This window comes from Sulfurospirillum multivorans DSM 12446 (assembly GCF_000568815.1).
Lineage (GTDB): Bacteria > Campylobacterota > Campylobacteria > Campylobacterales > Sulfurospirillaceae > Sulfurospirillum > Sulfurospirillum multivorans.
Map to the genome: position 1 here is coordinate 1,719,913 of NZ_CP007201.1, position 53,705 is coordinate 1,773,617.

Annotated in this window: 73 protein-coding genes (2 of these 73 only partly in view); 23 read left to right on the plus strand and 50 right to left on the minus strand. The window is 34.8% G+C overall.

What is annotated here, in order from left to right; genetic code table 11:
• From SMUL_RS08810 to SMUL_RS08835, 5 genes are all read left to right on the plus strand, one after another.
• Nucleotides 1–486: the 3' portion of a tyrosine-type recombinase/integrase gene (locus SMUL_RS08810; protein ID WP_025344899.1), read on the plus strand. It extends 462 nt beyond the left edge of the window; the window shows 486 of its 948 coding nt (coding positions 463–948); its start codon lies off the left edge, out of view; it ends in the stop codon at nt 484–486.
• 44 nt (nt 487–530) lie between these two features.
• Nucleotides 531–839 carry a hypothetical protein gene (locus tag SMUL_RS08815; protein ID WP_025344900.1) on the plus strand — a complete coding sequence of 103 codons (309 nt, stop codon included), beginning with the start codon at nt 531–533 and terminating at the stop codon, nt 837–839.
• A gap of 6 nt (nt 840–845) precedes the next feature.
• Complete coding sequence (locus SMUL_RS08820) at nt 846–1,469, plus strand: hypothetical protein (protein ID WP_025344901.1); 624 nt, start codon at nt 846–848, stop codon at nt 1,467–1,469.
• Between the two features lie 264 nt (nt 1,470–1,733).
• Nucleotides 1,734–2,051 (plus strand): hypothetical protein, encoded by a 318-nt coding sequence (locus tag SMUL_RS17075; protein ID WP_148295283.1) that lies wholly within the window; start codon nt 1,734–1,736, stop codon nt 2,049–2,051.
• A 368-nt stretch (nt 2,052–2,419) separates the two neighbouring features.
• Entirely contained in the window at nt 2,420–2,701 is a 282-nt protein-coding gene (locus SMUL_RS08835; RefSeq protein WP_025344904.1) for an HU family DNA-binding protein, read from the plus strand.
• A gap of 67 nt (nt 2,702–2,768) precedes the next feature.
• On the opposite strand, the gene SMUL_RS08840 is transcribed toward SMUL_RS08835, so the two are convergent.
• The 4 genes from SMUL_RS08840 to SMUL_RS08855 are packed head-to-tail and all read right to left on the minus strand — an operon-like array spanning nt 2,769 to nt 6,681.
• On the minus strand, nt 2,769–3,263 hold the full coding sequence (locus tag SMUL_RS08840; protein ID WP_025344905.1) for a hypothetical protein: 495 nt from the start codon (nt 3,261–3,263) through the stop codon (nt 2,769–2,771).
• Nucleotides 3,244–4,794, minus strand: a complete 1,551-nt coding sequence (locus tag SMUL_RS08845) for a site-specific integrase (RefSeq protein WP_025344906.1) — start codon at nt 4,792–4,794, stop codon at nt 3,244–3,246. The genes SMUL_RS08840 and SMUL_RS08845 overlap by 20 nt, the downstream gene beginning before the upstream one ends.
• A complete protein-coding gene (locus SMUL_RS08850; RefSeq protein WP_148295284.1) occupies nt 4,778–5,542 on the minus strand; it encodes a hypothetical protein in 765 nt (254 codons plus the stop codon). Before SMUL_RS08850 ends, SMUL_RS08845 begins: the two co-directional genes overlap by 17 nt.
• A gap of 59 nt (nt 5,543–5,601) precedes the next feature.
• The gene (locus SMUL_RS08855; RefSeq protein ID WP_025344908.1) at nt 5,602–6,681 is read right to left on the minus strand and encodes a hypothetical protein; all 1,080 of its coding nucleotides are present in this window, start codon (nt 6,679–6,681) and stop codon (nt 5,602–5,604) included.
• Between the two features lie 137 nt (nt 6,682–6,818).
• Here SMUL_RS08855 and SMUL_RS08860 point away from each other — a divergent pair, with 137 nt between their 5' ends.
• On the plus strand, nt 6,819–7,256 hold the full coding sequence (locus SMUL_RS08860) for a hypothetical protein (protein WP_025344909.1): 438 nt from the start codon (nt 6,819–6,821) through the stop codon (nt 7,254–7,256).
• An 81-nt stretch (nt 7,257–7,337) separates the two neighbouring features.
• Nucleotides 7,338–7,586, plus strand: a complete 249-nt coding sequence (locus SMUL_RS08865) for a hypothetical protein (RefSeq protein WP_025344910.1) — start codon at nt 7,338–7,340, stop codon at nt 7,584–7,586.
• A gap of 6 nt (nt 7,587–7,592) precedes the next feature.
• Here the strand turns inward: SMUL_RS08865 and SMUL_RS08870 are convergent, their stop codons facing one another.
• A complete protein-coding gene (locus SMUL_RS08870) occupies nt 7,593–8,537 on the minus strand; it encodes an IS1595 family transposase (RefSeq protein ID WP_235674098.1) in 945 nt (314 codons plus the stop codon).
• A gap of 225 nt (nt 8,538–8,762) precedes the next feature.
• On the opposite strand from SMUL_RS08870, the gene SMUL_RS08875 reads away from it, so the two are divergent.
• From SMUL_RS08875 to SMUL_RS08890, 4 genes are all read left to right on the plus strand, one after another.
• Nucleotides 8,763–9,014: a helix-turn-helix domain-containing protein gene (locus SMUL_RS08875; RefSeq protein WP_025344912.1), complete on the plus strand. Its 252-nt coding sequence runs from the start codon at nt 8,763–8,765 to the stop codon at nt 9,012–9,014.
• Nucleotides 9,015–9,139: 125 nt separating this feature from the next.
• Nucleotides 9,140–9,913, plus strand: coding sequence for a DNA adenine methylase (locus SMUL_RS08880; protein WP_235674099.1), 774 nt, complete (start codon nt 9,140–9,142; stop codon nt 9,911–9,913).
• 9 nt (nt 9,914–9,922) lie between these two features.
• The gene (locus SMUL_RS08885; protein WP_025344914.1) at nt 9,923–11,158 is read left to right on the plus strand and encodes a type II restriction enzyme; all 1,236 of its coding nucleotides are present in this window, start codon (nt 9,923–9,925) and stop codon (nt 11,156–11,158) included.
• On the plus strand, nt 11,155–11,346 hold the full coding sequence (locus tag SMUL_RS08890) for a hypothetical protein (protein ID WP_025344915.1): 192 nt from the start codon (nt 11,155–11,157) through the stop codon (nt 11,344–11,346). Before SMUL_RS08885 ends, SMUL_RS08890 begins: the two co-directional genes overlap by 4 nt.
• Here the strand turns inward: SMUL_RS08890 and SMUL_RS08895 are convergent.
• The 5 genes from SMUL_RS08895 to SMUL_RS16640 all read right to left on the minus strand — a co-directional run bounded on the left by SMUL_RS08895 (nt 11,343) and on the right by SMUL_RS16640 (nt 15,169).
• Nucleotides 11,343–11,594 carry a hypothetical protein gene (locus SMUL_RS08895; protein WP_038533238.1) on the minus strand — a complete coding sequence of 84 codons (252 nt, stop codon included), beginning with the start codon at nt 11,592–11,594 and terminating at the stop codon, nt 11,343–11,345. The two genes, SMUL_RS08890 and SMUL_RS08895, sit on opposite strands and share 4 nt — an antisense overlap.
• 97 nt (nt 11,595–11,691) lie before the next feature.
• Nucleotides 11,692–11,961: a hypothetical protein gene (locus tag SMUL_RS08900; protein WP_025344917.1), complete on the minus strand. Its 270-nt coding sequence runs from the start codon at nt 11,959–11,961 to the stop codon at nt 11,692–11,694.
• Nucleotides 11,962–12,241: 280 nt separating this feature from the next.
• On the minus strand, nt 12,242–12,709 hold the full coding sequence (locus SMUL_RS08905) for a hypothetical protein (RefSeq protein ID WP_025344918.1): 468 nt from the start codon (nt 12,707–12,709) through the stop codon (nt 12,242–12,244).
• A complete protein-coding gene (locus SMUL_RS08910) occupies nt 12,702–13,868 on the minus strand; it encodes a tyrosine-type recombinase/integrase (RefSeq protein ID WP_025344919.1) in 1,167 nt (388 codons plus the stop codon). Before SMUL_RS08910 ends, SMUL_RS08905 begins: the two co-directional genes overlap by 8 nt.
• A 686-nt stretch (nt 13,869–14,554) precedes the next feature.
• Complete coding sequence (locus SMUL_RS16640) at nt 14,555–15,169, minus strand: metallophosphoesterase family protein (RefSeq protein ID WP_025344920.1); 615 nt, start codon at nt 15,167–15,169, stop codon at nt 14,555–14,557.
• Nucleotides 15,170–15,670: 501 nt separating this feature from the next.
• On the opposite strand from SMUL_RS16640, the gene SMUL_RS08925 reads away from it, so the two are divergent.
• Nucleotides 15,671–17,164, plus strand: coding sequence for a radical SAM/SPASM domain-containing protein (locus SMUL_RS08925; RefSeq protein ID WP_025344922.1), 1,494 nt, complete (start codon nt 15,671–15,673; stop codon nt 17,162–17,164).
• A 477-nt stretch (nt 17,165–17,641) separates the two neighbouring features.
• Here the strand turns inward: SMUL_RS08925 and SMUL_RS08935 are convergent, their stop codons facing one another.
• Both SMUL_RS08935 and SMUL_RS08940 read right to left on the minus strand, forming a co-directional pair.
• Entirely contained in the window at nt 17,642–18,697 is a 1,056-nt protein-coding gene (locus SMUL_RS08935) for a P63C domain-containing protein (RefSeq protein ID WP_025344924.1), read from the minus strand.
• Complete coding sequence (locus SMUL_RS08940; protein ID WP_025344925.1) at nt 18,690–19,553, minus strand: IS1595 family transposase; 864 nt, start codon at nt 19,551–19,553, stop codon at nt 18,690–18,692. The genes SMUL_RS08935 and SMUL_RS08940 overlap by 8 nt, the downstream gene beginning before the upstream one ends.
• A gap of 186 nt (nt 19,554–19,739) precedes the next feature.
• Between SMUL_RS08940 and SMUL_RS17460 the strand changes: the two genes are divergently transcribed.
• From SMUL_RS17460 to SMUL_RS17820, 5 genes are all read left to right on the plus strand, one after another.
• Nucleotides 19,740–19,931 carry a hypothetical protein gene (locus SMUL_RS17460; RefSeq protein ID WP_025344926.1) on the plus strand — a complete coding sequence of 64 codons (192 nt, stop codon included), beginning with the start codon at nt 19,740–19,742 and terminating at the stop codon, nt 19,929–19,931.
• Between the two features lie 39 nt (nt 19,932–19,970).
• The gene (locus tag SMUL_RS17465; RefSeq protein ID WP_025344927.1) at nt 19,971–20,159 is read left to right on the plus strand and encodes a DNA/RNA non-specific endonuclease; all 189 of its coding nucleotides are present in this window, start codon (nt 19,971–19,973) and stop codon (nt 20,157–20,159) included.
• Nucleotides 20,160–20,523: 364 nt separating this feature from the next.
• Nucleotides 20,524–20,793: a metal-sensing transcriptional repressor gene (locus SMUL_RS08950; RefSeq protein ID WP_025344928.1), complete on the plus strand. Its 270-nt coding sequence runs from the start codon at nt 20,524–20,526 to the stop codon at nt 20,791–20,793.
• Between the two features lie 9 nt (nt 20,794–20,802).
• Nucleotides 20,803–21,909, plus strand: a complete 1,107-nt coding sequence (locus SMUL_RS08955; protein WP_025344929.1) for a nickel/cobalt efflux transporter — start codon at nt 20,803–20,805, stop codon at nt 21,907–21,909.
• 114 nt (nt 21,910–22,023) lie between these two features.
• The gene (locus SMUL_RS17820) at nt 22,024–22,131 is read left to right on the plus strand and encodes a YHYH domain-containing protein (RefSeq protein WP_223809816.1); all 108 of its coding nucleotides are present in this window, start codon (nt 22,024–22,026) and stop codon (nt 22,129–22,131) included.
• A gap of 298 nt (nt 22,132–22,429) precedes the next feature.
• Here the strand turns inward: SMUL_RS17820 and nrdD are convergent, their stop codons facing one another.
• The 36 genes from nrdD to SMUL_RS09130 all read right to left on the minus strand — a co-directional run bounded on the left by nrdD (nt 22,430) and on the right by SMUL_RS09130 (nt 47,923).
• Nucleotides 22,430–22,603: an anaerobic ribonucleoside-triphosphate reductase gene (nrdD, locus tag SMUL_RS17090; RefSeq protein ID WP_148295286.1), complete on the minus strand. Its 174-nt coding sequence runs from the start codon at nt 22,601–22,603 to the stop codon at nt 22,430–22,432.
• 63 nt (nt 22,604–22,666) lie between these two features.
• Complete coding sequence (locus tag SMUL_RS08960; RefSeq protein WP_025344930.1) at nt 22,667–23,161, minus strand: hypothetical protein; 495 nt, start codon at nt 23,159–23,161, stop codon at nt 22,667–22,669.
• Nucleotides 23,162–23,254: 93 nt separating this feature from the next.
• Nucleotides 23,255–23,770 carry a hypothetical protein gene (locus SMUL_RS08965; protein ID WP_148295287.1) on the minus strand — a complete coding sequence of 172 codons (516 nt, stop codon included), beginning with the start codon at nt 23,768–23,770 and terminating at the stop codon, nt 23,255–23,257.
• Between the two features lie 237 nt (nt 23,771–24,007).
• Complete coding sequence (locus SMUL_RS08970; protein WP_025344932.1) at nt 24,008–24,385, minus strand: hypothetical protein; 378 nt, start codon at nt 24,383–24,385, stop codon at nt 24,008–24,010.
• A complete protein-coding gene (locus SMUL_RS08975; protein WP_025344933.1) occupies nt 24,372–24,836 on the minus strand; it encodes a hypothetical protein in 465 nt (154 codons plus the stop codon). Before SMUL_RS08975 ends, SMUL_RS08970 begins: the two co-directional genes overlap by 14 nt.
• A 115-nt stretch (nt 24,837–24,951) precedes the next feature.
• Nucleotides 24,952–25,233 (minus strand): hypothetical protein, encoded by a 282-nt coding sequence (locus SMUL_RS08980; protein WP_025344934.1) that lies wholly within the window; start codon nt 25,231–25,233, stop codon nt 24,952–24,954.
• Between the two features lie 88 nt (nt 25,234–25,321).
• Nucleotides 25,322–26,326: a DUF6094 domain-containing protein gene (locus SMUL_RS08985; RefSeq protein ID WP_025344935.1), complete on the minus strand. Its 1,005-nt coding sequence runs from the start codon at nt 26,324–26,326 to the stop codon at nt 25,322–25,324.
• Between the two features lie 26 nt (nt 26,327–26,352).
• A complete protein-coding gene (locus SMUL_RS08990) occupies nt 26,353–27,525 on the minus strand; it encodes a hypothetical protein (RefSeq protein WP_025344936.1) in 1,173 nt (390 codons plus the stop codon).
• On the minus strand, nt 27,525–28,271 hold the full coding sequence (locus SMUL_RS08995) for a PspA/IM30 family protein (protein WP_025344937.1): 747 nt from the start codon (nt 28,269–28,271) through the stop codon (nt 27,525–27,527). Before SMUL_RS08995 ends, SMUL_RS08990 begins: the two co-directional genes overlap by 1 nt.
• 106 nt (nt 28,272–28,377) lie before the next feature.
• Nucleotides 28,378–30,690, minus strand: coding sequence for a DEAD/DEAH box helicase (locus tag SMUL_RS09000; RefSeq protein WP_025344938.1), 2,313 nt, complete (start codon nt 30,688–30,690; stop codon nt 28,378–28,380).
• Between the two features lie 87 nt (nt 30,691–30,777).
• Nucleotides 30,778–31,143 carry a DUF7659 family protein gene (locus SMUL_RS09005; RefSeq protein ID WP_025344939.1) on the minus strand — a complete coding sequence of 122 codons (366 nt, stop codon included), beginning with the start codon at nt 31,141–31,143 and terminating at the stop codon, nt 30,778–30,780.
• Between the two features lie 82 nt (nt 31,144–31,225).
• Nucleotides 31,226–31,426 (minus strand): hypothetical protein, encoded by a 201-nt coding sequence (locus SMUL_RS09010; protein WP_025344940.1) that lies wholly within the window; start codon nt 31,424–31,426, stop codon nt 31,226–31,228.
• A gap of 8 nt (nt 31,427–31,434) precedes the next feature.
• Nucleotides 31,435–32,766 (minus strand): hypothetical protein, encoded by a 1,332-nt coding sequence (locus SMUL_RS09015; protein WP_025344941.1) that lies wholly within the window; start codon nt 32,764–32,766, stop codon nt 31,435–31,437.
• Entirely contained in the window at nt 32,766–33,038 is a 273-nt protein-coding gene (locus SMUL_RS09020) for a hypothetical protein (RefSeq protein ID WP_025344942.1), read from the minus strand. The genes SMUL_RS09015 and SMUL_RS09020 overlap by 1 nt, the downstream gene beginning before the upstream one ends.
• A gap of 10 nt (nt 33,039–33,048) precedes the next feature.
• On the minus strand, nt 33,049–33,300 hold the full coding sequence (locus SMUL_RS09025) for a hypothetical protein (protein ID WP_025344943.1): 252 nt from the start codon (nt 33,298–33,300) through the stop codon (nt 33,049–33,051).
• An 88-nt stretch (nt 33,301–33,388) separates the two neighbouring features.
• Entirely contained in the window at nt 33,389–34,264 is an 876-nt protein-coding gene (locus SMUL_RS09030) for a hypothetical protein (protein ID WP_038533245.1), read from the minus strand.
• Nucleotides 34,265–34,324: 60 nt separating this feature from the next.
• A complete protein-coding gene (ltrA, locus tag SMUL_RS09035; RefSeq protein ID WP_038533249.1) occupies nt 34,325–36,178 on the minus strand; it encodes a group II intron reverse transcriptase/maturase in 1,854 nt (617 codons plus the stop codon).
• A gap of 682 nt (nt 36,179–36,860) precedes the next feature.
• The gene (locus SMUL_RS09040; RefSeq protein WP_025344945.1) at nt 36,861–37,544 is read right to left on the minus strand and encodes a hypothetical protein; all 684 of its coding nucleotides are present in this window, start codon (nt 37,542–37,544) and stop codon (nt 36,861–36,863) included.
• 82 nt (nt 37,545–37,626) lie between these two features.
• Nucleotides 37,627–38,238 carry a hypothetical protein gene (locus tag SMUL_RS16655; RefSeq protein ID WP_025344946.1) on the minus strand — a complete coding sequence of 204 codons (612 nt, stop codon included), beginning with the start codon at nt 38,236–38,238 and terminating at the stop codon, nt 37,627–37,629.
• 1 nt (nt 38,239) lies between these two features.
• Nucleotides 38,240–38,419: a hypothetical protein gene (locus tag SMUL_RS09050; protein ID WP_025344947.1), complete on the minus strand. Its 180-nt coding sequence runs from the start codon at nt 38,417–38,419 to the stop codon at nt 38,240–38,242.
• Nucleotides 38,412–38,648 carry a hypothetical protein gene (locus SMUL_RS09055; protein ID WP_025344948.1) on the minus strand — a complete coding sequence of 79 codons (237 nt, stop codon included), beginning with the start codon at nt 38,646–38,648 and terminating at the stop codon, nt 38,412–38,414. Before SMUL_RS09055 ends, SMUL_RS09050 begins: the two co-directional genes overlap by 8 nt.
• A gap of 85 nt (nt 38,649–38,733) precedes the next feature.
• Entirely contained in the window at nt 38,734–39,345 is a 612-nt protein-coding gene (locus SMUL_RS09060; RefSeq protein ID WP_025344949.1) for a hypothetical protein, read from the minus strand.
• A 311-nt stretch (nt 39,346–39,656) separates the two neighbouring features.
• A complete protein-coding gene (locus tag SMUL_RS09070) occupies nt 39,657–39,887 on the minus strand; it encodes a hypothetical protein (RefSeq protein ID WP_025344951.1) in 231 nt (76 codons plus the stop codon).
• A 271-nt stretch (nt 39,888–40,158) separates the two neighbouring features.
• Nucleotides 40,159–40,281: a hypothetical protein gene (locus tag SMUL_RS17675; RefSeq protein WP_280938034.1), complete on the minus strand. Its 123-nt coding sequence runs from the start codon at nt 40,279–40,281 to the stop codon at nt 40,159–40,161.
• Nucleotides 40,278–40,553 (minus strand): hypothetical protein, encoded by a 276-nt coding sequence (locus SMUL_RS09075; RefSeq protein ID WP_025344952.1) that lies wholly within the window; start codon nt 40,551–40,553, stop codon nt 40,278–40,280. Before SMUL_RS09075 ends, SMUL_RS17675 begins: the two co-directional genes overlap by 4 nt.
• Nucleotides 40,554–40,557: 4 nt before the next feature.
• Nucleotides 40,558–41,955, minus strand: a complete 1,398-nt coding sequence (locus SMUL_RS09080; RefSeq protein WP_025344953.1) for a toprim domain-containing protein — start codon at nt 41,953–41,955, stop codon at nt 40,558–40,560.
• A 253-nt stretch (nt 41,956–42,208) separates the two neighbouring features.
• On the minus strand, nt 42,209–42,451 hold the full coding sequence (locus SMUL_RS09090; protein WP_025344955.1) for a hypothetical protein: 243 nt from the start codon (nt 42,449–42,451) through the stop codon (nt 42,209–42,211).
• A complete protein-coding gene (locus SMUL_RS09095) occupies nt 42,448–42,690 on the minus strand; it encodes a hypothetical protein (RefSeq protein WP_025344956.1) in 243 nt (80 codons plus the stop codon). Before SMUL_RS09095 ends, SMUL_RS09090 begins: the two co-directional genes overlap by 4 nt.
• A gap of 91 nt (nt 42,691–42,781) precedes the next feature.
• Nucleotides 42,782–43,021 carry a hypothetical protein gene (locus SMUL_RS09100; RefSeq protein WP_025344957.1) on the minus strand — a complete coding sequence of 80 codons (240 nt, stop codon included), beginning with the start codon at nt 43,019–43,021 and terminating at the stop codon, nt 42,782–42,784.
• The gene (locus tag SMUL_RS09105) at nt 43,018–43,206 is read right to left on the minus strand and encodes a hypothetical protein (RefSeq protein ID WP_025344958.1); all 189 of its coding nucleotides are present in this window, start codon (nt 43,204–43,206) and stop codon (nt 43,018–43,020) included. The genes SMUL_RS09100 and SMUL_RS09105 overlap by 4 nt, the downstream gene beginning before the upstream one ends.
• A 203-nt stretch (nt 43,207–43,409) precedes the next feature.
• Entirely contained in the window at nt 43,410–43,640 is a 231-nt protein-coding gene (locus tag SMUL_RS09110) for a putative periplasmic lipoprotein (RefSeq protein WP_025344959.1), read from the minus strand.
• A gap of 109 nt (nt 43,641–43,749) precedes the next feature.
• Nucleotides 43,750–44,238 (minus strand): single-stranded DNA-binding protein, encoded by a 489-nt coding sequence (ssb, locus tag SMUL_RS09115; protein WP_025344960.1) that lies wholly within the window; start codon nt 44,236–44,238, stop codon nt 43,750–43,752.
• 19 nt (nt 44,239–44,257) lie between these two features.
• Nucleotides 44,258–44,413, minus strand: a complete 156-nt coding sequence (locus SMUL_RS17175) for a hypothetical protein (RefSeq protein ID WP_158506024.1) — start codon at nt 44,411–44,413, stop codon at nt 44,258–44,260.
• Between the two features lie 30 nt (nt 44,414–44,443).
• Nucleotides 44,444–45,385, minus strand: a complete 942-nt coding sequence (locus tag SMUL_RS16660) for a hypothetical protein (RefSeq protein ID WP_025344961.1) — start codon at nt 45,383–45,385, stop codon at nt 44,444–44,446.
• 88 nt (nt 45,386–45,473) lie between these two features.
• The gene (locus SMUL_RS09125; protein WP_025344962.1) at nt 45,474–46,646 is read right to left on the minus strand and encodes a DUF1351 domain-containing protein; all 1,173 of its coding nucleotides are present in this window, start codon (nt 46,644–46,646) and stop codon (nt 45,474–45,476) included.
• A 95-nt stretch (nt 46,647–46,741) separates the two neighbouring features.
• A complete protein-coding gene (locus SMUL_RS09130) occupies nt 46,742–47,923 on the minus strand; it encodes a recombinase RecT (RefSeq protein ID WP_025344963.1) in 1,182 nt (393 codons plus the stop codon).
• A 1,020-nt stretch (nt 47,924–48,943) separates the two neighbouring features.
• On the opposite strand from SMUL_RS09130, the gene SMUL_RS09135 reads away from it, so the two are divergent.
• From SMUL_RS09135 to SMUL_RS09165, 6 genes are all read left to right on the plus strand, one after another.
• On the plus strand, nt 48,944–49,648 hold the full coding sequence (locus SMUL_RS09135; protein WP_025344964.1) for a hypothetical protein: 705 nt from the start codon (nt 48,944–48,946) through the stop codon (nt 49,646–49,648).
• Nucleotides 49,649–49,876: 228 nt separating this feature from the next.
• Complete coding sequence (locus SMUL_RS09145; protein ID WP_025344966.1) at nt 49,877–51,604, plus strand: DNA cytosine methyltransferase; 1,728 nt, start codon at nt 49,877–49,879, stop codon at nt 51,602–51,604.
• 153 nt (nt 51,605–51,757) lie between these two features.
• A complete protein-coding gene (locus tag SMUL_RS09150; RefSeq protein ID WP_025344967.1) occupies nt 51,758–52,249 on the plus strand; it encodes a hypothetical protein in 492 nt (163 codons plus the stop codon).
• A 41-nt stretch (nt 52,250–52,290) separates the two neighbouring features.
• Nucleotides 52,291–52,575: a hypothetical protein gene (locus tag SMUL_RS09155; protein ID WP_025344968.1), complete on the plus strand. Its 285-nt coding sequence runs from the start codon at nt 52,291–52,293 to the stop codon at nt 52,573–52,575.
• A gap of 14 nt (nt 52,576–52,589) precedes the next feature.
• Nucleotides 52,590–52,841, plus strand: a complete 252-nt coding sequence (locus SMUL_RS09160) for a hypothetical protein (protein ID WP_025344969.1) — start codon at nt 52,590–52,592, stop codon at nt 52,839–52,841.
• 6 nt (nt 52,842–52,847) lie between these two features.
• Entirely contained in the window at nt 52,848–53,315 is a 468-nt protein-coding gene (locus tag SMUL_RS09165; protein ID WP_025344970.1) for a hypothetical protein, read from the plus strand.
• 3 nt (nt 53,316–53,318) lie between these two features.
• Here SMUL_RS09165 and SMUL_RS09170 read toward each other — a convergent pair whose 3' ends face one another.
• On the minus strand, nt 53,319–53,579 hold the full coding sequence (locus tag SMUL_RS09170) for a hypothetical protein (protein WP_025344971.1): 261 nt from the start codon (nt 53,577–53,579) through the stop codon (nt 53,319–53,321).
• Nucleotides 53,580–53,705, minus strand: the 3' end of a protein-coding gene (locus SMUL_RS09175; protein WP_025344972.1) for a hypothetical protein. Its footprint extends 150 nt past the window's final position; the window shows 126 of its 276 coding nt (coding positions 151–276); the start codon falls outside the window, past its right edge; the stop codon is at nt 53,580–53,582.

Here is a 53,705-nt window from a genome sequence, read left to right on the forward strand (position 1 = left end):
TTAATGCTCAAACTTATGATATTTGCTGGGTTGAGAATTTCGGAAGTATTGAAATTAAAATATAAAGCATTTGTTGAAGAGGATGAAAATATTTATAGTTTTTTGGTCATTGGAAAAGGCAACAAAGAAAGGATCACGTACATTGAAAAAGACTTAATTGAAGATGAATTATCTGAACTTCTTTTAATAAAAAAGCCCGATGACTTTCTATGCACCAGTAAAAACAATAAGATTGTACCGAGACAAAATGTTGACAAAATACTCCGAGCATTTTGTAAACGAGCCAATATTACTCCAACAAGTGCACACAAACTGAGACATACATTTGCCAACAATTTTACCAATGAACATGGAGGGAATATTGTGCATCTACAAGATTTGCTTGGGCATGGTGATATTAGAACAACTATGATCTATGTCAACCCTCGACAAGAGGATGTAAAAAGAGGATTCATACAAGCTTTTAAATTAAATCAGTCAATGTAACAAATTAAAAATGAAAACCAAATTACTGATTGGAAGGGAAATTTATGCAAATCAATAGATTAAATTTTACAGAGCAACAACTCGAAAGAATTAAATTTTTAACCAAAGAAGAACAAGAAAAATTATCTAAAATTTGTAGTGCTTTGGCTATTGATGGTTTATATATTTTTAGTGAAAGCAAAGAAGAATATCCGCTCAGTGATTGTCTTTGTGATATTGCTGACAAGTTGAGAGTTGAGGCTAGTGTTACACGAGAAGAATATTGCTACCTGTGTGGTGTTATGGGCGCAATGGACTTGGATAAAATCATCAATTTTGTTATCAAAAAGCTAAATAAAAAAATCAAGGAGTGATTCAACATGTTGTTATTAAATTATTCAAAAAAAGAGTGGTTTTTAATTGGTGCTGGAGTAATGATTTACATTCTCGGCTTACTTTATAGTGCATCGTTCGATCTCAATTACCTTGATACATCATTTCGAGAGTTTACGATACGCTTTTTTGTGTGTTCTTTGATATGGGTTGTGCCAAGTTCTACCTCTACGATAACTAAAGGGATTGGCTTTGAGCAATCATCTGATTTTCATTCATTTCAATATTTATTTGAAAAAGATGGTTCATTCATTGGAGCTGCAACGCTTTTGTTAATAATGGTGACTATTTTCTCTATTGGAGCACTAATCATTGACTATATTGAAAAAAATTCATCCAATAAAGAAAATGGAACCTCTTTTGAGAAAGAGATGAAAACCTCAAAAAAGATTCAAATTACCCTACCCTCATCGACAATTACGATGGTTATTGTGATTGTTGTGTCTTACTTTCTTGCGGTAGCGAAATTCGATCAACTTCTATCTATGCTTTCGGGTTTTGTCATGGTATTTACTTGCCTCATGTTATTAGGGGCTATCGCTGAGGGCGGTACTTATGAATTTATTGAGCCTGAGCAAGAAGAACCGGTTATAAAGGGAGAAGTAGAATGAAAAACAAATGTAATCCAACAACAAGAATAGACGATGAAAAACACTAATCGCAGTCCTCTTAAGCTCTTTTGGACAACTCTTTTGCTTGGGGTTTTTGCATACTTGTGTCTAACATACGCCAACATTGAACATGAAAATATGGGTATGAGGCTTTTAGCTTTTTTCGTGATCTTTTTTGGTGGCTTTGCATATTTTGCATTTAATTTTGGCATCTTTAGCTTATTGATAATCTCGCTTTCTCAAAGTCGATTTAAAGGCTATTTTGTGCGTTTACTTAGCCTTTGTTGGTCGCCTTTTATCTTTTTTTTTAAATATGGCTTGAATAAAATCAATAATTACAATGATCTTCAAAGGCTTTATCAGTCTCTGATTGAGCCAAGAGCTGCAATGAACGTTTTGATGTTCCTCACTGGTTTTTATGCCACATTACCAGTATTTGCAATTTGGTATCTCGTAGATCAGTTTTACATGAACGGATATTTGATGGTCACATTTTTTGTTGCTGGCTTTTTCTTGCACGAATTTGGTCTCGAAATGATCCGAAACATCGTTATCCAAAAAATCCAAAGTTATAAGGAGTAGTTTTTATGTTGATCATCTATCTATCCACTTATTTTGCATACCTAGCTATTTTGTTGGTCATCGCTTTTTATAGCTTTTGCTTTTCACATAGCCCATTGCATATTTTTTCTGTAATCGTGGTTTTTATTGGGCTCGTTTTTTTCTTTTATTACCCCTCTTGGAAAATAGTAGTCCTAATTTTAGGTGTTGCTATTGCCGAGACTATCATTTCTGAAAGGAGAGTAAATGCAACTTGTATCAAGTAACTCTCAATAAAAGCAAAGGTTCGTCGTATTGCGTGATGAAAATAAGGTGATCATTCCGATAGATGATCCAAAAAATTTCGAGTTTATTGCAAATAAACTCATCCAACATAAAGAAGGACTCAAATGAACAAATCAGAATTTATCCAAACAGTTGCCGAGAAATCAGGTTTAACAAAAAAAGCTACTGGCGAAGCAGTAGATGCGATTTTAGAGGTCATTGAAGCTTCCCTAGTTGCCGGTCAAGACGTTAATTTTATCGGTTTCGGATCGTTTAGAGTTGCAAACAAAGCAGCTAGAATTGCAAGAGTACCTGGAACAGATAATACGATTGATGTTCCTGCAACAAAAGCGGTCAAATTTAAAGTGGGTAAGGCTCTTAAAGATTCCGTCGCTTCTGCGAAATAATATCTCATTAAAGTACGCCAACATAGAGGTTAAATTGTACTAACAAATAGTTCAATTTAACCTTTTATTATTTGAGTAAATTTATATTATTTTCGAACTGTATATTCTTCTTCATCTTAGCTTTCATTTCAATTTCATAAATTACTACTCTTAGTTCTTCGTTCTCAATAGTTAGCGTTTCAATTTTTCTACTCAACTTTTTTTTCTGATCTTTTATTTTTTGAAGCTCCTCATCTTTTTTCTTGATTTCTTTTTTCACTTGGAATAATTGTTCTGCAATTTCTAACTCAGTTGAAGTTACTGATAAAGATTCATATTTACCAATTCGTAGTTCTATCATCAACGATTGTATATGTTCAAGTTCTTTATTTCTGAAGGCTGCTTCACTGACACCTTTCTTACGTGGATCAATCTCTTTAGTTTTTGCACTAACAGCTTGTATAGTTTTGATTTCAAAATTTTCTTCTAACAACAGAATTGCTTGTCGGATAAGACTAATAGTATTTTCTTTTTTTTCATGTGCATGTTGATTTAAATTTGGGTTACCTCTTTTTTTTATCATCTTCTTCTCCCTGCTTGACTTTATTATACAATGCGGCAAACAATGTTGCTCGATGATACGAATCTCTGGCATTAGTTTTATCATTTATAGTTAATTGCTTTTCAGATATTTTCAAATATCGATCTGCTTGTTCTAAGTAATAATCTTTCAATTCATTATCTGGAATTAAATCTTTGCAGTCTAAACATTCTAAATGATGTCCACAGCTTCTAATATCTGGGCAGAATCCAAGATTTGCAATTTTATGTGCTCTTGGATTGGATAATATTTTGTCTTTAGCTATATCATGCAGATTATGTATAATTTTCCCTTTAAATATATACTGGCTTGATAACTCTTTTGAATTTTCTAATACTTTTCTTTGTTCTTTTATCATAAAATTTAAAGAAGGCTCAGAGTATGCATCAATTGAATCATAAGTTCGATGATTTGCAAATTGTTGGAGCTGTGGAGTTGTCCAGCCAAATTCTGCACGAATTGTTATACCCGTTTTTTTAAAATCCCGTGGAATTGCTCGTTTTGATTCTTCAATTCCTTCCTTCCTTTGAATAGCTCTAAAATAGTTAGATAGCATGTAAGTAGAAAGATATTGTATTGTACTAGTTTCATATTGGTACGTAAAAAGAAATCCTTTTTTACTAGCTTTTTCTTGTAGTTGCATACTAATATGTTGTTGTTTTTCTATAAGATTTATCAGCATTTTTTGCATGGGTTCATGTGAATTTAAAAAGCCTATTTTGTAATCTAGTTTTCCTCTATTCTTAGAGTTTTTAAGAATAGCATGCTTTATAGTTACAATATCTTCTGAGAGTTTTTTAATGCAATCAAGAGGATAATTCAGAGTATCTTCAGGCCTTGTCCCAAATAAGCGCATAATCCAATATGCTACCCTTAGAAAAAGCAATGTTTCTTCTTTGCTAAAAATATTGTCAAGTTTTACAAGAATATCATTTTCAATGACTTTATATTTACTGTCTTTTGATTTTCTATCATAAGGATTTTCAATAGCTTCAATCCCTTGGATAAATGCTAATGAAGAGTGTCCATTTATTAAAGTATGGAATTTTAAAGCGCTTTTCAATAATACATGTTTATAAGACTCAGATAATAATTTCCCATTTTTTCCCCTTAATGAATCTAAGTAAAACATATAATGTTGAAATATCTCTTTTCTTATTTGCAATAAATTCAAATTTTCTTTAAATAAATAAATAAAGTATTTATGGAGATTTCTAATGATAGATTGATTGCCACCATTACTTATTACAATTACAGTAAATAATTTTGCTATATATTTTCCTTCAGTACCTAAAAGATTGAATGAATATTTATATGACAAGCTATCAGGGTGTGATTTGTTAGATTTTTTATCCAGTATCCAAGAATCTTCATGAAATGATGATGAAGAATATTTAGATAGCATTGTAATAATTTGATCTTCTGCCTCTTTTTCTTTATTTCGTTGTTCTTCAAGTATTGTTTTAAAGGCAAATTTTTGAATGTAAGTTATATTATTAGCAACTGCTACCATTTTTTGCCTTTTGCACTGATAATAAGGTGTCTACTATACTCTTATACGCATCTAATCGATGTTTTTGAATAGTATATTCCGCCCAAGTCGTATATTCATCTTTGGAAATTCCTTCATTTTCTAATGCATGAATCAATGCATCAAAGATTATTTGTTGATTATCACGAAATTTAGTCCATGTATTCAAATAAGGAAGATCTGTTATAAGCCTTGCACAACTTGCGCAACTATCAGATGTTTGAAGCTTACCGCACTCACCCATAATAGGATGTCTAATGCAATCACCATACTCCATTTTTCGTTTATGGATATATAGTTCCACAAATAAGTGCTCTTTTTCACTACGTGTATAAGTTTTTAAGTAGCTTTCATCAAACGAAATTTTAAAATGTCTTTTAAATAAATCTGTGTTCAGTTCTTCAATCTTTTTTTCCCTAATGAAAGCATATGCTCGCTCAGGAGTATGGTTTGTTAACCAACCAAAGAACGCTTTAATTTCCTCAGGAGCATGTCCTTTTTCTACCATTGTAGTAGCAAGCATAGAGCGCATTTGATAGGGTGTATAATTCCATAACTTATCTTCAAGGTCAGCCTTTATGTCATATTTTTGTATCAAGGAGTTTATTGCACGAATAAACTCTTTACTTGACGGAATATGAAACTTTACTTGATGTGCACGATTATTTGTCTTTCTAATAAAAATTGAATTACTATTGGACTCTTTCCTAATATTTTCACTTAGTGTCACTTGTCTATAAAATGCATTTACAACATCTTCACTATATATAGGAACTTTTCGTATTGATTTTAATCCTTTTTTAGCATATGCTTTTTTTGTTTATTAAGGAATATATTCAGAATATAACAATCAAGTTTTTTGTCATAAGCAAGTGAAGTGGGAGTTATATATGCAAGTTCGGAAGGTCTGCATCCTGTCGCAGACATAATTAAAAAAGAATTCTTTATTTCTGGCGATAATTCATCAAGATGAAGACTAATTTGCAAGAAAACTTCTTCAGGTAAAGGCATTGTAGGAGTTTGTGCTATATTGTTTTTTATTGAAAAGGCTCTTGCTATTTTTTTGTAAATAACAAGTATTTCTTCAAAATCTGTACAATGATTAATTGCTTTTTGATTAGACATAAATTTATAAAATGCAGAAATAGCATTTTTACATGTTCGTAGCGATTTAACATTGCTACTATGATTCAACCAATTGGCAATGTCTTGTTCTTTTATCTGCTTAATATCAAGGTTGTTTATTTTAGATGTAATTTTTATATATTTAAAAAACTCTATTGCAATTTGAATCAGACGTTTATTTTTATCATTTGCCGCAATATATAAAGCATATGTTTTAATATCTGAACTAACTGTATCTTTTGCAATAATGTTGAGATTGAGATAAAAGCTTTGCCATTTATTATTTTTAATATAGCCTAAACGGTATTGTGTAGCGAATTTTGTAATGACTATTTTATTGAATATATTACTAAGTCTAATTTGTATTTGTTGATACTTCAATGATAACTGAATAAGTTTTTGATAAATATTTTCATCGTAGAATCGTAGTTTTTTCAAAAAATTATTTTCTTGTTCAATATGAATTTGGAGTACTTTAGATAAAGAAATTTCATGATTATTGAGTAGTTGTTTTCTAAAGCTTTTTTTGATTAATGCAAACATTTCTTTTGGAAAAATTGCAAATGCATACATCATTGGAGTTGAAGTGCCAATGTTGAATTCTTTGGCTATAGATTTTAAAGTTCCATTTTCTCTAAACACTTGTTTAATACCATCAATCATCTTAAGTGTCATATGTATATTTTTATGTAAACTGAATGAAAAGTGAAAATCAAGTGTAATATTTCTCCAACCTTGATTCATATAATTGACTTTAGCATAATATCTTGTTGTTGGACAAACTCTTAATGGTAAAGAATTGTCCGATATTATGTAGCACGCGCACAAGACTTTTAGTCTGATTTCTCGTTAGACTTTCACTTAAAAAGTGAGGTCACAACATGTCAACAAATCCAATTATATCAGGGCTATTAGATAAGAAAAAAGAGATACTTGGTAGCATTGAAGGTTATGAAGCATTAATTAAAAAAGCTCGTTTAAATCTTAGTGTTTTAAATCAAACTATTGCTCTTTTTGATGAATCTTATACTAAAACTTCCACTCGTAAAATGCCACATCGTTATTTTGAAACAGGAGAAGCGAAAAAGCTTATCCTAGACGTACTAAAATCATCTGATGTGCCACTGAAAACCAATGAAATTGCTTTACGTGTTGCAGAGAAAAAAGGTATTCCGTTAGACAATGAAGCACAGCAACACAACTTTCAAAAAACTATCATTGCATCACTTTCAACCATTGAGGCTTCTGGCTTAGTTCAAAAAGTAGGAAAAGATGGCTTAATGATCATTTGGAAAATAAAAGAGTTAGATAGTAAATAAACAAAAATCAACTAAGCATATATTTTCGCTGTATAATATTAGATGGTTAAACGCTTATAATGTTAAAAGGATAAAACGATAATGAGTGAAAGTCTTTTAGACAAAATTTTAAGTGATGAGACTTTTGAAGGGCTGCCTTTGAAGTTACACAAAGAGGGTAAAAACGTTATTTTATGCGCTGATGGAATACCTAACGGCGGTATATATATTGTTTATCCCAATAAAAAAGCGTGCCTTATAAGTTACGATAACACATTGAAAAAAAGTGTACTTGGTCGAGAATTGACAGAAGCCGAGTATCAAATTATTGGTATAGAACACTACCAATAATTCATTTTATGCACCAAGTCTTTCACTTACTCTCTTGTTGCCTTGCCAATAGCCACAAAACTCATTGGATACAGGGGCGTGAAGTGCTTTTGTAAGAATGTCACGAAAAATAGCTCCATTACTCCAACGTCTTGTATCTTCTCTATAAGCAATTTCATTGGCATAGTTTGAAAGATAAAGATTGCCCACTTTATGAAGTTGTCCATATTGCATACGACGAAACCGTGCATTATAGCTCTCACTTTGGTTGTTATTTTCACCATTATCACCACGGTATTCAATTTGGTGATTAACACGTCTCATTGTATAGTGAGCATGAAGATCATCATACGCATTTGATTCATCTGCATGAATGGCAGTTCCTGCTTTGATATGATTGTAGGCAATAGTTCTAATGTCAGTAGCATTTTCAGATTTGAGAACAAAGGTTTTTGTTTTAATAGCACCAATAGCCTCATCACTAAGCGTTGCACGCTGTCTTACAGAGATAATAACACGTTTATTGGGTTTGAAAACTTTACGTCTATCAACTCTATCATCAATGTTGTTTGCAGGTCGTATATACCCATTGACGTAAACACCATCCATCTCAACGGTTCCCTCGAATTTATCTTGAAGATTATACTCCATCAATGATTCTCTAATTTTATGTGTTAAAACCCATGCTGTTTTGTATTGCACATCTAAATCACGAGAGAGTTGTAACGCACTGATAGATTTTGCAGCATTGGTAAAAAGTGCAATGGCTAAAAGGTAAGTTTGCAAAGAGAGTTTATGTCCTGCGAACACAGTGCCACTGGTAACACTAAACGTATGGAAGCATTCACGGCAACGAAACTGCATACGTGTTTTTAGAAAAAATGGTTTTTTAACACTTCCACAACAAGGGCATACTGGCTCACCATTAGTATCTGACCATCGAATAGACTTCATCAATTCAAAGGCTTCCATGTCACTCATTTTTACTATTTTCGTTAGTGATAAGTTTCTAGCTTGTGCAGAAAGTAAGAAATGTTGTGACATTTTGAGTCCTCTTATTTATTTATATCAATATTATACATAAATATGTATAATAAAAACTTAAATATTTCATATAAATATCTATAAAATACATATTTATATTATTTAATGATATATATAAGCTTAAAATAAGTAACTTTACGATAACATACCTTTATGGAACTAAATGACTTAATCAATAAAATACACAAACTCATTGAAGCAAAAGAGCTTAAGAAAATCATTAAGCAAGAGGAAATGGCAAAACGTATTGGTGTAAAACCAAGAACCTACACTGAATATATTAGAGGTACGAATAAGCCATTAGCTATGAAAGCGCTTCTTAATATGCTTAATGAACTTGATAATGATGATATAGTGAAAGTGGTTAGATCTTGGAAATCAACTGAAACTAAAGAAGTAGAATAATTGTAATTTATTACAAAATGAAATATTTTTAGAATTTATTATCTTCATTTTGTAATATATAAAAAATAAAAGGACAAAATATGTGTAAACCAATACTTAAATGGGTAGGCGGGAAAAGGCAGTTAATGGCTGACCTTAAAAGATTAATGCCTAAAAAGTATAATAGATATTTTGAGCCGTTTATAGGTGGGGGTGCTTTATTCTTTGAATTAAAGCCTCAAAATGCTTTTATAAATGACTATAATAGTGAGCTTACCAATTTATATACTATAGTAAGAGATAAGCCTGAAGAACTTATTGAAAGCGTATGTAAACATAAAAATGAATCAGAATATTATTACAACATAAGAGCTTTAGATAGAGATAAAAAGGTGTTTAAGTCACTGACTAATATTGAAAAAGCAAGTAGATTTATTTATCTTAATAAAGTGGGATTTAACGGGCTATATAGAGTAAATTCTCAAGGTCAATGTAATGTCCCTTTTGGTAGATATTCAAAACCAAGTTATTGTGACCCAGATAATATAAGAGCTTGTAGCGAATTACTAAAAAATACTGAAATTTCCACTGGGGATTTTGACCTGATTAAAGATAAAGTACAAGAAGGAGATCTTGTGTATCTTGATCCTCCTTATGTTCCTTTAAATGCAACTTCTAGCTTTACAGGTTATACAGACAAAGGCTTTGATGAAGATATGCAATTAAGACTTCGAGAATTATGTGATCACATAGATGAAAAAGGAGCATACTTTATGCTTTCCAACTCATATACCGACTATATCCTTGAATTATATGATGTTGAAGGATATAAAATTCATACAGTGAAAGCAGATAGAAGCATTAATTCAAAAGCATCTGGTCGAGGGAAAGTTAAAGAAGTAATTGTAACTAATTATTAGGGATAGATTATGACAAAAATATCAAATAATGATGCGTGGACTAACATATTTGATGATTTAAAAATTTTAGATAAAATCACTATTGATAGCTATTTCGATATTAGTGCAGATGAAATAAAAAGAAGAGATGGCAAAGAAGCGCGACTCATGACGAAAATTGATCATAGAGAGCATTTACCTACTGTGATGCAAGAGAATGGATTATCAATCCTTGCTATTCAGAATGGACTTTATCGTATTGCACGTACTGACCCATTCATTAATATTGAGAAAGAACCACAATGTCATGTAAAAATTATCCAACAGCCAACTAATGGCATTATCACTTTAGACCCTTTAAATATTCAAAGTGAATCCGCTGCACTTGATATAGCAAATATTTCAAACATTCTTGATGACGTGTTTGGAGAAAAAACTCTACTTACAATACGTGGTCGATTGAGAGGGGAGCTTTCCTTTAGCCTAAACTCTATCCCCTATGATATTAATGGTGTACAAATTGAAGTAGATGGTGGGTATGAGGGAGCGAAAAGTGTAAACCTTATTGAAGCAAAGTTGGGATATCGAGGAAATATAAACATTAGGCAGTTGTTATATCCTGAGCTTTTCTGGAAAAATCAATTACGTGGTCGAAGAAAAGAAGTTAAAAGCTTTATTTTTTATTATCAAGATGATATTTTTAGATTTATTCCTTTCAAATATGACGGCAATATTATAACAGCATCACATGAAGAAGAAAAAGCTTTTGCTTTTAGTAGGGTATCAACTTTTCAGCTATCAAATATTGAGCAACCTACCAGATTATTGGTTAATGATGAAATCCCATTTCCTCAAGCTGATGATTTTGAAAAAATTCATGCAATCTTTTTAAATATTCAGAATGAGGAATGCCCACAAAAAGTAAATATTATTGGTAATTTTGATATTGAACTTGTTGAAAGACAATACGATTACTATTTTAATGTTCTAAGATGGATGAACCTTTGTACGGTTTGGAATGGATGTATTGCATTAACAGAACAAGGAAAATACTTATTATCGTTAAATATTGAAAAGCGAATGGAAGAATTTACTCGCATTATTTTTTCAGAAACAATTTGCTACAAGGTACTCAAAGGGTTACCTCAGAATGAAGCTGATTTTGCAAGATATCATATCAGTGGTTCAACTATAAAACGAAGATTATCTACTATTCGTTCATGGATTAAGTATTTTAATAATTTTTTTGAAAAGAAATTATTTTGAGTGCAGATATTCATACAATTGAATACGATAAACAAACAGGCAAGATAACTCTAAATATTTACTCCAGTGATAACTTTTTAGAATCACAAATAGATATTACAGAGCAAGTAACGACTTTGGTTTTGGAGAAATTATACGATGAGTATCAATTGAGTATTGGTGATGAATTAGTCATCACCAAACATTAATTATTTATTGAATTTTGACCATCTGTATAGCCTAATTCGAAAGCCTCTTGAGCATTTTTATGTCGTACTGTTCCTGCTTGACTGTCTGGGAGTACTGATAAATCTATTACGTTTGGAAGTCCATTTTGCCCTGCATTAAAGCCAATATCATAAGCACATCCACAACATTTATGACGCTTTTCTCCACTTTGAGCATCATTTAGCCCATCAAATTTTGGATCGTATCTATGACCATGTGTACAAACCATTTTAATTCCTTTAGAAATGAATTTCTAACATTATAAATCAATCAAAATGTTTTTTTACTTAATTTAACTATTAAATTCTTACTAAATAATCAAAATTTTAAAACTTTTCATATAAATCTAATAAAACAACATTTTGATTCAATAGACTATCTGTTCTGCTAATAAGCAAATCCAATTCAATATTCTCATTCATCTCTGGGGCACTTGCATCAATAAGAACTTGGCTCAGTTCAACAATTTTGTGAAAAGTGTCAAAATGCCTGTACTCATCTTTTTTAGTTAATAACTGATCTAAAGCTTTTTGACATTCTGTTCGCATGTGAATCAAGTTATTCAATGCTTGTGTTTGCATAGCTGTTGCTTCCAAGTAGTATCCTTTTTGCAAAATGGGCTTGAAATATTGTGATATTTTAGCGTATAATTATATCGGAATAGTATTTTTGGCTCCACATCTGTGCTTGAGCTGTTTCACTTTTAGTGGATACTATTTCAAAGCACTCTTTGACGTAATAAAAAGATTACGCTCAGTCGAATCATATAGGTTGGAGTGCTTTATTCTCCTCTTTCCTTCTTGTTATCTACAACATTAATCCATTATTTTAAGTGAAAGTCTAACGAGAAATCAGGCTAAAAGTCTTGTGCGCGTGCTACATAATATCGGAATTGTCAGTAAATCCATTGTCTATTATGTTGTCAATATATTGATTAAATGATGTAATACCTTTATCTATTTTACCCCTGAAAAAATCTCTATTTTGTACATTGAAACCATGATATTCAAAGTAAGCATACTGATGAATCCAATATTGAGAAAAGCATACATGTGCATGATATTCCAAGTAAACTTGTACCAATTTTGAATCTTTTTGCAGTGCTATTTCCAATAATGCCCAAACCACTTTCTCAAGCTTTAGAGATCGCTTTTCATCAAATATTGTTTCAGCTATTTCCAATAAAACAAGGTTCTTACTATGTAATAATTTCACAAAATAACGCCATTCATTAAACTGCAAAGAAATCTCTTTTAAAATGTGAATACTATGTCGTGATAAGTTAAACATCTCTTGTTCAATGACAATATAATGAAATTTATTCTTGTAAGCGTATTTAATCATCAAGCTTTCTTTGTAATTCTAATAAACGTTGATTAATATCCTCAGCATGTTTTTTTGCAAAATCTTTAACTATTGCAGCATTGGCATGCTCAACATAAGGCGTGATTGAGTCAATTGTTTTCCATCCCATGATATGTCTAATGATTTCATCTGTGAGATTCAATTCACCATTCACCATAGCCTTTACAAGTTTTGTAGCTTTGTCAGAACGTCCAGAATGTGTACGCACATTACCTAATATGCCTGCTTTTTTTGCCGCAATCTTCAAGGCACTACGAAAAGACGAAGCAGAGTATTCATTAAAATGAACTTCTTTTTCAATTGCGCGGGTATTGACAAATAGTGCATCATTGTACTTTAAAGCTTTTATTTCAGCAGGATTACGCTCATGTAAAATATAATTTTCAATAACTTTGACCGTTTGATCACCTAGAACGATGGTTCGTTTTTTACCACGACCTTTACCTTTTGAGCGACTTGGTATGATTGTGTTATCTCTAGGGTTGTAATCTTTGAGCTTGACAGAAAGGACTTCATCAATTCTCATCCCATGTAGTGTAAGAAGAAAAATGGATCGATTTCTATAATTAGTAAAATTTGAATAGATCGCTTTTATTTCATCATCAGAGTATTCCATCACATACTCTTTGTTTGCTGTTTTGAATTTAGTAAGGAATAGATCAAGTGTTGCATCAGTGATAGATTCAACATGATCCCAGCGTAAAGATAATGTTGTTTTGTATTGTAAAAAATTACCCTTGTGCCAATTATTGATTTCAAGGACACTATGGTCTGTAAATTGCCAAAGAAATTTGTAAAATCGAATTATCATTTCTTTGTGCCTCATGATTGTCGTGAAACCTATATTAGGCTCATTTACAATTTCACAAGATTTTGAATCAAAATTAATAATATAAAGAATATAAGCTTTGATATCAGCATCAGTCGCATTCCAGTATTCAGTGTCTCTTTCTAATAAAAAGTTGAAAAATTTCACCAAAATATGACCAACAAGCTTCCCATATTTTAATGAATTTTTTGATCGATTACTAACAAATAAGCTAGAATAAAAATCTGGAACATTAGGGCTACATATGAAGAAAAAATACGTTATTGTCCCATTATTATGAGTTTTCCTGCCATAGCGCAACTGATACATGAATAAATCCTTGTTTTCAGCAAATTTAATAATCTATGATTGAGAGGAAGATTGTTTATTGTATTCTAGGCATAACTTTTTTTTTATAAATTTATAAATTAACTTTGAAAATACCACTTATTAAAAGCTTAGAAAAAAATTTATAAATATGATATTTGTTCCTTAAAAACGTGATATTTATACGGATAGATTCTAGATTCAGAAATGAGAAATAAAAGGTGAAAGTAGTGAGGCCTGAGCCTTTAGAGCTCCGACCTTAGCATCATTATTAAAAGATAGTACATGTAAGAAGTGGAAGGACACTGGAATATCCAACCAAAAGGTGGGCATACATCTCACTACTTTTGAGATGAAAATTTTAGCACAATTTATAGTTACTCGTTGGCATATTATATTTAATACCAAAACAACCTTTTAACTTGACGAAGATTCAATGTTCTTTTAGCAATGTAAAGACTATATTAATTTTGTATTGCTAACCAACTATCGATTGATCTGACAAGTGTTTTGGAAAGGTATAGCACCATTTGAGGTGTAAGTACAAGCAATAAAGTGATAAAACGAAGAAGAGTAAACTTTGAGTTTGTCTGCTATTTGTCTTTCGCTAATATTCTAATTCATCTAAATAGACTTTTTTGATAAATTGTCCTGGATAAATATGAGAATATATTGATGATTTAAGCTATCTAGCATAGCTTTAAAGGCATAAACCGTGTGTGTTCCACACCAACATTCACACAACGCTTATCTTCGTTGATTTTAGAGTGAATATGCCCATGATAATTTAAATCACAGTGACACCAATCAAACAGAGTTTCTAATACTGCTTTTCTCTCATTCTCAATCTCTTTGGCATAGACATCATTATAAAAGCAAGGGTAATGGGAGAATAAGATACGTTTGCCTTGAAAGTCTTGAATCCAACAGATGCATGAGTCTAAAAGTTCTTGAGAGAACGTATCATGTAAGCGTTGTTCAATTACACACTTTTCTTCCAATGGGATATCAAGCACAATCGAATCAATCACTCTATTAAAACCATGTTCTTTTAAAAATGCACTGCTTTTTTTAAAATCATGATTGCCTTTTAAGAGGGTAATCTTTCCCTTAAGCACTTTGGTATAATCCCAACCTTTGGACTTAAAGGCAAAATCACCTAAGTGCCACACTTCATCTTCATCACTCACAACACTGTTCCACAAGTCTATCATCATTTCATCATCAATACTTTCACGTAAAGGTTCATAGAGTTTAATATTATCATGACCAAAATGGGTATCTGCAATAATGAATAATGACACAAAGTGACCTTTAAAATAAACGAGATGAATTAGCAGTTATTGTAACGAGGATATGATGAGTGGAAGATTAACCTTAAATTTGTGATAGTTGGGTAAACATACCACAAAACTAGACTAGACATATTAAAGTTTTTTGGTATTTCACTTCAATTTTTTAAAGAATATTTTTTTGCGAAAACTATAAGTATACTTATGAAATAATGTACACTTAATTATTCATATAAAAATTATATTTATAATGAAAATAAACAATTGTACTTTCTAAATTAATCGTATACAAATGCTAATTAGCAGGAGTAAAATTTTTCAAAAGGAGGTAAAGTTATGGCTTATACAAAACCTAAAGTTTTGGCAAAAAGTACTGTTCAAATGGCAGATTGTCGTCCGAATAGTCAACCAAGTGGTAGACCTTGTAATCCACCAGGCCCAAGGGGTGGTAAATAAAATTATATCTGGTAGTGTGCTTAAAAGCATACTACCTCATGTAGGGGGAATAATTAAGTGTTTTTCAAAAAAAAATCTAATGTAATATTTAGAAATTTTAAATCATTTGGCTATGTAACTGATAATCGTAATTTTGGATATAAAAGATTAAACGATAACAGAAAAGATATTGGTGATAAAATTTTATCTGAAAGTGGAGCTGTATTTTTATCAGTTTTGAGCAAAAAAGCACAAGCTATTGATGAACTTTCAAAAAAAATAAATAAAATATACCCCGACATTGATATTGCATCAATAAAAAATGATGCCCAAGAGTTTTATTTGGATTTGGAAAAAGATGGTTTTATTATTTCGGGAAAGACTTTAGAAGAGTGCGATGAAAAAGATGAAAAATTTTCATACACAAACATTTTAGAGTCTAATTTAGAAACTAATCCTAATAATATATCCTATTTTGAAAATGAGCGATCTACACAAGATTTTTTAAGAGAATACTTTAATGACAAGCCGCAACTTACAAGCTTACATGTAGAAATCACAAGTAAGTGCAATGAAAGATGCATACATTGTTATATCCCACACGAAAATAAAATCAGTCATATAAATCCTGATCTATTTTACAGTATTTTAAATCAAGCTATAAAGATGAATTTGCTACATATAACATTAAGTGGTGGCGAACCAATGCTCCATGATAACTTTTGTGATTTTTTGGCAAAATGCAGAGAAAATGAATTTTCTGTAAGTGTTCTTAGCAATTTAACATTACTTAATGACCAAATTCTTGAAGAAATGAAAGCCAATCCTCTGCTAGGTATTCAAGTCTCATTATACTCTATGGATTCAAATATTCATGATGAAATAACCGCAATAAAAGGAAGTTTTGAAAAAACAAAAAAAGCAATTTTAAAACTTATAGAAAACAATATCCCTCTAAAAATAAGTTGTCCAATATTAAAACAGAATAAACATTGTTACCATGATGTTATAAAGTGGGCAAAAGAGCATAAAATTAGCGTAGGAAATGATTATGTGATAATAGCAAAATATAATCATTCAACACAAAATTTGAATCATCGTTTGTCAATCGATGAAGTAGAAGATGTAATGAATGATATAGCCAAAAACGATACGGAATATATGGTTCAAATGGATCGCGAAGTAGAAGAAAAACAGAATATGTCTGAAAATGATTTTGTATGTAGTGTTTGTCTTTCTTCCATGTGTATTGCAGACAATGGAAATGTATACCCATGTGCTGGTTGGCAAGATTATATAGTGGGAAATATAAAAAATACTCCTTTAAAAGAAATTTGGGATCATGCAGAAAAAGTTAATTATTTGAGAAATTTACGAAAAAAAGATTTTCCTCAATGTCTCAAGTGTTCAGATAGAAATTTTTGTACCATGTGTATGGTAAGAAATGCAAATGAAGATCCACAAGGGAATCCATTATCGGTTAATAGTTTCTTTTGTAAAACTGCTAAAATTAATAGAATTATGATGGATAAATGGAAAAAAGAAATAAATAATGAGAAATGTTGCTTATAAAATTTATGATCATGTGGAATACGCCATCAAAAAAATTAGTATGAAAAATGTTAATTTCATAAAAATTATCATAAGCCTTCTGCTCTTTCTAACCCTACAATTATTTGCTTCTGATGTTCAAAACAACTTCGTCATTCAACCAGACTCGAAAAATTGTGAATCAATTATAAAACGATGAAAATAAAGATTTGCTTGTTCAAAGAGGTTGCTGTTCACATCATGGTAGAGTTTGTGGTTGCCAAAGTGGTCGAGTGACCTGCTGTGATGGAAGTTATAGCCCAAGCTGTACCTGTAAAGGTGGAGAAACTATTATTGATGAAGATGAAGGGTTTAAAATTAAACTCTAATCAATAAATTCTATTTGCAATTTTCTAAATAAAAACCATTTGAAATAAATTTTGGTAACTATATACAAGTTTACACAAAATTAGTTTTTATTGTATTGCCTATTAGCTAAGCTTTTAAAAAAAAGCTTAGCTAAAATAATTTACTTTGTGGCTTTTTAGATTGTCTTTTACTTATAGTTTTCCCCTCATTGTTGGGGTTAAAGTCGAGAGCCTTTTTTAGGTTTTTATTATAAGTTGATAATATTGTTTCATCTTTTGTTTCTATAATATGCCCTTTATTATCAGTTTCAAAAGGTAATTCATATTGACCTCTTTGTCTATCAATTGATTTTTGAAAAAGATATTTAAACTCTTCAAAATTATCTGCAATTCTCATTAATGGAATGGTATCTCTTATTTGATTTGTTAAATGTTCTAACCCATCTTCAGTTAAATAACTGTGCATTCTTTCTGTATCATTTCCAGATTGACTTTTTGATACCTTTTCTTTTAATTTTTCTCTTACCCCAATTGGAAGTTGGTCATAAATATATGTGTTTGTCCAAGTTCCAATTACTCCGGGTCTATTTTTTATTCCATGAACAGTATAATCCCAACCATTTAATCTAAAAAATTGTCTATATAACTCATCTGGAAAAGTTTTTTCCCATTTTCTTTTTTCTTCCGCAATATAAAAGCCTAATATCTTTTGTAGCTCTTCTTTTTCTCTATCATATTGATAACCTGTTGCTTCATCAACTAATGCAGTAATACCTATTTTTGCAAGTGACCTTATTAATATTTCCGCTTTCATAGCTTTTGGTAATTGAGAACCTTGTAAAGTCCTATGTTCTCTAGCTTTTAACCAAACTTCACAAATTTTAGGAAAAATTGTTGCGTTATACCCTTTTAGAATATTTTCTCCATCTGTTGTATATTCTATTGGTATAAGGTCCATTTCGTCAAAAGTACTTTCAATAAAGGGTTCTAAAGCTTTTGAAGCTACAAAAATAGGTAAAGGTCCAAATCCATTTTTATTTTCATTTTTGTTTCTTAATTTATAATTTTTTCCACCAGTTGAACCGAAATTTTTTATAATATTAGTTTCATTCAAAATTCTTGTTCCATCTTCTAAAACGGCGCATGGAATAACTATATCACCTAATGTTAGCTCTCCTTTATAATCAGCTTTTAATATTTTACCCATTAATCAATCCTTTATAAGTTGTTCTAATTTCAGTATTTGACAATAGTAGATTAAATCTATTTGCTTCGCTTCTATTTCGAGTGTTATATCTGAACACAAACTCATCTACATATCTTTGAAGATGTTTTTTAGATGTAAAATGATAAATACCAATGATACCTCTTTTTAATAGTGACCAAAAACCCTCTATTGTATTTGTATGAATTCTACCATTAACATATTCACCTTGATTAAGTTTAACTATTGAGTGGTCATAAATTCTTGAAACGCCTTTATATCCTAACCATTCATCTGTATATAAACTAGCAGATAGTTTTACATTTCTGATAATTTCAGTTGTTAAAGTTTCAGATTTAACATCATTAATTTTTTTAGCATTTAATTTTCCGTTTCTTTCAACCATTCCAACAACATGTCTATTTTTATTTTTTCCACCTACATAAGTTTCATCTGCTTCAACTGTATTATCCAAATCGTTATTATTTTCAATGCCAAAGCACGCTCTTATTCTTTGCAGCATAAACCATGCTGTTTTTTGAGTTACATCAATATCTTTGGCAAGTTGTAAAGAAGATATACCTTTTTTATGAGAAGTTACAAGCCAAATAGCCATAAACCATTTTTGAAGTTTTACTTTTGTGTTATCAAATAAAGTTCCTGTTTTAACATTGAAATATTTAGAAGTATTTTTACACCTATATTTATGATTAGAGCATTTATAAACCGTAGATGTTCTATCAAACGGACTGACAAAATATCCATTCCATCTAAGTTCTTCTAAGTGTTTTATGCAAGTTTCTTCATCGGGGAAAGCGCTTATCAATTCCAATATTGATTTAAAATTTTGATTTATCATGCAATACTCCAATGTTTTATAAAAGTATTGTAGTATTTGATTACACAAATGTCAAGTTTTTTGTGTAAACTTGTATGTAATTTCCTAAATTTTAGTTGCATCCCCTTGATTCACATCACCCACAATATCACCTTGATATGCTAATATCCTGCTTTAAAAAGTATCTTCTTTAGTTAGGGTTTTTGTATGAAAAAAGCATTGTTTCACACTTCATTGTTTTCTATCATACTCTATGCCGCACCAACAGTATGTCCTCAGTTTTATTTGGATGGTGATGCACCAAAAATCGTGAATGAGAAGTTAGCTGTTAAAACCAAAGAGTTATGTTTTGAAGCATTTGGTGTCATGCATAGTGGTATTTCTAAAACACCACTATGAAGTGCAGAGTATTTAACAGCATCTGCTATTGATGCAGATGTGCCTAGAAAAGATAAATTCCATGAAGAGACTCTTTTACCCCAAAATGAGAGAGCAGCACTCAAAGACTATGCTAAAAGCGGTTATGACAGAGGACATATGAGCCCTTCAGCTGATATGCCAACCGAATCGGCTCAAGCTGATAGTTTTAGTCTAGCCAATATGGTTCCTCAAGATTTCTATATATAAACTAAATAAACAAACTTTTTATTATTGTAAATACTTATAGCAATATATTGAGTTATTATTATTTTATTTAAAACTAAAATAAGAAACTTAATATCTAGTAATTTGTTTTTTACATGAGCTTATTTGCCTAAAATTACACTTCATCTTACACACGTTCACACCTATCATTGTTATGGCTGCGGCTTTAATAGAAATCATCATCTATCCATTTGTTATACACTAATCATCATAAGTTATTCAGTAGAGATGAATAAGCCAGTTTTGAGAAATACTGGCTTACAAAAAGATTACAATTACTATTTTATATCCTCAAATTAAGAAAAATACTGTTAAAATTATCCTATCCCCTAGTATAGGATATAAAATGTCAAAACATTCCTCCCATGAAGATGTCAGCAAACGACTCAAAAGAGCATACGGTCATTTACACAGTGTTATTGAAATGATTGAAAAAGAACGATCATGTACAGATATTGCACAACAACTTCATGCTGTTGAAAAAGCTATTAGCAATGCTAAAAAACTTCTCATCCATGATCATATTGACCATTGTCTGGATAATGCAGTAATTGATGGAGCATTGAGTTCAGATGATGTACTCAATGAATTTAAACAAATCACAAAATACCTTTAGGAATCAAAAATGGATATAACTTCTCTTATTAATGACGGTGCAAATCTATGGATTTTATTACCAAGTGCCATTTTGTTAGGTGCTCTACATGGGTTAGAGCCAGGACATTCAAAGACAATGATGGCTTCTTTTATTATTGCCATTAGAGGAACTATTTGGCAAGCTATGATGTTAGGTGTTGCAGCAACTATTTCACACACAGCAATTGTCTGGATTATTGCACTTACGGGGCTTTACTTTGGGGCACAATACAGTGATGGAGCAATCGAGCCCTATTTGCAAATCGCGTCATCTGTTATTATCTTAGGTGTTGCTGCATGGATGATTCGACAAACTTATAAAGATCAGCAACATTTTCATGAACATGAACACCATGATCATCACCATCATGATGAAGCATTTACCATTGAAACAGTGATAGGCGATGTTGAACTTTCTATCTTTGAAGAAAATCAACCTCCAAAATTTCGATTAAAAACAGAAAATATTGATATATTAGAGCAAAGTAAAATAGTGGTTCAAACAGAACGCACTGATAATACCAGTCAGTCTTTTACATTTGCACGAAGAGAAGACTATTTGGAGTCATTAGAAGAGATTCCTGAACCTCATGAATTCGTAGCACGAGTTTTTATCACACATAACTATGAAACCAATATATATGATATTGAGTTTGTCGAACATCACCATGAGCATGTACATGAAGAAATGGCGGGACTTGATATAACAGCTCCTGGATATCAAGATGCACATGAATTAGCACATGCCAATGATATTCGAAAACGATTTGCTAATAAAGAAGTGACTAATTTTCAAATTCTGCTTTTTGGATTAACAGGTGGACTTATTCCATGTCCAGCAACAATTACAGTATTACTTCTATGCCTTCAGTTGAAAAAGTTAACAATGGGCGCTATCTTGGTTTTTGGATTTAGTATCGGATTGGCAATAACACTTGTTATGACTGGAATGATTGCGGCATTAAGTGTTCATTACATGTCTAAGAAGTTCAGTGGGTTTGGAAGCGTTATTAGAAAAGCACCTTATTTTTCAAGTGGATTAATTGTTCTGATTGGTCTTTATATAGGATATGAGGGAATTTCACACTTCCCTTGAGTTTGTTAATCAATTAGTCATATTCTTACATAATATTTAAGCCTCTGCGGAGTAATATCAAAAAATCTTACTTTATAACTAGGGGGCTGTGATATGAGAAAAGTAATTGGATTTATGTTTGCTATTGTAATTTTAGCAGGTAGTCTTTATGCACATTCAGGAAGAACAGATTCAAGTGGTTGCCACAATGATACAAGAACAGGCACTTATCATTGTCATTAAAATTTATTTGTAGGTATTCTTGAATTCAAGGTAAAATATAAAAATAACTATTATTTTTCTTTCATAGAAAATATAGTTATTTTATAAATTTATCCAAAATTATCATTATAATATTCATAATTATGATAGTTCATATTCTCATATAATTAATGAAGAACTAAACATATCTTCTGTACTATCACTATAATTATTTGTTGGAATACTTAAAGACGCTGTGGGCACATCTAAGTAATAGAAGATTCAAAAAAACGAGAGGCCTAGCCTCTCGGAAAAAACAGTTTGCAAACCATTTTTTTCTTTATGAACACTTGCGTGAGCAAGCACTCTCTTCAAATTGAACTCTCTCTCGATGTTCACCAGTCTTTCCAACGTTGAACGATTCTACTGGCCTATGGTAGCCCATTACGCGAGTATAAACCATGCAACGTGTACGCTTTCCTGCTAATTTAGTCAGGATTTCTTCTTTTGACATGTAAACCTCCCAAGGTTGTATGTACGATACTATACAAGCATCTAGTATTCCAATCAATATTTATCATGATCTTGCCTCCAAAATCGCTTTCGCATATATTGATTGCAAAGGCATGAGTGCATAACCACCGTCCGCACCACCAAAAGTCACAACATCATTGCCAAACTTGTAATAATCATTTGGCACAGCGAATAACGCATCATACTGTTCTTTTGTGATAGGTACATATGGACGTTGAAGCTTTTTTACTTCTGTGTGAAAATCAGAACATCGACCGTTCAATAGTTGAAGTAAAAGAGTACCTTTTGTCTCTTCAATCTCATCAAGCGTGCAATCCCATGCATCTTTATCGCCATCAATAAACGTAAGCAAAAGCTCATTATCATTGTTTTTCATACCAACCTGCATCGCAGAGAACTTATCGACAGAGGCTTCATTAGGGCTTATTGTGCAATGTCCGTCTGCAATGTTTAAAAAGAGTAGTACAGCGCATTCAGCGGACGAGTTATTGGGGATTTCTAATCTCTCACCATTCGTTTTAATTAAAATACTTTGCATTTTGTTCCTCCTGAAGAACATTAAGAGGATAAACTTACCCCTTTATGGGGATTTATTTATCCCCATTGAGTAAGCTTCAAAATGAAGCGACTATTAATCTTGTAATCTAGCATCCACTTTTTTTGATGTAACAAACAATGAGTATAAATATGCCATGACTTCATCTGCTTGTTCTTGTGTGATTTTGTCTTCAAAATCATCACCAAGAAGAAAATTATCCACATCATCAGCAAAAGTTTCTTTAGTGATATCATCACTTTCGATTAACCCAAAAGCCAGCGCATCATCTACTGACAATCTCATATCGAAAACAATAGTGAATATGAACATGTCTTCATTCCAGCAAAAAAGCTTTTCTGCAAAATCGGGCATATAATCACTATTTACCGAATGCTTTTCCCAAGATATTCGAGAAATATTATTTTCCTCAAATAGCTTTTTTAACAATTTTGGCGTGTTATCGTCGGTTAAAATTGTTTGAACCACCTTGATACCTTCAGCTTTTTTCCAGAACTCCCAGGCATTATCGAGCTTTTTTTGTGCCTCAATTAATACATCAAGTGAGGGATTATTTGCTTCAATTAAGTAACTGATTTCAATATTTTCCATTATATTTTTGCTCCTCCAGTGAGCGAACATACTTCGCCCTTTAGGGGCGAAATCGTAAATTTCAGCCCCTAATTGGGGTAACAATTTTATTAAGAGATCACAAAAGTGCCATCTCCTTGATGAGATACCTCTTTGTCAAGAATATGTTTTGCAATCTCTGCTAGTTCATCGCTATCTTTATCTGATAAAGAATCAGATATTTTTGCGATTAGTTCACTGAATGATATAATCTCCATCTTATGCTACAACTTCAAATTCATCAAACTCAATCTCATCGCCATCTCTCACATCAAGCATATTTAATGCTTCAAGCGATTGCAACAATGATGATTTAACGTGCGCTACAAGCTCGTGTTGACCTTTTAAGCTATCTTTGAAAGCCTTGATCGATCTAACATATCTTTCGAGCAAATACGGGCCAAAGCTTTCACAATGACAACCGCCTTTTTTGCTTTGCACGTCTATGGTTTTTGTGACCATGATGCGTTTAATATTAAACCGACCATCAACAGGATACTCAACATTTACATGTAAAGTTTCTGCACTGTCTGGAAGATTAAATTGATCCTGAAGTGTGTCGCCTGAAACAGTAAGAGTGAAATTAATTTTTTTCATTTGTTGCCTCCATACCTAGATAATCACTGGCTAAATGTTTTTTAATAACAACAGCTTCTTCAATGATGAAATTAGGATTGTGATATCTTGCAACAACTGAATTTTGTAATGCCTCCGCTAACGTATCGCAATGGCGCAAATCTCCACCGCCAACAGAAGCGATAAAGAAGCTTGATAAGGTTTCAAGTTTTGGTTTTTCACCATTGGCAATATCTGTGATCTGCTCGTGTGAATAACCTAATGACTCTAAAAAAGTAGCCATTGCTTTATTCTCTGAACAAAACGTGTCATAGTCGCCAAAGTGTGCATTCATAATGCCCAAAACGTTTTCAAGTACCTTGATTTCGACTGCATCGCAGCATTCATTTTCAGGTTGCTCATTGATTGTAGTAATGTCAGAGCGTAATGAATCCATATAGGCTTCCATGCTCATTTTTACTGTATTTTCCATCGTCTATTCCTTATATGTTTAATTTCATTAAATTGCTGAAACCACCCACAAAAGAATAGAGTTCACCCAAAGGGAGAAAATCTATCTCCCTTGTGAGGGTAAACTTTTATGCTAATTATTTCACTTCAATAAAAGCGATACCTGCATCGAATAACTTTTTAACAACTCCAAAACCTTCGGAAAATAAAACTTCTCCGTTAGTCCAGTCATCTTTAAGTTCTTCATGAGTCTTAATCACGAATTCCAAATCATAGATATCGCCAATCCCTCTAGGTCTATTGCCCATATGGTTTGGAACATGATGACATCGTAAGTAGATTTTGAGAGATTCATGTTCTGCCTCCGTAACCGTCTTTGATTGCACTAAATTGAAGTGTACGTAAAATTGATTTTTCATTGTATTGTCCTCCTAAGACAAGGACGAGACTTACCCACAAGGGTAAATTCTCACCCTGTAGGTTAAATCTCTAATGAGATAAGATAAACTAATTGTATTTGTAGAATTGGAGAGTATTCAGATCAAAGCCATATACTTCAGTACTGAAGTTTTCAGATACTTTAACCCTATTAATCTCTCCGTAATCATTGGTTTGCGGTGACTCAGTGGTGATTTTCTTGACCGTTCCTTTTAGAATCAATCCTTTGTCCCAATCACCTTCTATCAATGGCTCATCGATTGCACCTGAAGCAATTAAAAAATTACGCTGTCCTTCATTGAGCTCTTCAATCGAACCAAAACCGATCTGTGTCGTTAATAGTTCTTTCTCAAACTCTTTTGAGACATCACTCTTTAGCAATAATTCATCAAGCTTCCATGAAGGAAGAACTCTTTCTCGAAAGAAAGATGGCTCTTTACCAGATGGTACCTCGAATAAATTGCCTTGGAAGTGATTAATATCAATACTGTTCTCAGGACTCATCCAATCAAACATAGCTATTGCATCATGTCTGTAGATTTTTGACTCTTTTTGAAACAGTAAAAAATATTGTTGGTAATTTTGATAGTCTTCATTGTGCGGATCAAAAAAGTTAAGCACTGGTTTATAGTGTTGATTGCGAATCACTTTCGCTATTTCCAAATCAACAGATGAGGGGTTGATGATTAGAAGCAAGTAGCCTCCAAACACAATCGTATTTCCCCATGACTCAATAAATTTATGCTCAAGCCTATTGTTTAATGAATCAACGCCATATGGAGGATTGAGGAATAAAAAACTACCCCAATCAAGAGAACGCTTTACGCCGACATTCGCATCTGCATTAAGCAAAACGTCAATCTTAGATTCAGCCTTTCTCGCTCTAATGGTATCAAGTTCAACGCCATAGACTCGTCCACAATCCTTAAATACAGATACCGCATCAGCTTCACCGCAACACGGATCAATAATGCGTGACTCTTCTGCAAAATTCAGAATTGCTTTAACTTTTTTTACCGTTTTAACCGAAGTTGGATAGAACGCCATTTTAGCTTCACTTGCTAACCTTGCCATGTTTTTTCCTTATCTTATTTAATCTTTTATGCTGCTTGCTCGGATGGTTTCCCATTATGGAGATTGCCTTCAATGTCAATGTAAACGTCATCTCCAAAATGAAGATCCCGCTCAACATATACAAATGGGTACTTGTTTTTGAACTGGGCTAAATCGTTATGATAAAATGTGCCCCATTCTGAACAATACGGATCTCCTAAGTTTTCAACATATCCAAAGCAAATTCCTGTCTCTCGTTCATACTCAGTAATGTACCAAGTCATACTAGGACTAAAGAATTTTGCATGTACTTTTTTGAAACGATCCCCATCAGTTACACCGTATTCAGGACAGTCATTCAGATACTTCGGAACTGGTATATTTTGATTAACGTCCATCTCTTCGATATTATTCACTGATTCCAAGGTAACCACTTCTTTCTTTTGATACCCTCTGCTTTCTAAAATCTCGATTATGGCATCTCGTAAGACCGCGTAATCATCTTTTTCAAGCTTTTCGATATCAATTGTAGAAATAGTTGCAACACCTACGTGAGTTGTCGCTTTTTTGATAACCTCATTCTCAATCAATCGATCAAAGATTTGTCTCTCTAGTCTCTCACCATCATCCAAACGATAAATCCTAGGGATAGGTAAAATTTGAAGAAACTTTCTAAACGCCTCAAAACAATCATCTCCCATGTGAAATAGTGCGCTCATGCCGATATCGGGAATAAGTGACTGATGATATAAAATACAATCAACCATACCCTCGCCTATCGGTTTAATAATGCGGCGCATCCCACTTGGAAAAACTCTTACATAATTTGAACCTTCAAAGTAAAGATTGTGATTATTCATCTTCATCCTACCTTGCATGATGACGGCTGTAATAGAGCGAACCATATCCTCTTGCCCTGCTAATCTTACGTACCTAACGAAGCTGCTATTATCTGCCACGAGATCACAAATTCGAGCTTCAGCCCCTGCATAATTTGCTTTTGGATAATGTTTTTCTGTAACCTCAATTGAGACGACTGAGTTGTAAGTTTGACCAGAGTATAAACCATAAAGTATGCCTGCTTTGGTCGAAATTGTGATTTTAAGATAAGCTTTATCTACGTAATCTTTTTCGGCTTTAACAATTATGCTTTGTTCTTCTCCGCTTTTGTCAATATAAACCACACTCACCATGTCTTTTTCATTGAATTCTGTTTTCATTACGCTACCTCATTTAAAAAATCAAACAATGTACTTTGAGTGTATTGTTGTTTCGGAGATTGTTGTTTTTCAACTAATTGCGCTTCAAGTGCTAATGCCTCATTTTGAAGGGCTTTAGCTTGCGCTAATGCTTCATCTCTTTGCTGCTGGAGCTTTTTGGCTACTTCATCTTTTGAAAAGGCTTCAAAATCACTTACTGCTTGAGCAATAAGGATCTCCCACTCTTTCAGATAAGCCCTAAAAGCATCTCGAATAGCAATATTCAAATCACCGTGATCCCCACTCATGTCTGCACCAAAATATCCACCGTGATCGGAAAAAGCGCTGTAAAAATCTCCCAGCCCGTTTTCGCAAGTTGTCAACTCCTCGTAGATACCGTAAAAAGCGTGTTTAGCACTTAAGCTGTCTACACCTGTAAACGGATTGCTTCCGACATAGTAACCATCATATTCTGACGGATTTTTTTCTACGCCAAAAGCGATCTTTTGAAAAGTTGCCGCAGTTGAAAAATATTCACCGTAAAAGCCATTAATGTTATAGTGGGCAATAAAGCCACAATGCAAATGACAATGTTGGTAGATACCTTTGATAAAGTTCGTATGTTTGAAGTGATTATTGAGAAATGAAACAAACCCTTTATAGATTTTTTTCTTTTCGGTAGCACTCATAAATTCTACATCCTCAAAAGTGTATGAACCCTCTTTGATTTTGAAGTTCTTTACTTTTAAGAAATTTTTAGCGTCCATAATAAGCCTCCTAAGACTCTATTAAAAAGACAATAGGAAATCCTTACGGAAGTCCTAAAACCTTTTCAGGTTAAACTCCGCAAGGAGATACTGTATTTTACGTTACCTAGAAAAGGCTCAATTGAATTGGTCCATTGTCTTGTACCATTAACTGAATTTCAGCTCTTGTTACATCAATCGCTTCATCAAAATACATTTTGCCTCTTCTCACACGTTTATAAATGGTGATTTTTTCATCCTCATCTATTAACGTGATTGGTAATGGATTTGTTTTTCTCTTTTTCGGAACTGCTGAAGGTTTTAATTCAAGAGGCTCATCAACGTCTTTTGCTTTCACTTTTGCATTTTTCTGCATTATTTCTTGGAGTTCAAGGTACAAGCTCTCAAACGCATCCCATTCTCTAGGAACAAAAGTCCATTTTGTAGTCTCTATATTGTCATTACCTCCCATAGCACCACTCGATATTGCTTTGGCAAGTTGCATCTGCAAAGAGGTACTTGCTTCTTCTAATCCAGCAAGATCGCCACCTAATGATAAGCGTCCTTCTAAACTATTGGCTGCTGCAACTTTCTTGGAAATCAAGGAAAGAGCCTTTCGTTGTGCCGTATTTTTATACGCCATAAAAATGACCCACACGTTATTTGTTTGACCAATTCTCCAACTTCTCCTAGCCGCTTGCTTCAACGTAAAAACGTTGTAAGTCGTCTGATAAAAGATAATGGTTGGATATTCAAGTAGATCCAAACCAGTCTTAACCAATTCGGGATTACAAATCAAAACATCGCAAGGATTATCTTTGATCCATTTCTCTCTTTTAGAGGCTTCAACTGAACTTGGAAGGCATTTAATAACGAACCCTTTCAATCTCTCACTGAGCAATGTTTGTAATCGCTTAGAAACACCAAGATTTGTGTAAGTTGCAAACACAAGGCACTTACGCCCTTTTTTTAGTTCATCTCTTACCTTGTTAATAAGTGCTTTTTCTTTTGCCGTGATGAAGCTTTCATCCACTGGCGCTTTATAGAATGATTGACCAAAGTTAGGCGCAAAGTCCATAAATGGTAAATCACATACACTTATCGCATCATTTGCAAGAGCACCAAGTACCCTTTTATCTTCTCTAACTTCCTTCGCTATATCGCTAAGGTAGTTTTGATATGTACTAAGCCACTCTTTATCAGGTTCTACCAATTCAACGCTCTCTTCATAATCAGGTAACTCGATATTCATCTCGTCTAACCTTAAAAAGATTGTGAATGGTAAAAGCAATGTCAAAAGATAAGGGCTAATACGTGGTATTTCTTTCATGGAAACTTTTGCACCTTTTTTTGTAACAACCCCCTCCGTGTTTGACTCTTTTGCGTCGTAAATTTCCTCACGGGCACCGTAGAGTTCAACAAACCTCTCAACATCTTTATATTGAAGTTTCAAGGTTTCTTTCATTAAGCGAGGGTTTAAACGATAAAGGATGTAGAATAAACTACTTGCATAGCCATTAAGAAGTGTACCGGTTAAGCCCACACACTTTTTTGACATTGAAGCAATAGCACCAAAAGCATTTCCTTGTCCAGTATCACCGCCTTTTAATTCATGGAGTTCATCCAAGAATAAAATATCGATCCAACCTTTTGGGAACTGCTTTTTGATGTATTCTGCAACAGATAGGCGAGTATTTGATGATTTATTTTTATCCACTTGTCTCAAAACAGAACCACAATCACATACGCGCTGGATATCAGGAGTATGATATTTAAAAGGTGACTCATCAAGAATACATCCACAATCAGGGCATGTGTATTGATAAGAGAGTACCTTTTCCTCATTCTCGTTAACAATCAATCGCTTACGCATATTATATGTGGCACGTTTTGGGTAAGAGAGCTTCGCAGTCTCTTTAGATAGGATAAAAAAGTATGTTTTATTTTCAAGTGCGCGTAGATGATAGCCAGCCAAATCGTCCCATCGTTTTACGATAACAATTTGATATGGAATAGCAGCTTTATCCTTTTTGCCTAATGTCACTTCTATCTCCGAAGCCCACTTAGAAACTAGGTGAGATGGACACATGATAAAAGTTTTAAACGGTTTGATTGGATTTTTGTTAAAGCCTTGGCAAGCCAACGTAATGAGATAAGCAATGCTGATCCCCGATATTGTCTTTCCTGTGCCCATCTCTGCGCTAATAATGAGTGAGTCATTCTTTTTTAAGTGTTCACTGCTGGCCGCAATTAGCCTAGCTTGTCTTGGAAATGGAGCTCTCTTTAATTGTAGAAGCGATCTCATCTGACCTTCATACTTTTTTGGGTTCTCTACTCCTTTGAATTTTGGCTGAACAATTCGGCTAATCGCTCCTGAGAGCACACTAGCTTTATTTTTCACCAAATCTGCGAAGCTTGCAGTGACAATGCTACTGCTCATAATTTTCTCCTTCATTTGAAAGAGGACAAACCTATCCCTCAAGGGGATAAATTAAATCCCCTTTTGGGTTAGGCTCTTAATGAGCAACTAATTGTTTTTGAATATTTTTTCCACTTGATCACGGCTAATACCATAATCTTCGAGAGCTTCAACTGCATCACTAATGTCACCGGTATAGTAACACTCGTAATTTCCAAGCTCTCGTTTAATGATTACATCAATACCATTCTCAGCAATATCTTGTTTTATGCCATTTTGATAAATTTCATCAAGGCTTTTCATAACAACTTCAACATGCTCTTTTGGAACAATCATTCCAGCACCGACATCAACATATGTAACGCCTTCTTTTCTAGCTGTTAAAAACTGTTCTTGACTGAAAGCGAAAAATACGCCGTATTGGTCAAACAATGCACTCTGTTTGTCATTCATGTAGTCTGATAAATATTTCATTGTGTTCTCCTTTAGAACAAGAAGGACATAGCTATCCCAGAGGGATAATTATGTCCCTCGTGGGTTAGCTTTTTGCAACTATTTAATGACACAAACGCTCAAAGCTTTTTAGCGCCTTTTCGTAAGTATCATATTTTTCTTCTATGTCACTTGGAGTGCCGTCCGTCCATTCAATGGTAACCTCCCAATAAAATGTGCCATCTTCAGATGAGACATAATCAAGAGCAACATTAAATGAACCACACTCTTTATATTTTTGATTTTCGCGTTCAGAATTTGCCATATGGTCTCCTACGCTACGTTTTTGTCTTTTAAAATCCAACCTTGTGCCGGTCGCGAGTAGTAACCTTGACCACTCTTGATCATGTACTTGTTGAATTCAATAAATCCATCCTTGCCTAAGTCTTCCTCGATAACTAAAACTCTCAACATTTCACCCGTTTGAGTGTGCTGAAAATCTTTAACGCTACCATTCTCGATCAGCTTGGTGAATTTATCATCAGTAGGATTAGGCGCCATCTCCATTTTTATTGGAGCTGTGCTTTTTTTCGCCTTTTTCGTAGATTTAAGCTTTGATTCCCTTACCCAAACAACTTCTTCCGTAATTTCAACTTTTTGTACCAAATTGACATAAACGACATGTTTTTCAACAAAATCGCTTTTTTCAATCCATGCAAGAGTCTGGTGTGTTGATTTGTTTGGTTCTGGTTTGTAAGCCTTGATATGCTTCCTGTCACTCAAAACGATCCATTGACGTGTAAGTTTGAAATACTTTCCATCCTTTACCTTGTAAACGCGTTCTGATTCAAGTCCGTGATATGAAGTCCACCCTTTTCCTAAACGAACATAATCCGTTGGTACATCGCTTTCTTCAGCAATATAATAGAAGGACTCTTTTTTAACGATCTTTTCAACGAGCGCGTCAGCATCACCAACTCCAAGCCTAATCTGAACAAGCGAATCCCACTTATTTAAAAGCGTGTCGAATTTGTTGAGCAATTTGATAGACTCTTGCCGTGAAGGAAGAATATCTTTCACGTAGTGTTTATCCCATTCTTTATCGGTGTGATACCATTCCATAGTACGATATGAATGACGATTGTCATCATATTTTTGATAGTCATAAATACTCTTACCATAGTGCTGATCGATACTATTGAAGCTGAATACGCCTGTGCCTTTGTCAATAATCTTACCGTCTTTCTCGATATGCCATTTGGTGTTACCGGGGTTTTTCTGATAAGTTACTTCAGGCAAGCCGCTCTCTTCCATGATCTCATTAACAACTTTCTTGCTAAGAGAGTCAATAATGGCTTGGGCGTTTGCTTTTTCACCTTCGCTGGCCGCATGATTGTCCCTTAAAGCATACAGTTTCTGTAGCTTTTGTTGGATTTTAACGTCATAGCTTTGATGAATGTAGTTACCGCCGATTTTACCGCCATTGTAGCAATCAACGACAAGAATATATCCGTTTTTGACCGCAATGCCGTCCCATCGTGCTGGATCATAATAATCGGTCATTGCATCACTCATATTTGGCTTATAGCCGTAAATGAGCCAACCGCGAAATTCCAATCCTTGCATGATAGCAATGAGGCTATCTTGTTTATCACCGTAGTACATTAGAAGCTCCTCTTATTTTTAGTAAACCGTTGAGACATTTTTACAATGCCCTTTACATTGACAAACACACCTACTGAATGGTTTTTGTAAACCACGACGCGAATGTTTTTAGAAACATTGAACCTTTTAGAAAAAAGGCTCTTTGAGACAATTTTGTTCACTTCGTATTCGATCGCACTCATAAGCGGTACGATTTGTAAGTTTTGAATGTTTGCTTTTTGATAGGTTTTCAAAAGGAAAGCTCTAATGCCTTCATATAGTGTATGTTCCATATCCTACTCCTTACGCCATAGGTGCAATGGTTAATTGACCATTATTGTCATCAATCCTATAACGTTCCCACTCTGTGTCATGCTCATACTGTCCACCAACAAATTTTGTGATTGGCTTTAGATATGTCACGACTTTATTAACGGGATCAAAGATGAATCTTTGAGTTTTTGAGTAGGTTTTGTAAACATCACCTTGCTTTTTAAATTTTGCCTCAACACCGCATGCTTTTAAGAACATTGCGAATAGTTGATTAGGTTGCATGATTTCCTCCTTTGGGAAAGGGCATACCTCTCCCAACAAGGGAGAGATAGCCAAGTGGCTAAAACTCCCTTATGGAGTTAAACTTTTTTTATGCTGCTAAGAAGTCAAATAAGTCCAATTGCTTTGGTTTTTGAGGACCAAACAACTCATAGGCTCTTTCCAACGCTTGGTCGAACGTTAACTTGTAAACGTATACACTTTGATTGTCATAACTTTCCACTTCCATTCCATCGATACTTCGATTGAGTTGTACTCGAAGTTGAATTAGTTGCCTAACTGTTAGGACAATGCCTTTTCTGCCAGCAAACAAATCATAAGAAGTGGAAAAACCATCAATGGAATAACCAGAGCCGCCTCCATTACCTAACTTGGCATGTGCAAGCGCTTTAGACTTAAATTCATTAAAGCTTTTGGCTTTTTTGATTTCTTCCACTGGATCGAATGACGTTTCATCTTTCCTATATGCTCGCGCAAAAAGGTTTTCTAAGCTTCTACGCAAGACATCATCATCGCTGATGACTTCTTTATACTCGATATGGAAATAGTCTCTTAGCCAAGAAATAAATTCCTCATCATAGAGCTCATATTCAGGCAGTTCATCACTTCTCAGCCACGACGAACCTTGAATCTTTCCACCGTCAAACCAAAAACGATAATCTGTTTTTGTTTCGAGCTCCCAGAATGAATACGAATTGTCAGTAGATACGTGAAAGCATCTAGTGTATGGAACGAGATATAATCGAATGAGATGCTTAACTCTAGCAATTATTTCAAAATCGCTTAAAGCACCATCACGCGTCATATATTTAGTACTATCGTCCCACCAAAACTCTTCAAATCTACCATGACCTTCTTCGGAGGTTGAACCTTTGACAATCGCATCTTTATATGGATAGGTAATCCTTTGAGATAATCTCCAGATTTTCCCCCCATTCACACCGTGCATGCGACTTTCACCGCACACGGCGTTCCACCAGTGTATTAACCTTTCTAACTGTAACCTAATAACATCATAAGAAAATCCCTAAGCTATCAATTGATTCCCTGCAAGAACTCTAAGCTTGTTTACTCTTTCGAGTTGTCCAGCATTGAGCTCTAAAAGATTGGTAAACCTATTTATTGTTTCGTTATCCGTAGCATGAATCAGTCTATGCACATTTGCATGTAAAATGACTAAATTCTTGTATTCATCCTTACCATTTAAAGCACGAGGCTTTTTGTGGTGACAATGAATTTCATCTACATCTAATGTATTACCTAATACATAACATTTTCCATATTGTCCGACATAGAGCGATATCCGATTATCGTTATATTCAGCAGATTGACCTTTTGCGGGATTGGCTACTAAGTATTTCAGATTTTCAATTGGTACTGCTTTTTGTTCAGTGTGGATTTGTTCTCTATCGTTTGCTTTATATATCGAGTAGCCTCGATAATTGAGCTGTGTTTGATGTTGAACATATCCTATGGGGATAAGAGGAGTGTCATAAACAAACCGAAGCTGTTTACTCTTTCCGTACATATCCTTTATGTATTTTGGTATAGGTTCTTTCTCTTTTGCTTTGCGTGGTTTCAATCTATTCTTAAGGATTGAACGAGTACGATAGGCGATTGCACTAAAGTCGAGATTGCAGTTAGTGGCACAATTGTAATAATTGTGTACGCCGATGATATAGGAGTTCAGGCGCATGACTGCGCTTTTCCCTGAATCTTTCGGTTTCTGCACAGCCTTTGCGTGTTCTCTCATGGTTAGTAGAATCTTTTTAAAAGCTTTTAAGCCTATATGAGATTTTACAACCCATTTATTATCGTTTTTATTCTTTACTTTACCCTTTGTGGTGACTTTGAGTTTGATGCCTAAGAAGTCTGAATAGCTTTTCCGAAGATTGACTATCTTTGACTTTTCAGGGCTTATTTCAAGTCCTAGCCTTTCTTTGAGCCATAGTTTAGTAGCTTCAAAGATACGTTTTGCGTGATTATGGTTCCGACAGAAGAGTTTGAAATCGTCGGCATATCTTACGATATAGACCTCTTTGAGATTGGATTGTTTGATAGCTTCAATCTTATGTGTTTGAGCTTGTCTTCCTGTATGTGTGGATTTTGTTTTCATATTAACCCATTGACTTGCTATCCAGTGGTCAAACTCATTAAGAGCGACGTTTGCTAACAGGGGTGATATGATACCACCTTGGGGAGTTCCTTTCTCTGGAGTTCCAATTCCTTCAATTTCTGCCTTTAGGAGTTTGGAGATGATAGCAATTAATGCTTTATCCCTTATTCCTAGTGTCCATAATTGTTTAAGTAGTTTACCGTGGTCAATATTGTCAAAGAAACCTTTGATATCAACGTCTACGACGTAGTGTAGGTTGTTTTTATGTGCTAAGTGATACGCTCTGGCTATGGCGTGTTTCGTTCCTCTTAGAGGTCTGAAACCATAACTGTGCTTATAGAACTTTGCTTCACAAATTGGCTCTAACACTTGAAGTATACATTGTTGGACTAACCTATCACTAATGGTAGGTATGCCTAAAGGTCTCATTTTTCCATCTGGCTTTGGTATTTCTACTCTGCGTACCGCTTGGGGTTGGTAATTTTTTAATTTCGCTTCAACAAACTTAACGAGATCATCGGGCTCCATTCTTGCTAAATAAGCAATCGTTTTACCGTCCGTTCCCTTGGTATTACTTCCTGTATTTTTCTTGATGTTTCGATATGCTAATAAGACATTGTCCCTATCGGTGATTTTACTCATCAGATTGGTAAATATCTTGTCATTAAGGCTATCAGCATACAATTGATCTTGAACAACTTGGAAGTCATAATATTCGTTGTTGCGTAATGTTTGTCGCTTTGGGTTCTCTATGATTTTACTCAAAGTCGGCTCCTTTCATTGCTGAATTTCGCCTCTCTTAGTCATACTCGAACCTTTGATGTTGGTTATAGTTGGTACTTGTGTTAGTACAATGACTAAAGCCCTTTGCTCCACTTCCATTATAGAAGCTTCATCGCTCATGGCTTCACTTTCACGTTGATTAAAGAACTTTAATACCTTACGGATTTATCTGTTCTAACGTTTCACTGATCGTTAAATCTCCACGTTCAACGCTTACCTTGTTCCAATAATTCTATCTGTACATATTCCTTTAGGTGTTTCCTATGAGCCTGCAAGCTTGATATCGCCTTTAGCGGTATATGGAGTTTCATGCTTGTAATTCTTACTTTTCCACACTTACCCTATTGCTAGGATATACATTTCTGTATATTTTGAGTTTAGACCCTTACATTCGGAAATTCGTCAGTGCCTTAGCACATTCTCACCATGAGAATTTTATAGACCCCCGACCTATCAGATACTCGACCACCTCTGATTCGCTTTTCCACAGCATTACCTGTTTGGGTATCCTCTCAGTCGTCTTCACCGAGCTTTAGACAGTTTTGCTTTTAACGAAGCTTGCCGCCTATCGGAGTATTAGGGAGAGCATTTCAAGGCGTTACCCTGTCATTCTACTCTTCAAATTATTAGTTTAACCCCGTGAATACGAGGTTAGAACAACTTTTCACTGTTCAACAAGTCGCACTACAAGCTCAATCATCTCGGCATTATTCTTAGGAAGTTGGCTGATCCAACTTTTGACAACACATGGATCATGATATGCGTACCACGAGTTCGCAACGTCACACAATTCAAAAAAAGTGTATCGTTTTCTTAAATTGCTTTTTCTGACTCTTTCCAACTCCCGATGATATTTGCTCCAACTTCCTTCACTTCCAGCACTTGGCGACTCAGGTTCGGGTTCAAACTCATCATCTGAGCCATCAGCAAACAGAGATAATTGCTTGTTTTCTGATTTTTCAAAATTTTTGAGCAGATCCACCCATTCAAGGATTTTTTTGCAAACACCCTCGATGTATTCCTCGTCGCTATGTCCAGCATGTGAATTATGATTTTTGAAAGGGATTTTGACTTGCAACCATACAATCCAATCATAATTGGTCCTATTCGCCTTATCTCTAAGGGTAAGAACATTACAAAATTCTGTACGCTCAAGCAAAACTTCATCAAAATGCTTTTTCAAACCCTCTAGGCTCGTTAACGACACCTTTTTGGATTTTGCACATGACGGCAAATCACATTCTTCATCTTCATTAAATTCTTCGTCCTCAAAGTCCTCTTCAAGCTCATCTTCATCAAAGTATTCTTCGTCTTCAATAAACTCTTCAGGATCTTCAATATATTCCATCTTGTTGCCTCCTCTGTGGCTTTACATGTAAGACCGACAAAGGAGTGGCAAAAAGCCGACTGATCTGTCGGCCAATGCCGTTTTATGATATTAAATTTAATAGTTTTGCGGTTGCCATGAACTCATCTTTTGCTTTTTCTGAACTCCATGGTTCAAAATCAACAACATCTGTTCTTAGCAATATCGTATCTAAGCCTTCTCCGAAGCCTAACCAATGTTCTTTATTAGGCATATGCGCCACGGCTTCATCAATCATAATCTCTTTATCAAGATCATGAACCTCTTTTGCCATAGGATAGCTCAAACCAAAACACCCAAAAGCTTTTTTAATCAATCGCTCTTCGATATCTTTGTACATTGGAAATGCTTTTTTTAAAGGGGATGCAAGATCTCCCATGAAAGCCTCGGCTATTTCGTGGAGCAATGCTTGCTTCGCAAGTTCTATCTCTCCAAGGAATATAAAGATTCTTGCCATATTCACACAATGTTGAGCCACAGATAGTTTGGTTTGACCAAAAAATCTCATGATTCTCGATAGTGCAATCGCAATCACTTCTAAATCAATGTCTTTGCATTCAGGATGAAAGGGTTTAATAAATCTCCCTTTACTATCCATTAAGGTTGCATTTTCAATATCACTAGCCACTACTTTCATAAGTAGCCACGATAAGATCCTTTTTACAACACGTTTCATCTCACTTTCCTCGCTTATATGGTTTAATCAGCTCTCTAATTGCAAACACTGGAGACAATGCAAACATAGTCAGCATCTTCCAAGCACTTAATGCCTTTAAAGAGTTTTTATTGAAACAAACCATACTCGCGGAAAGCAAGATGGCAACTGTAAGATATATTCCGATAATCCACTCAAACATTCGCTGATCCTTTCCAACAAGTAATAAGCTCTCCACCATTAAGTCCCAACTTTTGAATAACAACCGTAATGCCGTATAGAGGGTGAGTGTATTTCAACTTTTCTCCTGGTACTGCTTTAGTGATTGCTTTTTCGATGGTTTTTTCTAACAGTGGAAGATCTTCTTGCGAGAAGCGCTGAATCATGCGCTCATTGAAGTGGATAGTGAATTTTTTGATTAAATGTAACATGTCGCCCTCCTTTGAGCAACCATAGGGCTACCCAAAAGGGGAGCCGTAATTTAACGACTCCCTATGGAGCGACAGTTATAATGATTTATGCAACGAGAAGATAAGGCATCTCTCTATCGAGAAATGTTTCTCGTGTCATAAGTGTTTGTTTCATTTGAGTGTCTTGCTGTTTTTTGTATTCTTTAATAAGCTCATAAAAATTGTGCACAAATGGAAGATTCATATCAAAGTCACTAGACTTATCTAAGAATTTTTTGACTCCATTATGAACATATGACAAGCTCACTATTTCATACTGACAAGAAGCATATGTTCGTATAGACACACTATATTTAAGACCATTGTCAAAATCATATGTTTGTGTCGAATCGATTATTCGTTCAAGCAATTGAGGCTCTCCAGTAGGACTTTCTTCAGCATTTGTCCACTCATCTGTGACTTTTTCTTGAGTGTCAACATGAATGATTTTTGTTGCAGGTGTCCACCAGTGAAGATTGCGCGCTTTGATCTTATACTCAAAAGAGTATTTATCATCTTGAAATTTGCTTCGCGTACTGATGATAAAATCTTTAACAGCCTGAATGCTGTCAAAGACTCTGTACCCATAGTCATAAAAGACAGGATAAGCACCAATATTTGACCAAAAATCCTCATCGTCTAATGTATCAATTTCGTATCCTAAGAAATAGTATTTCACAATTTTGCCCTCCTTCGAGCGTAAGCATAAGAATACCTAGCCCTTTCGGGAGGCAATCTTCGCTTAAAAGACTGGCTCCCATTGGGAGAAACAAATTTTATCTATAGCAAATGACACCATTTCCTTTTAGTACCCTAATATCTTCCATGATAAGGTTTCGCTTGTCAATAAACTTTTTGGCATCTTCCAATGTATCAAAAGTCATAATACGATATTTAGGGGGAACGTATAGGTTGGTCCACAAGAAAATAAATTCTCTTCTTTGTGGAATGAATTTGCCATTTTTTTTGATTATTCGGTATTGAGGTAATCTAAGCATTAGCTAGCTCTTCTTGTGGTTGAAATTCAACTTTTAGAGGACAATTTGGCTCACCGTCTTGTGTCATTGAATGGAGTACACCATCAACATCAACGATTTCAACTGGCTTGTTCTTCCAATCAATTTCATAAACATTACGGCCCCATTCGTCTTCAAAAACGAATTTAGCAGTCAAACCGCCTTTGAGTTGTAAATCAATTTGTGGTAATTCTTTACGTGCCATTTTCTAGTCCTCCGCGACTAAAGTTAAGAGGACATACCTACCCTACAGGAGGATAAAATATATCCCCAAGAGGGTAAGCTATTAGCAACATTTTTGACAATAGAAATCCCTCCGAACTGAATCGGCTGTTACATGTAACAATGATATGTTAGAGGGATTTTATTTTGTTGATAGGTTGTTCTTAAGTTGCTTGCATTTAATACAATATGAAATACTTTTAAAGATGATCAAAGAGATCATAAAAAGTACTCCAAAAACACAACTTCGAGAATTATAGATTTGGTTTATGCGTATGGTGCTTTCGCTTTTTAATATCGTTTCCCAACTTTGTGAGAAACAAAACTGCAACAAAGCCTAAAATGCTCATGGTTAAAACAATCATTGATCCACTCATCTGCTTCTCCTTTTGTAACGTATTGTTCCAAAAATTATAGCTAAAGAGAAAAAGCCTGTCAATGAAATTGTTGTTGAATCAGTTTTTGAGTCATTAATAAGGCTATACACAGTATTTACAAAAAGCCCCAATCCAAAATCTTTTAGCAGATCCATAAAATCTGCAACATCGTCCTCTGTAATTTTTTGTGCCATATCTTCATATCCACCAAGATAGAGATACAAAAGAAAAACAAGCACCAATGACATTATTACTACAAATAATGCTGCCATATTCTCACTCTCCTAATTTTATGATTTGGAAAAATTCATTACTAAGCTCGCCGTATTTTTGGCGCAACTCATTGAGATCATTTCCTAAAGCTACGGACCACACAAGCGCTGAAGCATTTACGCCAGCATCTCTTAAATCTTCCAAGAGTCCCTTATGGATTGTTATGGAAAATTCGGCCTGTACTTTTTTAATTTTTTCGATGTACCTTTTTGCTCTTTGATTTCCAATAACAGTATTTTCAAAGGTATGCGGCACTCGTTTGTTTTTTCGAGGGTTAAAAACATTTACGCTTTGATATCCCCATGTAGCTTTTTGCCCGGCTTTGTCCATGTCATAAGCTACAAAAACCTTTTTCCCTTGAAATAGTCCAAGATATGGCTTGTAATAGGTATTGACTCCTGGATTAGCGGCAAAATCTTTATCTGTAGAAAGCCCATCAACAGAACCCTCCGTAATAAAGATTGGCTTTGAGCTCATTAAGACCTCTCTGCTAAAAGCAAATGGTATTGGATGAACTAAGGATGTTTGCGTGAGTTGCATCTCTTTTGCAGGACTCCACTCAGGCTTTACAATGTAACGCAGTTGCGCACCATGATATAAGTCTGAATAAAGGTCTTGATTTGGAAACACAATCATGTCTTCACTAAAATATTTCCATGTTAAAGGTGCAAATTTAGCATCAGACGAACGATAAAGTCCAAACCTCACTAAATCTGCCACAGGAAAAGTCCTTTCAAACCATTTCCAAAAATCTTTATCATCTTTCCACTTTGGCAATAAGCCTACGCGTTTGAGTCTTGGATTATTTGGATTAATTTTTCTCTCGTTGCAGAGGTACTCAATTTTTTTAGTTTGATCAGTTTCGAGTGAATGGCGAATCAAAACCGTCATAATGGCTTTAAATTTCAACAAATCAGAAAAGCCAGGATATCCAGCTATGAGCTCTTCATTGGTGAAAGTTCTATATGCCTTTGTCGGATCAAAGGTAAAGTATTTAATCTGCTCAATAACAGGATTAACACTCTTCTTTTCTAATGGTTTATAGTGAGTAAAAGATGACGTAGAAGATCCATTATCGACGATGCCTTTTAGACCAGCAAGGTAATTAACAGCTTCAGGGAAACTATCAGTACGCTTAATCATCATGGCAACATCAAATAGATTTCCGTGATGCCCGCAACTTTTACACGAAAACGAAAACGAATCCATGTTAACAACACAACTCGCTCTTTTCTTTCCTTCTTCACCATCATCGTGATCACTGCAACGAATTGTAATGTACTTTTTGTTATCGATTTCGCTTTGTTTAAGATACTTTGATGGCTTAAAGCCAGCCTGATACATTAACTCCAAGAAGTCATATCGCGTAAAAGCATTTTGAACATCTTTTGAACTAATCATCTTCTGCCTCCTTTCATAATTTGATTTTTTTTTGCTATGATTTCACAAACACTCTCAGGAATAAGCAATGGCATTTATTCAAAAACACTCATTGGTACTCTTTACTTTGTCGATGATTCTCATAGCGTTGTATGCATTTTTGCTAAACCAAACTCTATGGTCCTACATTGCTATAGGAAGCATTTTTCTCGCACCTTTGATGCGAAAATATAGAGAATGGCTTGCAAAAAATTTAGGATTTTTATTTTAGAAGTTAAGAGAGAATAGCTATCGTTCCACCTAACAACAATACTCCACTTATGACAAGCACAAGGAGCACAATTATTACAGCTTGATAGACCAATAGCCTTGTAGTATTGTCCTCTCTTTCTAATACATCCATGTAGAATTCTGACATTACGATCACCGTAATCATGTATGGAAAAAGACCACCTTTAGCAAGAACAGCTAAAGGAACCAATAAACCCCAAAAAAGAGTTTTTAGTTTTGCTTTCATCGTCTTTTCCCTCCCGTCTCTTTTTTGGCAATTTTCGAAAGATAATCGAAATCTTTTTTTGCCTTATGAGAATTGTCATGTTGGTATTCAATCGGCTCTTCATCTTGCTCGATATAATGAACCACGAAGTTCTGTTCTCTTTGGCATACCCCAACGGGGAATAGCATTTGAGTCAGAATCACTTTGATTTTTTTGCCAAAACTGATCTCTTGGATTACAGTTTCGCCGATATGTAACATGCTTTACTCCTTGCATATTTTAAACACAAAGAGCTCCCTTGCGAGGGCTTTTCGTGTTTCAGAAAAACCCTCTTTAGGGCAACATTAAGATTTATGAAGCAATTTTATTTTTGATGACCTCTTCAACGCGAGTAGTAGTACTACAACTCTTTAATAGAGCAACATGACCCTCTTTCATAGCTTTTGCTAATCCTAAGTGCCATGCGTGCTTTTTGTCAAGTGCTGCTGGCACAACAATTTCTTGTTGAACTACTGACCCTTCCTCTATGACAAATTTATACGCTTTCCACTCCTTCTGAAACATCCGAAGTGTTTGTGCGCCATTTTTCATAAGGTACCACCAAATTTTGAACTTTGAGCAATCGCTATATGGTCAATTTGATAGAAGTAGCTTAGTTCCATTTGGTTTTTTTTCTCAAATTCTTTTTTTATTACATCGATAGACTCTTTTGCTTGTAGAAAACTCCAACCAAAAAATCCCGCGATTAACATTGCAATAATTAGAAAACTTTTCATCGTATATCCTTTTTCATAGGCACCGCACTACTCCAATAACAATCAAATTACTTGACATAATCCCTATCTTTTCAGGCATGTTGTTCTATATGATTTTTAGTGTTTTTTGAAGTGGTGTAGAGGTGTTTTTATAGAAAGAGGACAAACCTATCCCTCAAGGGGATAAATTAAATCCCCTTTTGGGTTAGGCTCTTAATGAGCAACTATTTAGCTATGTTTTCAACAATACGAATAGGTAACGTAAGAACATACGCACCAGCAAATACAGCAGCGCCTGCTGCTTGTCCAGCCGCATAACCTACGTCTGACTCAGAAGCATTAGCTTGAACTTCTTTGGCAGGTACGGTTTCATTCGGCGTATAAACTCGTGTTACCTTTGTTGTGCAACCAGTCAATAATAACGCAATTGCAAACAACATAAACAAACTTTTCATGGGTTCCCTCCTTTGGGAAAGGGCATACCTCTCCCATAAGGGTGAGATAGCCAAATGGCTAAAACTCCCTTATGGAGTTAAACTTTTTTACATGTAAGAAATGAAACTCCTAAAAAGGAATTTCGTCATCATTAATATCCAAATCAGGAATATCATGTCCAGAATACTCAGGTTGATTGCCTTGTTGTTGACCTTGAGATTGGCGAGGTTGTGATGTTCTTGGCGCTTGATTGCCACCTTGTCCACCATTACCTTCATTGTTTGAACCATCCCTACCATCTAGCATTTGGAGTGTTTCAACGGTGATAGAGTGCTTAGAGCGCTTTGCACCTTGTTGATCGGTCCACTGATCGAGTTTTAAACGACCTTCTACTAAAACCTTAGAGCCTCTCTTTAGGTATTGATTAGCAATTTCTGCTGTTCGCCCAAAGAAAGTGATATCGATAAAACAAACCTCTTCGGCTTGGCTACCGTCCTGCTTTTTAAAGCGACGATTGGTCGCAAGTCCAGTGGTACAAACCGCGCCACCACTAGGGAGGTAACGAAGCTCGCAGTCACGTGTGAGGTTTCCAAGCATAATTACTTTGTTGAATTCCATGTTATTTCCTTTTTTTAATTTAATCCACTGCTTTTCTAACTTCAGCAAAAGCGTAAATGTCACACTGACTGTTTAATGTATCAGCAAGTGCTTTTGCCTCTGAAAAAGAGAAAGTACCTTTAATTTCCTCACCACCATAAAAATAAGTGGTAACTACTTGGTATTCATTTTGCATGTTAAATCCTTGTTCTAAAAAAGTAGATACTTAGACTACTCTTAATGATAAGAAAGGTTTTCCATCCTTGCTAACGGCATTTGCGACTTCAGGATACTTTTTCTTCAGTAGATCTAAAGAAATACTACTTTTGCCACTATTTTCATACATGATCGCATTATATTTTGTACCAATACCTTTTTTGATATTGGCCGCTTCCATAAATGCTTTTATATTCTCACGAAGAGCTTTTGCTTCTTTTTCTGCTGCCGATAATTCCTTTAATTTTGTGAGCATTGAATCAATCTCATCAGGGAGTTTTTCTGCATTATGAAGAAGTGTTGAGCAACTACTTTTGTATTTGCAAGATCCACATAAATCACTTACCTCGCCTTCAGGCTCAGTTCTTGATTGTATAGCATTCCACAATTTTAATCCTCTTTGTTGAGCTTGATGAAGTAGAATCTCGGAAAATACAACAGGGAATTCATGCCTTTTTGCCGTATTAAGGTCAATGGCGGCAATAACACCTCTTGTTTTTCTTCCGGTGGATTCATTTGCAAGCCACATTTGAATATGGTTTTGATAAACCCAACTCAGTCGTGGTTTATCATCTGGAAGTGCTGTTCTAAAAGTTTTACCTTCTACTGCAACATCCTCCTGTGGAAAATTTACGTGTAAGTCAAGATGCGCTCTAAGAAAAGACCATTGATCTTTTCCTACGAATTCAACTTGTTTAGTGAACGTAAAAGCATCTTTCTTAGGACTATTTTCAAGACCTTTGATAAAAATACCTTCCGCGACATGACCACGCTCAAAGATTAGCAATTGCTCAAAGTCAAAATCTTCTTTATCAAACTTTGACAAATAGGATTTTTTTAAGCATTGTCCAATATCTGATGCACCAACATATGTTGAGCGATCACCTAATCCTGAATCTGCATTTCTTATTCCTTCTTCGATTAAATCGTAAAAAGGTGTTGTACTTGACATTATGTGTTACCTCCAAGTATTACCTAAGAGGAAATACACAATCCCACAAGGGATAAAATGTATCCCTCTTAGGAAGTGTATTTACAAATTAAAACAAACTACCCTCTTCTCGTTTTGAACGACTATCTTGTTCTGTTTCAGGAGCTTTTTTAACACCTTTTTCAACAATAGTGATTGTAGGCATATTTTTAATATGCGCCTGCTCAAATTTTTGAAGAAGATAACCTGCTAGTTTTTGTTCCTCAGACTCATCTGTCGTTACCTCAAATACCGCAGTGACCACATACGTTTTTTGATTGCCAGTTGGTTTTACCGAAGGCTGAACGTGTGCTGTTTGAGATATTGGAGCTTTTGCTATGATGATTTCAGGTTGGGTGTTTGATTCAATTTGAACTGTTGTTGGTGTTTGTAATCTTTGTTGAGCTTCAAATTCTGCTTTCGCTTTCACTTCAGCTTCTTTTTTTGCTTTTTCTACGAGTTTTTGTTCCAATTCTCCAAAGCGTTTGATTTCGCTTTTGATCATTGACTGAAGCTTTTGTTGGTAGATTTCTTCATCATCAACTTTTAAAAAGCTTTCAATGTTTTGTCTAACAAGTGGTGCCTCAAGGCCTGCTTTATAGCAAGTACCTTCAAGGGTATTGAGCCTAAGTTCAACTTTTTCTTGAAAGCGTTTGCACTCAAGCGCACGAGCTTCAACAGAACCTTTCGCTGCTGGTTTGATTCCTGAATTTGTCTTATTTGAGACAATTGCAAGATCAGCGACTTTCGCTATTTGAAACTCTTCTTTAACATCGAATTTATGATACGCTGTTTTTAAAGCACTTTCTAAAAGAGATAAACACTCTTTTCGAGTACGTGCATTAAAAACTTCAATTTGATTCAACAGAAACGTGCGTTTTTCATCAATGAGACTAACAAGTTCTTTGCATTGAGCACCGAAAACATCAATTGGAGCAGATACAATCTTTACGGTATTTTTTCTGGTTTCATCAACTTTTTCAGAAAGCTGATTTAAGGTTGTTGCCATTTTTTTAGCAGCAGCCATATTTTCCAAGGTAACGGTTACTTCATACTCTTTCAATCCAGCCACAACATGCGCTTTGATTGTGTCGAAATTTGAAGCAATTTTAGGTAATTGTGTTTTAATATCAATCATTGATATTAATTGTTCTGTAGTTATTGGTTGATCTTCAGCAACAACTTCTGATGGTGTAACCTCTTCATCATTCAATAAACTTCGAGTATTCTCTGAACTTGACATTTTTGACCTCTTTCTTTTTTCTTGAAGTCAAAAGGACATACTTTTCCCTATCAAAGGGAAGAATATATCCCTTTGACGGGTTTAATTATCAGACATTATTCACCAAAAGGATTTTTTTCATCGTCCTCATCAAGTGGTGGAATGCCTTCAAATAAAGCAGTTTGTGTAGGTTTTTCCTCTTTTGGAGGTAATGTAGGATTTAGAAACGCTTTGATTTGGTTCATCAAAGTTTCCCTATTATCAGGACTGATGATATCTTCGACTTTTTTCAAATCGCTTAAATCACCGAATGTTTTTTCGACAAATCTTCCAGCCTCTTCAGTCGTGATACCATTACCAAGTAACAGTTTCATCAAATCCGATTTTGGGCTTGTCTTTTTAGATGTTTTTTCTGGCTTAGTTGGTTTAGGAGCAATAGGCGTTTCTTCAATAGGCTTTGGCAAAATTTCAGCATCAAGCATATCGCTTTCTGTAACAGTGATCTTCCACACACCATCATGATGGTTAAAACCAGTGGATTTTAATACTGCGGAATGCGCATAGGCCTTCTGGACTGTAATAGTGTCACCATTAATCGTATACTCAATCCCAAGCGAGCTAAGCGCGTCAATGACTTTCGCTTTATCTTTTTTCAATGACTGAATAGGTAAAGAAGCATTTTCGCCATCAAGGAATCCAGCATCAACTGACATAAGCCCATCAAGACCATAAACGGCATCAAGTAGCTGAAATTCTGCTACCTTCTCAACCATTACAGTAGGCATACCTTTCCAAAATTGTGTAACTTCACCTTTTTTAGTGGTTTGTTTGTAAACGCTGTATGCCGCCTCTTTACGAACTTTTTTGCCTTCGATTTCAAGCTCAGCCCAACCAACCAGATCTCTTTTCTCTTGCCATTCACCCTCAGGATCAAGGTAAGGGAAAAGTTTAATAGTGTATCCAGTAGTAGGAGGAACAGTCATCCCTTTTCTTCTTGCGATAGTGCGCGCACCTCTTCGCCCAATCATAGGATCGTGTTTAGTCACCCATTGATCTGGTTGTCCATATTCAGCAATATTCTGCTTTCTTGGAACAAAATAGATCTCTTTAATGATCGGATTTAATTGTGCTTGCTTCGCAATTTCCAAACAATACATCAAATCTCCATCAGTGATTCCTGGTGCAATTTGAGTTTTGAGGATGCTCATTTGTTCTATCGTGAGCGCTGCTGCACTAAATGGCGATCTTACAACCGCAACTTGAGCTTGTGTTCCATCATCTAATTGATTTTTTGACATATTTTCTCCTTTTTCGTTCCATTCAACCAATATGTCGATATTGAATAAAACGTGATTTTTTGGATTTTTAATGGCTCCATTAAACCGACAGGAGAAAACAGACAGAGGTATGGCTGGTAAGCCGATACAACTGAGATTGCTCTCATATCGGCTTAGTGCAGCCATTAAAATTAATAAGTTGAAAGAGGGAAGCCTTTTTTTCGTATGAATACGAATCCCTCTTGAAATTCTATGAGTCTCATGCTAAAATAGCATTAGATTTTGGGATCAAAGTAAACCCCATCCTCGAAGAGGATGAGGAATCATTAAAGAGCGGGCTAGGCTAATTTAATGATGATTACGACTCTGATCCCAAAAGCGTTAAACTCAACTTTTATCTTCTTACTGCTCATTTTCCACACTTCCTTTCAAACAAAAGTACCTCATTTGCACATAGCATGATTTTGGAATAATCATTTGGGTTTAACTATGATTTTTCTGAGATTTTTGTTTTATGATATGTAGTTTCCAGCTACATTCTTAGGCAAAAGCCCAAAAGAAAGCACATTTATCTCCGCAGGAGCATAATAATATGCCCTCTTTGGGGATTTTGTTCACAATTAGATATCTTTTAAAATCTATCTCAAAATGACGTAGCACTTTGCTGTAAAAATTAAAATCAATCGAATATTTTTGTAAGTTGTGAGTGGAGTAATATTTTAGGAGATACCTAATTAAAGGCATTTTGTTTTTGAATCAATACTAAAAGTATTGAACCCTTATAGCTCGTAGGCTAGGAATATGGGCTAACCCTCTTTTTTGGAACTTACTTCCAAAGGAATCTATAAAGACACCTTGCCTCACTACAAAAAGTAGCGGGGTGAATCAATAAAAGTTATTGACTATCAAAAAATGATTAAAAATTATATTATAAATATTAGACATTTGTCAATGTTAATTTTTTTGATAATACATTCAAAAAAGTATTGACACGCTAGGCGTATTGTGACATAATTTGACATTAAAATTATGGAGCCACAAATGTTAGATATCACAATAAACGCACATACTCAAACTGACATTTTCGATTTTCTTCCACAATCTTCTACGATGGTTATACCATCTAGTGTGAAAAAAGTTGAAACTTCATTATCTTTGCCAGATTATTCTGATATTCCTTTTATAGAGAGATTAGATCTTCTCTCTCAAATGCAAGCGCTCATAAAATCAGGCACGCTTATTCAAAGTGATAAATACTTACGCCTGTGGCTCAATCGAAAACCTTTTGTCGAGAAAGATCTCCTCCAAGACTTATATCGAGTACGCGCTGTAACGTGGTCAGATTCAGCGCTATTCTTGCAAATCTATCTCACCGGTGGACGGGACATGAGCACAGAAGAATTTTTAAATAGGTGTGATGCGCTTGGAGCCTATACAAAAAGCTCGTGGGCAAGATATTTTGAAGATAAATCAATCACTCCAAGTATTTTGATGGATCTATTTAAGATTGAAGAACATGTTGCATATGTTGAGTGTGCAAAAGGCACGAAAGAGGAATGTGAACTTGCGCTTCATCTGCTGATTGATTGGAATAGAAACCACATAGCGAGCCTTGCTGAGATGCAAGCTGATTCATCATTAGATTTCATCCGTATTAAACGTAAAAAAGGTGAGATCGAAAGCACTAAGTGTATGAATGGTGAGTGTGTTGCTCAGATCATTTTATCACGCGAAAATGCGTTTTAGGAGGGTCACTTATGCCTAAGAACAAAACACCTATAGAAACAGCCTTTTACGACATCCTTACATGTAAGGCAAAAAAAGAGTTTACAACAGCGAGCTCTTTTTGCATGAGCGTTTATTCCTTTTGGCAAGAGAAAGGCTCCATTACCTCCTCACAAATGGAAAATTTAGAAAAAGGCTTCAATGGACAAGCGAAAAATAAAAGCTATTACAACATACTAAGGAATTCACATGTCTAAACCGACCCAAGCAACTATGACGGAAATGTTAAACAACTTTGACCCAGAATTTGGGCTGATCGTTGACTTGTTTGCAGGAGGTGGTGGTGCGAGTGAAGGCATTAAAAGTGTCTTTGGTCGAGATCCTGATGTTGCTGTCAACCATGACCCTGATGCGATTGCGATGCATCAAGTCAATCACCTAGACACTCTACACTTCACTGCCGATGTTTTTGAGGTTGATCCTAAGAGTATTTTCCCTGAGTATCCGGTGGGATTGTTATGGGCATCTCCATCATGCACACATTTTTCTAAAGCAAGGGGATCAAAGCCAGTATGTAAACAGTTGCGTTCTCTTGCATGGGTTGTTGTTAAATGGGCGAAGCTTAGGAACCCTAGGCTCATCTTTTTGGAAAATGTTGAAGAGTTTGAGAGTTGGGGACCAGTTGACAAAGAAGGTTACCCTGTAAAAGAAAAAGCCGGACAAACATTTACTTCATTTGTAAACTCTCTTAAAACCCTTGGATATGATGTTGACTGGCGTACTATGCAAGCACATGAGTATGGAGCGCCTACTATTCGCAAACGTCTTTTTATGGTTGCACGTTGCGATGGTTTGCCTATCGTATGGCCGCAAGCAACACACGGTGATCCTGAAAGTCAAACGGTTAAAAATGGCACGTTAAAACCTTATCGATGTGCGGCAGAAATTATCAATTTCAACAACTCTAGCTATTCTATCTTCATGTCAAAAGAGGATATCAAAGAGCAAAAGCTTAGAATCAAGCGCCCATTGCAAGAAACATCATTAAGACGTATTGGCAAAGGGCTTGAAAAGTTTGTTATGTTCAATCCATCACCGTTCCTAGTCACTCCAAGCATGGTAAATCAAGATGGATACATCGATGCTTCATGGATCGTGAAATACTACAACAATAAAAACAATCCTAAGCAGGTTATGGGGAGTAGTATAAAAAGCCCATTACCAGCTATCACAACGGTTGATCATAATGCTTTAGCTACTGTGACATTCGCACCGTTTATCTCCAACTATTTTGGAGAGAGGCAAAAAGATGGTCAAAAAATTGCGGATGGAAGAGGTACATTTTTTACTGCTCCGATTACAACCATCACAAGTGGAGGCATGAGACATTCCATTGTATCTCCTTTGCTAATTGCCATTGATAATAAAAGCTCTAAAGGCTCAAATTGGAGTTCTTTAGCGCCCGTAACAACAATCACAACTGAAAATCGACACGCACTTATTGAAGCGAGTTTCTTGAGTGTATATTACGGTACTCCTAATGAAATCGGACAGCATCTTTGCAGACCTACTCGAACAATTACAACAAAAGACCGTTTCTCAAAAGTAGATGTTGTGTTTGATAAAGCCTCGAATGCCTCATGGGATAAAGCAACCATGAAGAAAATTGAAGCGGTGCGTGATTTTCTAGCTGAGTACACTGACATCAACGATGAAGAAATGCGTATGGGTATTGTCACCATCAATGGGATGAAGTACCAAATGGTTGATATTAAACTTCGTATGCTCTCTGCTCGTGAGCTTTATTGCGCGCAAGGTTTTAAAAAGTCATATATCATTGATCACGCACTCAATAAAAAAGTACTCTCAAAAGAGCAACAGGTAAAAATGTGCGGTAACAGTGTATCTCCAATTCATGCGCAAGCCGTCGTATCTGCGAATTACTATGTGATTGTTGAAAATAGAGAGGTCGCCTAAATGACACAGCTCATCAAAGGCGATTGCTTGGATGTTATGTCATCACTTGCCGATAAGTCAAAACGTTTTGTAATGCTTCTTGGCATCAGCCGTTTTTAGAGATGGCTGAGAATTTTTAACAGTAAAAAACTATATTTAAAAGGGAGAAATATTATGTTTACAAGATTCAAAAAGTTCATCTCAGAACTTAGTTTTGAGAATGTGTCAGGGATTTATGGATTAACTGTTTTTTATGCTCTTATTATGTGGACATTATCAAATAAGCTACAAGAAAGAAAAGATGATATTCATGCAATGTTAGGTTATACCTTATGGCTGAGTGACGCTTCTCATTATTTCTTTGAGCGATTTTGGAGCTACATTCCACTTTTTGTTTTTACCGTATCGGTATTAGGTATTGTCAAAACGCTTATCTCTGGGAAATGCTCTATCCTGAAAGGGCTAAGTTTTGGCGATCTAGTCTTTATCAATTTAATGATTGCCACGGTCTTTCTCGTCCCATTTGCTATTGAAGGAACTGTATTTATAGCTGTCTTAGTGACAATAATTCTAACGATACTAAAAGCATTTAGTGCAATGATTACTCGTTTCGATAGTACATGTGCGATCAAAAAAGAGGAAGAGCCAAGCTCCTCAGAACACTAAAGAAGAAATGCTATAATTTGACTTGATTAATGGAGGAAATAATGAAACAACTAAAATGGCTATTTATTGTCGCTCTAACGGCTATCGGTGCTTTTGCAATCGTTTACGTGGTTGATAAAGCAGCATTTGCAAACTTCGGCTCAATACGTCCTGTAAAAGACGCATCTAAATTCTTTAAAAACCTTGATGCACTATCCGCTTCTTGCAAGGCTGAGAACAAATCTTTAGTTCTTGTTATTCATTCCTACGATGATGGTAGAGCGCAAGCTCGCTGCTCTGACCAACTCTTTGCTCAGACGTGGGACGTTTCAATGTTTTTACCTTAACAAGGAGTGATATAATGATGAATGCTAATAAGCCTGCTTTGCTAACCTATGGCGTAGGTTCTCTGGTCACTTTTATCATCTCATTTATCTTTTACTTAAAAATTGAAGCGCTTGAATATGCCTCGATTCTTGAAAAAATATCATTTGCGATACCAGGGATCATTTGTTTTGCAATTGGAGCATTTTTTCTAATATGCTTTGTTAATTTGCTTTTTAAGACTCTTATCCCAAGAAAAGAAGAAAAAGATGATGATGACAATGAATGAGTTTGAATGCTGATTTTAACTGAGATTGGCTATGCTCTTGATACCCATGATGAACAACTAATTGCGTACACATTGGATCAAAAAAACTACCCTATTCTTTCTGAGCCTATACTCATTAGTTCACTCAGCAATAGCCAAATTATTTCTAAGTTTGGAGCATTTACAATGTCTCTAGTACCACAATCAAATCATATCTGTCATGTGTGTGGGGTAAGCTACCCAACAAAAAGCGGACGTTCCAATACATGTTCCGACTCATGTAGAACACAAAAAAGCCGCATTAAGAAAGATCTTTGTACGATCGGAGTTGATGATCTTTTCATGAATGAATTTAGGTTACATGTAAAAAACCTTGATGCTGATAACTTTACATTTTCTTCGAGTTATTTACTTGAAAACATGCGAGGATTTGAGGAGATAGTCAAGAAGCTATCTCCAAAAACTTTGAAGTATTTGATATTGTCGAATCAGTAGAAATTATTTAAAATACGAATCTACGCATTCAGATATCATTTTATTTTCTAGCTCACTCGTTTTCACAAAATTTTTATTTTCTTCTTTAACACACTGAGTACAAGCATTTTTAACTTTTGCTTTATCTCCACCAAAAATTGATTTTTGTGTTCCTACAATAGCAGAGCCACATGCTCCACCATGTGTTTTAGCATAAAATTCCTCTTCTTGCGTAAGCGCAAAAAGAGACATACTTAATGCAACTAATATGATAATTTTCTTCATTTATTTAGCTTCTTTAGTATTCTCAAGAACTTTTTGAGCAATAAAAACAAATGTTTGATCCGACATAATACGAATCATTTGGCTAGATTGTTTTAGAACAACGTAATGTTCACCAGTATTATTTGT

What these genes read in the sequence shown, in the direction of transcription:
- SMUL_RS08815 (WP_025344900.1), top strand. Translation starts at nt 531, where the DNA reads ATGCAAATCAATAGATTAAATTTTACAGAGCAACAACTCGAAAGAATT.
- SMUL_RS08820 (WP_025344901.1), top strand. Translation starts at nt 846, where the DNA reads ATGTTGTTATTAAATTATTCAAAAAAAGAGTGGTTTTTAATTGGTGCT.
- SMUL_RS08835 (WP_025344904.1), top strand. Translation starts at nt 2,420, where the DNA reads ATGAACAAATCAGAATTTATCCAAACAGTTGCCGAGAAATCAGGTTTA.
- SMUL_RS08840 (WP_025344905.1), bottom strand. Translation starts at nt 3,263, where the DNA reads ATGATAAAAAAAAGAGGTAACCCAAATTTAAATCAACATGCACATGAA.
- SMUL_RS08845 (WP_025344906.1), bottom strand. Translation starts at nt 4,794, where the DNA reads ATGGTAGCAGTTGCTAATAATATAACTTACATTCAAAAATTTGCCTTT.
- SMUL_RS08855 (WP_025344908.1), bottom strand. Translation starts at nt 6,681, where the DNA reads ATGAATCAAGGTTGGAGAAATATTACACTTGATTTTCACTTTTCATTC.
- SMUL_RS08860 (WP_025344909.1), top strand. Translation starts at nt 6,819, where the DNA reads ATGTCAACAAATCCAATTATATCAGGGCTATTAGATAAGAAAAAAGAG.
- SMUL_RS08865 (WP_025344910.1), top strand. Translation starts at nt 7,338, where the DNA reads ATGAGTGAAAGTCTTTTAGACAAAATTTTAAGTGATGAGACTTTTGAA.
- SMUL_RS08870 (WP_235674098.1), bottom strand. Translation starts at nt 8,537, where the DNA reads ATGGAAGCCTTTGAATTGATGAAGTCTATTCGATGGTCAGATACTAAT.
- SMUL_RS08875 (WP_025344912.1), top strand. Translation starts at nt 8,763, where the DNA reads ATGGAACTAAATGACTTAATCAATAAAATACACAAACTCATTGAAGCA.
- SMUL_RS08880 (WP_235674099.1), top strand. Translation starts at nt 9,140, where the DNA reads ATGGCTGACCTTAAAAGATTAATGCCTAAAAAGTATAATAGATATTTT.
- SMUL_RS08885 (WP_025344914.1), top strand. Translation starts at nt 9,923, where the DNA reads ATGACAAAAATATCAAATAATGATGCGTGGACTAACATATTTGATGAT.
- SMUL_RS08895 (WP_038533238.1), bottom strand. Translation starts at nt 11,594, where the DNA reads ATGGTTTGTACACATGGTCATAGATACGATCCAAAATTTGATGGGCTA.
- SMUL_RS08905 (WP_025344918.1), bottom strand. Translation starts at nt 12,709, where the DNA reads ATGATTAAATACGCTTACAAGAATAAATTTCATTATATTGTCATTGAA.
- SMUL_RS08910 (WP_025344919.1), bottom strand. Translation starts at nt 13,868, where the DNA reads ATGTATCAGTTGCGCTATGGCAGGAAAACTCATAATAATGGGACAATA.
- SMUL_RS08935 (WP_025344924.1), bottom strand. Translation starts at nt 18,697, where the DNA reads ATGGGTAAAATATTAAAAGCTGATTATAAAGGAGAGCTAACATTAGGT.
- SMUL_RS08940 (WP_025344925.1), bottom strand. Translation starts at nt 19,553, where the DNA reads ATGATAAATCAAAATTTTAAATCAATATTGGAATTGATAAGCGCTTTC.
- SMUL_RS17460 (WP_025344926.1), top strand. Translation starts at nt 19,740, where the DNA reads ATGAAAAAAGCATTGTTTCACACTTCATTGTTTTCTATCATACTCTAT.
- SMUL_RS08950 (WP_025344928.1), top strand. Translation starts at nt 20,524, where the DNA reads ATGTCAAAACATTCCTCCCATGAAGATGTCAGCAAACGACTCAAAAGA.
- SMUL_RS08955 (WP_025344929.1), top strand. Translation starts at nt 20,803, where the DNA reads ATGGATATAACTTCTCTTATTAATGACGGTGCAAATCTATGGATTTTA.
- SMUL_RS17820 (WP_223809816.1), top strand. Translation starts at nt 22,024, where the DNA reads ATGTTTGCTATTGTAATTTTAGCAGGTAGTCTTTATGCACATTCAGGA.
- nrdD (WP_148295286.1), bottom strand. Translation starts at nt 22,603, where the DNA reads ATGTCAAAAGAAGAAATCCTGACTAAATTAGCAGGAAAGCGTACACGT.
- SMUL_RS08960 (WP_025344930.1), bottom strand. Translation starts at nt 23,161, where the DNA reads ATGCAAAGTATTTTAATTAAAACGAATGGTGAGAGATTAGAAATCCCC.
- SMUL_RS08965 (WP_148295287.1), bottom strand. Translation starts at nt 23,770, where the DNA reads ATGGAAAATATTGAAATCAGTTACTTAATTGAAGCAAATAATCCCTCA.
- SMUL_RS08970 (WP_025344932.1), bottom strand. Translation starts at nt 24,385, where the DNA reads ATGAAAAAAATTAATTTCACTCTTACTGTTTCAGGCGACACACTTCAG.
- SMUL_RS08975 (WP_025344933.1), bottom strand. Translation starts at nt 24,836, where the DNA reads ATGGAAAATACAGTAAAAATGAGCATGGAAGCCTATATGGATTCATTA.
- SMUL_RS08980 (WP_025344934.1), bottom strand. Translation starts at nt 25,233, where the DNA reads ATGAAAAATCAATTTTACGTACACTTCAATTTAGTGCAATCAAAGACG.
- SMUL_RS08985 (WP_025344935.1), bottom strand. Translation starts at nt 26,326, where the DNA reads ATGGCAAGGTTAGCAAGTGAAGCTAAAATGGCGTTCTATCCAACTTCG.
- SMUL_RS08990 (WP_025344936.1), bottom strand. Translation starts at nt 27,525, where the DNA reads ATGAAAACAGAATTCAATGAAAAAGACATGGTGAGTGTGGTTTATATT.
- SMUL_RS08995 (WP_025344937.1), bottom strand. Translation starts at nt 28,271, where the DNA reads ATGGACGCTAAAAATTTCTTAAAAGTAAAGAACTTCAAAATCAAAGAG.
- SMUL_RS09000 (WP_025344938.1), bottom strand. Translation starts at nt 30,690, where the DNA reads ATGAGCAGTAGCATTGTCACTGCAAGCTTCGCAGATTTGGTGAAAAAT.
- SMUL_RS09005 (WP_025344939.1), bottom strand. Translation starts at nt 31,143, where the DNA reads ATGAAATATTTATCAGACTACATGAATGACAAACAGAGTGCATTGTTT.
- SMUL_RS09010 (WP_025344940.1), bottom strand. Translation starts at nt 31,426, where the DNA reads ATGGCAAATTCTGAACGCGAAAATCAAAAATATAAAGAGTGTGGTTCA.
- SMUL_RS09015 (WP_025344941.1), bottom strand. Translation starts at nt 32,766, where the DNA reads ATGTACTACGGTGATAAACAAGATAGCCTCATTGCTATCATGCAAGGA.
- SMUL_RS09020 (WP_025344942.1), bottom strand. Translation starts at nt 33,038, where the DNA reads ATGGAACATACACTATATGAAGGCATTAGAGCTTTCCTTTTGAAAACC.
- SMUL_RS09025 (WP_025344943.1), bottom strand. Translation starts at nt 33,300, where the DNA reads ATGCAACCTAATCAACTATTCGCAATGTTCTTAAAAGCATGCGGTGTT.
- SMUL_RS09040 (WP_025344945.1), bottom strand. Translation starts at nt 37,544, where the DNA reads ATGGAATATATTGAAGATCCTGAAGAGTTTATTGAAGACGAAGAATAC.
- SMUL_RS16655 (WP_025344946.1), bottom strand. Translation starts at nt 38,238, where the DNA reads ATGAAACGTGTTGTAAAAAGGATCTTATCGTGGCTACTTATGAAAGTA.
- SMUL_RS09050 (WP_025344947.1), bottom strand. Translation starts at nt 38,419, where the DNA reads ATGTTTGAGTGGATTATCGGAATATATCTTACAGTTGCCATCTTGCTT.
- SMUL_RS09055 (WP_025344948.1), bottom strand. Translation starts at nt 38,648, where the DNA reads ATGTTACATTTAATCAAAAAATTCACTATCCACTTCAATGAGCGCATG.
- SMUL_RS09070 (WP_025344951.1), bottom strand. Translation starts at nt 39,887, where the DNA reads ATGGCACGTAAAGAATTACCACAAATTGATTTACAACTCAAAGGCGGT.
- SMUL_RS17675 (WP_280938034.1), bottom strand. Translation starts at nt 40,281, where the DNA reads ATGAGTGGATCAATGATTGTTTTAACCATGAGCATTTTAGGCTTTGTT.
- SMUL_RS09075 (WP_025344952.1), bottom strand. Translation starts at nt 40,553, where the DNA reads ATGGCAGCATTATTTGTAGTAATAATGTCATTGGTGCTTGTTTTTCTT.
- SMUL_RS09080 (WP_025344953.1), bottom strand. Translation starts at nt 41,955, where the DNA reads ATGATTAGTTCAAAAGATGTTCAAAATGCTTTTACGCGATATGACTTC.
- SMUL_RS09090 (WP_025344955.1), bottom strand. Translation starts at nt 42,451, where the DNA reads ATGAAAGCAAAACTAAAAACTCTTTTTTGGGGTTTATTGGTTCCTTTA.
- SMUL_RS09095 (WP_025344956.1), bottom strand. Translation starts at nt 42,690, where the DNA reads ATGTTACATATCGGCGAAACTGTAATCCAAGAGATCAGTTTTGGCAAA.
- SMUL_RS09100 (WP_025344957.1), bottom strand. Translation starts at nt 43,021, where the DNA reads ATGAAAAATGGCGCACAAACACTTCGGATGTTTCAGAAGGAGTGGAAA.
- SMUL_RS09105 (WP_025344958.1), bottom strand. Translation starts at nt 43,206, where the DNA reads ATGAAAAGTTTTCTAATTATTGCAATGTTAATCGCGGGATTTTTTGGT.
- SMUL_RS09110 (WP_025344959.1), bottom strand. Translation starts at nt 43,640, where the DNA reads ATGAAAAGTTTGTTTATGTTGTTTGCAATTGCGTTATTATTGACTGGT.
- ssb (WP_025344960.1), bottom strand. Translation starts at nt 44,238, where the DNA reads ATGGAATTCAACAAAGTAATTATGCTTGGAAACCTCACACGTGACTGC.
- SMUL_RS17175 (WP_158506024.1), bottom strand. Translation starts at nt 44,413, where the DNA reads ATGCAAAATGAATACCAAGTAGTTACCACTTATTTTTATGGTGGTGAG.
- SMUL_RS16660 (WP_025344961.1), bottom strand. Translation starts at nt 45,385, where the DNA reads ATGTCAAGTACAACACCTTTTTACGATTTAATCGAAGAAGGAATAAGA.
- SMUL_RS09125 (WP_025344962.1), bottom strand. Translation starts at nt 46,646, where the DNA reads ATGTCAAGTTCAGAGAATACTCGAAGTTTATTGAATGATGAAGAGGTT.
- SMUL_RS09130 (WP_025344963.1), bottom strand. Translation starts at nt 47,923, where the DNA reads ATGTCAAAAAATCAATTAGATGATGGAACACAAGCTCAAGTTGCGGTT.
- SMUL_RS09135 (WP_025344964.1), top strand. Translation starts at nt 48,944, where the DNA reads ATGTTAGATATCACAATAAACGCACATACTCAAACTGACATTTTCGAT.
- SMUL_RS09145 (WP_025344966.1), top strand. Translation starts at nt 49,877, where the DNA reads ATGTCTAAACCGACCCAAGCAACTATGACGGAAATGTTAAACAACTTT.
- SMUL_RS09150 (WP_025344967.1), top strand. Translation starts at nt 51,758, where the DNA reads ATGTTTACAAGATTCAAAAAGTTCATCTCAGAACTTAGTTTTGAGAAT.
- SMUL_RS09155 (WP_025344968.1), top strand. Translation starts at nt 52,291, where the DNA reads ATGAAACAACTAAAATGGCTATTTATTGTCGCTCTAACGGCTATCGGT.
- SMUL_RS09160 (WP_025344969.1), top strand. Translation starts at nt 52,590, where the DNA reads ATGATGAATGCTAATAAGCCTGCTTTGCTAACCTATGGCGTAGGTTCT.
- SMUL_RS09165 (WP_025344970.1), top strand. Translation starts at nt 52,848, where the DNA reads ATGCTGATTTTAACTGAGATTGGCTATGCTCTTGATACCCATGATGAA.
- SMUL_RS09170 (WP_025344971.1), bottom strand. Translation starts at nt 53,579, where the DNA reads ATGAAGAAAATTATCATATTAGTTGCATTAAGTATGTCTCTTTTTGCG.